Below are 57,671 nucleotides of genomic sequence, written 5' to 3'. Positions count from 1 at the left end.
AGGAACTGCAGATCATGCGAGAACTCGGCAGTTTGACGGACTGGGCGCAGGACCGCTACCGCGAGCTCTACAAGGCCGGCGCCCTGGTCCAGGTAGTGGATCACACCGTGGCCGCGTTGATGGCAGAGGAAGCCGCGAGGCGGTTCCCCGGCGAGGATTTCGAAGTCATGAAGTGCTGGACGTTGACCGGCCCCGCCTCGGCCTCGCCGCACGGCGATGGCGCTTCATGCGGCGCCCGCATTGCACCGGGCGACACCATCGTCAACTTCGTGCTGCCGCGCTTGAATGGCTACTACGTGGAGAACGAACGCACCTGGTTCTGCGGCGCGCCGAGCGCGCAGCAGGTGCAATGCTTCGAGACCGCGCGCGCCGCGACCGATGCCGCCGTCGCCGCCGCGCGCCCGGGCAGGCGCGTGTGCGACATGGACGCTGCGGCGCTGGCGGTGATCGAGAAGGCCGGACTGGCCGACCACGTGTTCCATCGCACGGGACATGCCGTGGGCCTGATGCTGCATGAGTACCCCGAGGACATGGCTTTCAATACGCGTGCGCTGCTGGCCGACGAGGTGTACTCATCAGAGCCCGGTCTCTATGTGTATGGCCTGGGCGGTTTCAGGCTCGATGACACGGTAGTGGTCGGTGATGAACCGGAGGTATTGGTGAAGACCCCCAAGGACCTCGCCTACGCCACAGTGGGCTAGAGGAGGTGCTCACCACACAAAGCCGCCACGCCCGGTGAATCGCAATTGATCCCGTCCGGTAGTTACCCCGGTGGCTCGAGGAAGACGGCATGCCGCAGTGCCGTCCTGCCGTCCAGCCAGTCAAGCGTTGCAGGAGTAGATGGCGGCCACTGGCTTGGTGCGCGCATGCAGCAACTGAACGGCCCCAAGGACGAAAAGCACCACCGCCTCGCCCTTGAGGCCATTGCTGCGTTCGCAACAGATGGTCCGGCGCCTGCGTCGGCGGCAGGGCGTCGGGATCAAGTTCAAGGCACGTTCAATGGTCAGGATTTCCGGTTGTCGCCGGTGCCAGGCAGTGCCTGCAGATTGAACCGGACGCGGATTTTCTCGCGAAGAGCCGGATGGATTCCTTGAGTGTCCACCAGCAATCCCCACTGCTGCTTGTTGTGGTGGTGCGAAAGTTGGTGCAGCCCGAATGCGTGCATCATGGCATTGCGACGCGCTCCGACGTCCTGTGCATGGTTCACGGATTCCTTGACTGCCTTGAGGACGAAACTCCCCTTGTTGGCGATCTTCTTGGCGAGGTTCAGCGCGCTTTCCATCAACGCACCCGCCGGGAAAACCTGATTGACCATCCCGCATTGCTTTGCATCTTGAGCGGTCAGCCAGTCACCGGTCATCAGCCATTCCTTTGCCTTGCGGGAACCCAGTTCCCACGGATGCATGAAGAACTCGACGCCTGCGACGCCAAACTCGAGCGTTGGATCGCGAAACCGGGCATCGTCAGCCGCGACGATCATGTCGCAGCACCAGGCAAGCATGAGACCGCCGGCCACGCAAGACCCTTGCACCACCGCGATCGTCGGCTTGGCGAGGTTGCGCCAGCGTTCACACATCTCCAGGTAGATCTCCTTTTCCCTTCCATAGAGGCCTTCGACGCCCGGGCCGTCGAATGCAGCCCAGGTGCCCACCGTGCGGAAGTCACGCCAGGTTCTGTTGTGGTCGCCGCCCATGTCATGGCCGGCCGAAAAGTGATCGCCGTCCCCTGAGAGGATGATGACCTTCACTGCGTCATCCTGCGCGGCGCGGTCGAACGCTGCATTCAGCGCGTACGTCATCTCCATGTTCTGCGCGTTGCGCACGGCCGGTCGCGACATCGCGATGTTCACGATGTCCTGCGTGAAGTGCTCGTAGCGCACGCCGTCGTATGTGTGGGGGTCGAAGAATGTGGGCTGCATGGAAGTGGCTGCTGTGTTAGTGCTGCTGGTTGGGGTAAAGAGGGATCGGCTGTATCTTGGCTCCCGTGGCGGATGCGATGTGCTCACGCATCCGCAAGGTGATCTCAGCCTGCATTTCGCCCGGTGCGGGATGCAGTTTTTCGATGTCGTCGAGGATTGACGGGATGGGGTCGCTGACGGGGACGCCCAGCGAAAGTGCCCATTTCTCGACCTGGAAGATGAATTCCGGACTGATCCGTGGAGGAACCTCGGCGTTCATGGGGTCGCCCATGGCGTCATCCAGCGAAACAAAATCGACTGCTGCGGCCCGAAAGCAGTCCAGGATTTCCTCCAGGCAGTCCGCGGCAATGGACGTGCCATGGATCAGCCAGATGTGGATCGGGTCGCGGCCGAACACCGCCCTCGCGTTTGCCGCGTGAACACGCAACTCGTGCAGCGCGCTGGCCACATAGGCACGACGTATCTGCGCCGCCTCCTCGGGCGAACCGCGTTTCAATACCCGGCAGTACGCCGCATTCCAACGTATGTCGTGGAAGCCGATGCTGACCGGGACCGGCGTGTAGCCCATGTCCTCGAGCCTGTCCAGGATGGCTCCGCACTTGCACGCGGTGTCGCCCCACAGATCCATGCAGAACCGGAAGCAGCGCCTTGGCGCCTGGTTGATGTAGCGGCCAAGGTACTTTTCTGCCTCTTCGATATCGCGGGCGTAAGTGTCTGCGTCCAACCAGTTGAGCGGTGGGTGGTTGTGCGTGTGGTTGGCCACATGATGGCCACTCTCGACCCACGTGTCGAAAACCTCCAGCAAGTTCGCGTCGTCTTCGATCGGGGCGGTGTTGGAGAACTGGTAAACCCCGGCCACGCCATGCGACTTCAAGGCGGAGATGATCGCGCGAATGTTTGATGGCACACTGTGCCTGGGAGCCATTGGCACCCCTCGAAGCAGCAGCATGTCGTCGATCGTGATCGCGATCTTCAGTCGGCCCAGGGGTGAAACGGGCAGGGGAGTCTTGTTGATGCCGGGGGTGGAATGCATGATGTCGGGACCAATCATTTGTCGGTCCCCGAGCATCGCCGCTGCACAGGCGCTCGTCTATTCAACAATACGAAAGGTGACTTTCAGCATGGAAAAGTGCAGGCGGCCGGATGTCGAAGACGGCATTTGGTCATCCACATGCTAGACCGCCCCCAGGAGCGGCCACAGGGCATGCCCAGGCGCTCTGTCCACTTCGATCTCGCCGACCTTCGCCTGATGGTGCGCATCGCCGACACCAACAGCCTCACGCGCGCTGCCGAACAGGTCCACATCTCGCTGCCTGCTGCGAGCAATCGGATCAAGCAACTTGAACAATCGGTGGCCACGCGCCTGATCAACCGGACCAGCAAGGGGCTGACGCTCACGGCCGCGGGCCAGGCGATGATCAAGCACGCGCGGCTGATCATGGAGCAGGTCGAGCTGTTGCGTGCCGAGATGCTTGATATCTCCGACGGCATCGATGGGCGCTTGCGGATCATGGCCAGCACCACTGCCATCAGTGAATTTCTGCCGCCTGTGATCGAGCAGTTCCTCGCAAGTCGGCCCGGAACCAGCATCGACTTGCGGGAACGCCTTTCAAGCGACATCGTTCGAGCGGTTGCGGAAGGGGTGGTTGATGTCGGCGTGATCCTCGAAGACGTTGGCACAACTGGTCTGGAGATTCTTCCCTATCGCACCGATCACATGGTGCTCGCTGTGCCGGCAGGACATCCTCTGGCCGAGCGGCGTTCTGTTTCTTTTGCCGAGACGCTGGATTTTGACCACGTCGGACTTTCCCAATCGAGCACGCTTCACAACTTCTTGCTCCAGCAGGCTGAAATGCTCAGGCGACACATCAATCTGCGAGCCCAAGTCGGCAATTTCGAAGCACTGTGCCGGATGGTTCAGGCACGGATCGGCGTCGGCGTGCTCACCCATCTGCCAGCCGCACGCCATGCGAAGTCGATGAACATCCGCATCGTGAGCCTGGAGGACGAGTGGTCGATTCGACCCCAGTACATCTGCATCAGAGGATTGGAGGAACTGCCACCGTTCGCACGTGAATTCGTCGAGATGCTGCGCGCGGATGCACGCGATAGCCAGAGCACCGTGAGTTGATACGTTACGGGGGTTAAGCAGGGCGAAACTGCTGTTTTCCAATAGTGAATTGCCAGGAGGCCGTCGCCTCGCGAATATGCGGGTCTGGCGGACACGTGCGCCTGCTGACAACTTCAAAATTGGAGACGAATATGTGTATCAAAAATGGCGTGAAGGTCGCGATAGCTGCTGTACTCGCTTTGACGCTTCAGAGTGGATTTTCCCAGGCGTGGCCATCGAAGCCGGTGCAACTGGTCGTGCCGTACCCGCCGGGAGGCGTGCTGGACAACTTCGCTCGGCCGATGGCGGAGGCGCTCAGCAAGGAGCTTGGGCAGCCTGTGGTGATCGATAACCGGGCCGGCGCGAATGGGATCATCGGGACGACGCGGTGTGCGAAGGCCTCCGCCGACGGCTACACGCTTTGCATCAGCAACGGCGACATCATGTCGCTCAATCCACAGCTGTACTCGAAGCTGCCCTATAGCCCGAAGACTGACCTGGTTCCCGTGGTCCGCATGGCGAACATGGTGGCGGCGATCGTGGTCTCCTCCGGCGTCGGCGCGAAGAACCTCAGCGAACTGGCTGCACTGGACAAGGCGAATCCCGGGAAGGTCAACTGGGGGACTTTCGGAACGGGCAGCACCTCGCACGTGTTCTTGACCGAGTACAACCGTGTGTTTGGAACCCAGCTGACCCACGTGCCGTACAACGGCTCGGCGCCGTTGATGCAGGCCTTGTTGGCGGGTGACGTGCAGTCCGCGATGTTGGCGCACGTCGCAGTGGCCCCGTACATCGAAACCGGAAGGCTGCGCGCGATCGCCGTGATGGGTGAAAAGCGGTCCGACTTCTTCCCTGGCGTGCAGACGATCAGCGAACAGAAATTCGCTTTCTCCGGCGAGAACTGGATCGGGCTGACCGCTCCTGCCGGCACGCCCCCGGCGGTCTTGGAGCGCGTCAATCTCGCAGTCAACAAGGTTCTCGCCGACCCGGGATTCCGCAAGCGCAGTCTCGAGGCCCTGGGGCTGGAGCCCGTGGGTGGATCGAGGGACGCGTTTGCGCAGTATCTCGGGCGCGAGCAGGCACTTTGGGCCGAGTTGATCTCGCACAGCAAGATCAAGCTGGACTGAGAACCAATCGGGATTTTTAGCCATATGAAACTGCATCACCCCCCCACCTTCTTCTCGTTGGTGCTGCGTGCCTTGCGCAAGTACCCGGGCCGCACAGCCTTCCGCCAGGGCGAATTGGCAGTTCTCTATCAAGACGCCATCGATTTCATGGGGAAAGTTCAGGCGGTGCTGAGTTCGCACGGCATGCGCCGGGGCGCGCGCGTCGCATTGCTGACGGAAAACAGGTACGAGACCTGGTGCGCGTCCGTCGCGGCACAGGGGCTCGGCGCTGCCACCAGCTGGTTGCACCCGCTCAGTTCGCTGGACTCCCAGGTGTCCCAGATCCGCGACGTGGGTGCTACCGTCCTGATCATCGACACGGATGGATTCACAACGCGAGCCCATGAACTCGCCGAGGCGCTCCCGGGCGTTTCCGTGTTCCACGTGGGAGAGGCTGGACCCGGTGCCGATCTTCTGGCGCTTGTCGCCCGGCATGAACAGGTCGAACCGGTCGAGCGGGCGATCGCGACCGACATCGGCACGTTGAATTTCACCGGGGGCACGACCGGCCGCCAGAAGGCCATCGTGCGCGAGGCAGGTCAGGTCGCGCTGATGTCCATCGCCATGAACAGTGAACTGGAGCTGCCCGATGGCGTGCAATATTTGGCGATCGCGTTGATCAGCCATGTCACAGGACAGTTGATTGCACCGACGCTGATGCGTGGCGGCACTGTCCATTTGATAAAGAAGTTCGACGCAGGCCAGGTACTGGAGATCATCCAGCGCGAGCGCATCAGTGCAACCCTGATGGTGCCCACGATGATCTACAAGCTTCTGGATGCGCCACTCGAGGAGTTCGACCTGGACAGCCTCGAGCTCGTGGTCTATGCGGGGTCCGTCATTTCGCCGGACCGCCTGAGGGAAGCGATTCAACGCATCGGCCCGGTCTTTTCCCAGGTCTATGCGCAGACAGAATGCACCCCCATCGCGATCTTGCGCCGCAAGGATCATGATCTGGACGATCCTGCATCCCTGGCAGCGTGTGGCTACCCCATGGCGACGGCCGAAATCGCGATTCTCGACGACAGCAATCAGCCGCTGGCGGCGGGCGAAATCGGTGAGATCTGCGTGCGAAGCCCGTCGGTGATGCAAGGCTATCTCGAGCAGCCGGAAGCCACCCGGCAAGCACTGGCTGGCGAGTGGTTGCACACCGGGGACATCGGTTTTTCCGATCCGCATGGCCGCCTGTCGATTGTGGACCGCAAGAAGGACATGATCGTGTCAGGGGGCTCGAACGTCTATCCGCGGGAGGTCGAGGATGTTCTGGCCGCGCATGCCGCTGTCGCATCCGCCGCCGTGATCGGCGTGCCCCATGCCACGTGGGGTGAAGCCGTCGCGGCGTTCGTCGTGTTGCGGGACGGGGCTGAAGCCGAGGCAGCTGACCTGATCGCCTACGTGCGGGAACGCAAGGGGCCGCTGATTGCACCGAAGCAAATCATCTTCGCAGATGCGCTGCCAACGACCCCCTTTGGAAAAATCGACAAGAAGAAGCTGCGAGCGCCTTTCTGGGAGCGAGAGACGAGATTGATTTGACGCGGGCAAGCCTCGCGTCCCGTGGCTTTTTTTGGTGCGCCGGTGGTAAGCCAGGCGCACGCCGATAGACGCGAGAATGACCGGCCTCGGGGCGCTTCAGCAAGCCGCAGCCTGCAGCGACGGGCGCCCCGTTTTTCGGGCATGGCCGGCCTGGAGCGCACACCCTTTCTCCTGACCGGGCAACAACCCGGTCGAAGCCCAGGCGGTGCAGGTCGCCCGTCCGGTCAGCGTCGTGCCGTCAAGCGACGCCAACACGGTCACTCGATGGCCACCCTGGCCGTCTTGACGTACTGGCCCCAGCGATCGATCTCGCTGAAATAGAAGTTCTGGTACGCGCGCTGATCCATGTGCTCGACGACGAAGAACATCTTCTTGGTCTGCTCGACGATGGCTGGCTCCCTGAGGGTGGCGTCGACTGCCTCGTGCACGCGCGAGATGACGTCTTCCGGCATTCCGGCCGGGCCGAAAATTCCCACCCATGGTCCCCGTTCGACATTGAGACCGATTTCTTTCAGGGTCGGGACGTCCGGAAACTCCGGCAGGCGTTGGGGCATTGAAACCGCCAGCAGGCGCAGCGTACCGCTGCGGATGTGGGGTTCCACGGTCGACAGGACGTTGATGGAACAATCGACCTGTTGAGACAGCTGGGCATTGAGCAGGGGCGCGGTGCCGTTGTAGGGCACATGCAGGAGATCGACGCTCTTGGCCACCTTCAGGGCCTCCATCATGAGGTGTCCGGACGTGGCGGTGCTCCACGAGCCGAAGCTCATCGGGGTCTTGGCATCCTTGGCCATCTGCAGGAACTGGTTCAGGTTCTTGGCTGGGTGTGAAGCGCTCACGACCAGGGCCGCAGGGAAGAAGCCCAGCGGCGCAATGGCAACAAATTCCTTCTTGGGGTCGTAAGGTGCCTTCTTCATCGCATGGGGCGCGATGGTGTGCGACTCCATGCCGCCGTAGACGAGCGTGTAGCCGTCGGCCGGGCTGCGCGCTGCCGCGACGCTACCGATGGTTCCGACGGCGCCGGGGCGGTTGTCAACCACGACGGCCTGGCCGAGCCGCTTCTGAAGACTCGTGCCCATGAGGCGCACGATCACATCGCCGCCGCCCCCCGCAGCCCAGGGGACGATGATCTTGATCGGACGGTGGGGGAACACAGCACCCTGTGCGAGCGTGGGGCACGCCCACGTTGACAACATCGTGGCGCCGAGGGAACCGAGCACGGTGCGGCGCTTGACCTGAGGTTGTGTCATGTCGATAGTCTCCAAGTTATGAGATGGGTGAACGGTCTGGCTGGCTTCGAGGCCGGCGGAATCAGCCGCCCCGCCGGCAATGGCGGCGGTCTTAGTTTTGGCGCAGCTCTTCAAGCAAGACGACCGCCCGGTCGGTGCGTACGTCGTGCTCCGCGGCCATGCGCCTGGCAACGACTTCGATCTCGTCACCCGTTGCCCCTGCGACCAGCGCGATGTTGCGTGCGTGCAGGGCCATATGGCCGCGTTGGATCCCTTCGGTGGCCAGGGCGCGCAGCGCTCCGAGGTTCTGGGCCAGGCCCACCGCGACGGCCACCTCGCCCAGCTCCTGCGCCGACCTGACGCCCATGATCTTGAGCGACAACCGGGCCAGCGGGTGTGTCTTGGTCGCGCCGCCCACCAGGCCCACGGGCATGGGCATTTCGATGGTGCCGACCAGCGCGCCCTGGGTGTCTTTCTCCCAGGTCGTCAGCGAGGTGTAGCGGCCGTTTCGGCAGGCGTAGGCATGGGCGCCGGCCTCGACCGCGCGCCAGTCGTTGCCGGTGGCAACGATGACGGGATCTATGCCGTTCATGATGCCTTTGTTGTGCGTGGCCGCGCGGTACGGGTCGATGGCTGCGAAGGTGTAGGCATCGAGCACGCCTTCGATGATCTCTTCGCCGCTGCGCTCTTTGGTTCTGAGTGTTTCGGGCGTGAGCCGCACGCGGGCGCGTGACAGACGCAGGTCGGCCAGGTTGGACAGGATGCGCAGCCGCACGGTGCCGCCCGTGAGCTTCTCGACCAGGGGCGAAACCGATTCGGCCATGGTGTTGACGGTGTTGGCACCCATCGCGTCGCGCACGTCGACGATCAGGTGCATGACGACCATGGGACCGCGGGCCGTGTCGGGGAACACGTGGATCTCGATGTCGCGGCAGCCGCCGCCCAGGCCGATGAGGACCTTGTCGCGGCTGTTGGCGACGTCCAGGATCTCGTCACGGTGCTTCAGGAGCGCCAGGCGGGCGCCATAGGGGTCGGTGATGCCAATGACCTGCACCTGGGCACGCATCAGCGGTCCCGTGCTGGAGGTTTCGAAGCCGCCGCAGTCGCGGGCCAGCTTGGCCATGAACGAGGCCGCGGCCACGACGGAAGGCTCTTCGACCACCATCGGCACCAGGACATCGCGACCGTTGATCTGGAAGTTGCCGCCGATGCCGAACGGAAGTTCGAATGTTCCGATGACGTTCTCCACCATGCCGTTGGCACGTTCGACGCTGAGCGCGCCGGGCTGGTTGATGAGCGCGACGTCTCCCTCGGACAGGTTGGTGATGCGTGCGACATGTTCCAGGCGCTGCGCAGGGGTGAGTGAGCGGAAATTGGGGAGTCGTGAATCGACCATTGGGTGTCTACTGGGTGGTGGATACGGTATGGGCAAACTTTAAAACCGCCGTACCAAATAGTGAAGGTACAGTTTTGCCAAACAGTTTGCTTTCCGAGCAAGGACCGGCGATGTGTCATAGTTGATCAATGACAGTTGAAGGAAGCTCCCAGACACGTCGCCCCAGATCGGTTACCTTGCCCGTCGCGGTCGCCGACGACATCGAGCGGCAGATCCGCGACGGTGCCTACAAGGTCGGCGACAAATTGCCCTCGCTGCGTGAGATGGCCGAACTCCACAAGTACGCCAAGAACACGGTGGTCACCGCATTTGAATTGCTCGTTTCGCGTGGGCTGATTGAACCCCGCCGCGGTGCTGGGTACTTCGTGGTCGACAAACCGCCTTCCAGGGCGGCCGATGACGAGGCGGGAAGCTTGGGGCGAGCCATGGACATCGTCTGGCTGATGCGTGAGCAGCTCAAGAACGAGCCGGGCGCCTTGGCAATCGCCGATGGCTTCCCGCCAGTCGAATGGCTTTCGGATGTGAGGCTGGACAAGTACCACCAGAAAGTCGTGCGCACGGGGCTGGGCTCCCTGTTCCGCTATGGCAGCCGCTTCGGGTACGCGCCGCTGCGTGAGCATTTGGTGCGCAAACTCGCGGACTTTGGGATCGGCGCCGAACCGCGGCAGATCGTACTGACGCACGGTGCCAATGAGGCGATGGACATCGTTATTCGCTACTTCGTGCCGCCCGGCGGCAAGGTTCTGGTGGATGACCCTGGCTACTACCCTTTGTTCGGCAAGTTGAAGATGGCCAGTGCCGAGGTGCTGGGCGTGCCACGCCTGCACGATGGACCGGACCTGGAGGCCCTGGAGCAGTTGTTGATCACCCAGCGGCCCAGGCTCTTCTTTACGCAGTCGCTCGCACACAACCCGACAGGCTCGGACCTGTCCGCGGCAAAGGCATTTCGCGTTCTGCAGCTGGCACAGAAATACGACCTGCTGATCGTTGAGAACGATCCGCTTGCGGACTTCAAGCCGACCTCGTCGCCACGCCTGGCTTCTCTGGACCAACTCGAGCGCACGATCTACATCGGCAGCTTCTCAAAATCGTTCTCGGCCGCACTGCGCGTGGGCTTTATTGCTTGCGGCGCGGATTTGGCCAGTGACCTTGCCGATCTGAAAGCGCTGATCCACGTGAGCAGTTCTGAGTATTGCGAACGGACCGTCGATGTCATGTTGAGCGAAGGCCACTATCAACGACACCTGACCCGGTTGCGCAGTCGGCTGGGCGAAGCGACGGAGGGTGCGCGCGCGCTGTTCGAATCTGTAGGAGCGAACATCTTCGCAAAGAACGCCCAGTCCCTCTACCTGTGGGTATCCATGCCCGGGGTGGATGATTCGATGACCCTTGCAGATTCGCTGCGCCCACACAACATCCGGTTGGCTCCGGGCAGGATTTTCAGCGTTGACACCTCCGCGACCTCGCCATGGTCACGCTATAACGTGGGGGCGGTGATGGACCCGAGGTTCAGAACAGCCCTCCAAAACGCGCTGGTGCAATTGGGCTCCTCCTAGCGTCCCACGATGCTCAAGAGCCTTGCTGCAGGTTTTCAATCGTTGTGCTTTCGTCGTTTGGGCTCTCAAACGACGCATATCTAAACTGAGCGAGAGATAAGTAGTCACTTGTCGGTGCAGGGCACTCCAGGCTGGAATCGACCATGCGCTACCTCGGCATGAGGGGGCGATGCCTGGGAGAACTCCGGGCGGATCGATATCTGATGGACAGGCACCGAGGGTGGGGTGGCTCTGCGCCTGCGGTTCTTTTTCTGCCGTGGTCGTTCCTCACTTCTTCCAGGACCGTAGCATGAGAGCGTTGGTCACCACACTCACGCTGCTCAGGGCCATGGCAGCTCCGGCCACCATGGGATTCAGCAGTCCCAATGCCGCCAGGGGAATCCCGACCACGTTGTACGCGAATGCCCAGAACAGGTTCTGACGGATCTTTGCGTAGGTACGCCGGGAGATATCGATGGCATCCGCGATCAGCGCAGGGTCTCCGCGCATGAGCGTGATCCCCGCCGCATGCATGGCCACGTCCGTGCCCGTGGACATGGCAATTCCCACGTTTGCAGCCGCCAGAGCGGGCGCGTCGTTGATCCCGTCACCCACCATCGCCACCTGTCTGCCACCGGCCTTGAGCTGGGTCACGATATCCGCCTTGCCTTCCGGCAGCACATCGGCGCGAACCTGATCGATGCCCAAGGCGCGGGCCACCGCGCCTGCGCTTCCCTTGTTGTCCCCGGTGACCAGGACGGTCTGGATGCCCAGGCTGTGCAGTTGGGCAATGGCCTGTTGGGAGCTGGGCTTGACGGTGTCTCCAAACGCCAAGAGTCCCACCACTTCCGGCGCATCGGTCACGTCGGCCAACCAGGACACAGTGCGGCCTTCGTGCTGCATCTGTGCGGCGGTCACCGTCAGGCTGGCCGTGTTGACGCCTAGCTCATCCATGTAACGCGTGCTTCCCAGGCGGATCTGGAGTCCTTTGACGACAGCAGACATACCTCTGCCAGGCACGGCAGTGACCTCGGTGGCCCGAGGCACGATCACGCCCTGGATGCGCGCTGCATCCATCACCGCCTTCGCCAGCGGATGCTCGCTGCCGTTCTGAATGGCAGCCGCAAACGGCAGCAGCTGATCCTGGTGGCCTTCGGCGGGTATCGCTGCCGTCAAGGTGGGCTTGCCCTCGGTCAGGGTGCCGGTCTTGTCGAACGCCACGGTGTCGATGCGGTGGGCAACTTCAAGTGCTTCGGCATCCTTGATCAGAATACCGTGGCGTGCTGCTACACCGGTGCCCGCCATGATCGCGGTGGGAGTCGCCAAGCCGAGCGCACAAGGGCACGCAATGACAAGTACCGCGACGGCATTGAGGATCGCCTGCTCCCAGTGGCCAGTGGCGAAGCCCCAGCCCATCAGTGTGATGGCAGCAAGGCCGAGCACCACGGGCACAAAGACCGCACTCACTTCATCCACTATCCGCTGGATGGGAGCCTTCTTGGCCTGTGCCGACTCGACCATGCGCACGATGCGCGACAGGGTTGACTCAGCGCCAATGGCGGTGGTGCGCACCAGCAGCAAGCCTTCCGCGTTCACTGCGCCCCCCGTCATCTTGTCACCGACGTGCTTCGCCACGGGCAGGCTCTCCCCGGTGATCAATGACTCATCCACCTGGCTGGCGCCTTCGATCACGGCGCCATCCACCGGGACTCTTTCCCCTGGACGAACAACCACCGTATCACCTACTTTCACACGTGAAAGCGGTAGATCGATGTCACCGGCATCAGTGCGCACGCGCGCAATCTCCGGGCGCAGCGCATGCAGCGCCCGGATGGCCTCGGTGGTTTGCCGCTTGGCCCGGGCCTCCAGCCACTTCCCCAGAAGGACAAGCGTGACGATGACTGCGGAGGCTTCAAAATACAGGTGGGGGGTGCCGTGCTCGGCGTGCTTGAACAACAGATACAGGCTCAAGCCGTACCCGGCCGACGTACCCAGCGCCACCAGCAGATCCATGTTTCCTGCCCCTGCACGCAGCGCCTTCCAGCCGGCACGGTAAAACCGCGCTCCCAGCCAGAACTGCACTGGCGTGGCCAAGGCGAGTTGAATCCAGCCGTTGAGTGTCCAGTCCTGGCCGAACAGCATGCCGACCATGGGCAACACCAGAGGAACGGACAGGCCCCCCGCCAGCGCGACCGGCCACCAAGGCGCAGACTGATTCGCGGGTTCAGCCGGAGTGCTCGCATCCACCATCTGGGCCTCATAGCCCGCCTTTGCAACGGCGGCTACCAGACGTTCGGGTGGCAAGCCTGCATCGAAACGAATCTGCGCACGCTCGGTGGCCAGATTGACTTCGGCATGCTTCACGCCAGGCACGGCCTTCAGCGCCTTTTCGACACGTCCAACGCACGAAGCGCACGTCATCCCGCCGATCAACAACTCCATGGATTCCTCCGCCACTGCGTATCCCGCCTTTTGCACGGCCGCAGCCAGAGCAGTGACTGCCACCGTGGCGGCGGCCACCACGGTGGCGCGCTCCGTGGCAATGTTCACGGTCACCTCGCGGACACCGGGTACGGCTTTCAGTGCCTTTTCAACCCGCCCAACGCAGGAGCCGCAGGTCATGCCCAGAATCGGGAGATTCAGGTGTGCGCTCGACAGGGCGGCGGACGAGGCCGCTTCATTCACGGGGGTATTCATGACAATCTCCAAGTGGTGTTCAACTCCGGCGGTATCCGGCACAGCCCGGACTTTCAGGGTTGACACGGTGGGAGACGCAAACGAGTCAGCATGTCTTGGACAGGCCACCATCCGGCCACTTGACCTTGCCCCTGTGGCAAACCGGAGACTGGGCACCTCTTAACTTTTCCCCAGAGGTGAAAAATGCACGAATTCCAACTTCCCGACATGACCTGCGGACACTGTGCGGGGATGGTGAACCAGACGCTGCAGATGGCAGACCCTGACTGCAAGGTGCGGGTGGACATGTCCAGGCGGATGGTCACGGTGCAAAGCGCGGAAGACCGCAAGACACTGGCCGAGGCACTGACCGAGGCCGGATACCCACCCGCCTGATTCGGTCCGGACAAAAAAAGGAACGTCCGGGGAGCTTGACATTGACACGGTGGCAAGGAGGAAAGTCCTGGCTACCGGGTTATTCCATTGCACAGGAGCATCCATGACCACACTCATGAACATCGGCGATGCAGCCAAGGCGGCAGGCGTATCGGCCAAGATGATCCGCCACTACGAGCAAACAGGATTGTTGCCAGAAGCCGAGCGCAGCGAGTCTGGCTATCGAAAGTACGGTGAGCGCGAAGTTTCGGTACTGCGTTTCATCCGGCAGTCGCGCCGCCTCGGATTCTCCATGCCACAGATTGCGGAGTTGATCGGCCAATGGGGCGACACGCACCGCACCAGTCGGCAGGTGAAAGCGATTGCCGAGCGCCATCTGGCGGATCTGGAGGAGAAGCTGCGGGAGATTGTCGAGATGAAATCGGCGTTGGAGCAGTTGGTTTCTGTGTGCGCTGGCGACGACCATGCGCATTGCGCAATCCTGGACAACCTGGCGGCGGACAGTCCGTCGAAGCCCAACCACAACGCCAGTTTCGTCAAGCCCACTCGGCGCGGAGCCAAGGCGTCCAGAACACACCTTGAAGCGACCCACGCGCCGACGAACAGTCATCTGGATCTCATGACGTGGATGCGAGGTGTCCACGTACATCGAGGGGGGCACTGAACCAGGCCGCGGGTGGGACCATGGAACCATCGCCTTGTGCCGCGATGGTGGCCGACCGTGGCAGGTCCTTCTTGTGCGGCGCGGCCTCACGCACCGGCTTGCCTGGCAGGCTCCATGGCGCTGACGACCGTCTTGCAGCCCTCATCGATCACCATGAACTGGATCTCAAGGGCGGCCGCTGTGGGCGCTTGACATTCCCACCGTGTCAAGCCTTAACGTTCCAACAAGGTCTCGCACCATCTTGAGGACTTCTTGGAGAACGCCATGAACAACGAACCCACCACACAGCGCCTGGAGAGGAATCGGACAAAAAATAACCTCGGCAGACTTTCAACACATCGATAGGGAGGCCATCCATGCCAGCTGCAGCACCGCACGATCATGTGGTCCACGGACACCAACACCGCGAAGACCATCACGGGCATTCACCTGCGCCATCAACAGGGTTGAAAGATCCAGTCTGCGGCATGGAGGTGACGGACCAGTCGCATCACTCGGCAGAGCACGAAGGACATCGCTACTACTTTTGCAGCGTCAAGTGCAAAACACGCTTTGTGGAAGCGCCGCAAAAATTCCTGTCTACGCCGCGGAGCGACCGTGCCCCTCAGCCCAAGCCCGCAGCGGCGCAACCCGGCACGATCTACACCTGTCCCATGCACCCGGAGGTGCAGCAGGACCACCCGGGGAACTGCCCCAAGTGCGGCATGACACTGGAGCCCATGCTGCCTACGCTCGATGAGGGAGAAAACGCGGAACTCGTGGATTTCCGGCATCGCTTCTGGTGGACGCTGCCTCTCACAGTAGTGGTCGCTGTCCTGGCGATGCTTGGGCACCGGTTGCAGTGGTTCGAGATGGCGACTCAGAGCTGGATTGAGCTGGTCCTCACGGTACCCATCGTCCTGTGGGCGGGCTGGCCCTTCTTCGTGCGCGGTGCGCAGTCGGTCGTGAACCGCAGCCCCAATATGTGGACGCTGATCAGCCTGGGCACCGGTGCCGCTTTCGTCTACAGCGTGGTCGCGACCGTTGCGCCGGGGGTGTTTCCCGCCTCGTTCCAGGCCATGGGGCGCGTGGCGGTGTATTTCGAAGCTGCAGCCGTCATCATCTCGCTCACGCTCCTCGGCCAGATGCTGGAGCTGAAAGCGCGCTCCCAGACCTCGGCCGCCATCAAATCGCTGTTGGGCCTGGCACCCAAGACGGCGCGGCGCATCGACGCCAACGGCCAGGAGAGCGACGTGCCGCTGTCCCACGTCCATGTGGGTGACCTGCTGCGCGTGCGCCCCGGGGAGAAGGTGCCGGTGGATGGCGTGGTCGTCGAGGGGAGCAGCGCCGTGGACGAAGCCATGCTCACTGGCGAGCCGGTGCCCATCGTCAAAGGGCCCGGGGATGCGGTCATCGGTGCCACGCTCAATACCAACGGAGCGCTCGTGATCCGGTCGGAGCGGGTCGGCTCCGCCACCATGCTGTCCCAGATCGTTCAGATGGTGGCCCAGGCACAGCGCTCACGGGCCCCCATGCAGCGCATGGCGGACCAGGTGGCGGGGTACTTCGTGGTGGCCGTGGTCGGTATCGCGTTGCTCACGCTCTTCGCGTGGGGCCTGTTCGGTCCTGAGCCACGGTGGGTCTATGGCCTGGTCAATGCCGTGGCCGTGCTGATCATCGCGTGTCCCTGCGCGTTGGGCTTGGCAACACCCATGTCCATCATGGTGGCCACGGGCCGGGGGGCGACCCGTGGGGTGCTGTTCAGGGACGCGGCAGCCATCGAAAACCTGCGCAAGGTGGACACGCTGATCGTGGACAAGACTGGCACGCTCACAGAGGGCAAACCCTCCTTCGAGCGTGTGGTGGCCATGCCCGGCATATCCAACGACGAAGTGTTGCGCCTAGCTGCCAGCCTGGACCAAGGCAGCGAGCACCCGCTGGCCGACGCCATTGTCCAGGCGGCCCGCGCCAAGGGGCTGGCCCTGGACAAGCCCGAGGACTTCGAGTCCGGGTCGGGCATCGGCGTGCGCGGACGGGTCGGCGGGCGCCAGATCGCCCTGGGAAACACGGTCCTCATGGAGCAGGTGGGGGTTTCTGCGGATCCGCTGCTTGCGCAGGCAGAGGCCTTGCGCGCCACAGGCGCCAGCGTGATGTACCTGGCGGCCGATGGCCAGCTTCAAGGCCTGCTGGCGGTCTCGGATGCCATCAAGGCCAGCACGCCGGAAGCGCTGGCGACCTTGCATGCGGCGGGGCTGCGCATTGTCATGGCCACGGGCGACGGCATGACCACCGCCAAGGCGGTGGGGGCCAAGCTGGGGATTGATGAGGTCCATGGCGAGGTCAAGCCTGCGGACAAGCTGGCCCTGGTGTCGCGGCTGCAGGCCGAAGGCCGTGTTGTCGCCATGGCGGGGGACGGGATCAACGACGCGCCCGCCCTTGCCAAGGCGGATGTGGGGATCGCGATGGGCACCGGCACCGACGTGGCGATGAACAGCGCACAGGTCACCTTGGTCAAGGGCGATCTGCGGGGTATTTCCACAGCGCGGGAACTGTCCGAGGCGACGGTGGGCAACATGAAGCAGAACCTCATGTTCGCCTTCCTCTACAACGCGCTGGGCATACCGATTGCGGCAGGACTGCTGTATCCCTTCACCGGCTGGCTGCTGTCGCCGATGATCGCGGCCCTGGCGATGAGCCTGAGTTCTGCCTCGGTGATCACCAATGCCCTGCGGCTTCGCAAGGGCTGAGATGGACCCGCAGGCACCGAGTTGATCTGGGTGAGGTCCCTGGCCGGCATTTCCGCAAGACAGCAAGGAAACCGGCATCCTGTCAGCATGCACGGTGCTCGCAGGCCCGTTTCCGACGGCTTCGGTCTGGCGGGCACCACGACGGTGATGGAAGCCGTCTGCGGTGCCGCTCCGGGGGGCTCGGTGGGCCATGGGCCCGAGTTGATCGATGCGCTTGCGCGGCTTTTTGCCGACTCGCATTCAATGCCAATTGCGATGAGTGGTGAACGGTGAACGGTCCAATCATGTGGTCCTGACGGCGCCCACATGCCGCATCCGGCATGACGGGGTCGTCTCGTATGCTCTCTACAGAGAATGACTCCCAGATGGATACCTCCCAGGAACCCGATATGACGCCCCCGCTCACACCAACCGGCATCACCCTCTACGGCAACCGTGAATCTGGCCATAGCAACAAGGTGCGCCTGGCATTGGTGTTTGGGCAGGTTGAGCATGACTATGTCCATATCGACATCTTTGTGCCGCCTGAACAACGACCAGAGCCATTTCGCAGCCTGGCGCGTTTCAATGAGGTACCGCTCCTGGTGTGGGGAGCGGAGAGTTTCGTGCAGTCCAACGCCATTCTGTGCCTGCTGGCAGCGCGCCTGCAGCGCCTGGGTGGCGAGAGCCCGCAGCGCATGGCGCGTGTGCGCGAATGGCTGTTCTGGGAAGCCAATCGTCTCGGCCTGTCGCTGCCACATGTTCGGTTTGCCCGCCAGTTTGCCCCGCAGGAGTATCCCGGCGGCACACCGGAATGGCTGCTGGCGCGCTATCAGCGCGACATAGCGCGGCTTGAGGCCGAGCTGAGCGACGGACGCGCATTCATCCTCGACGAGCAACTGTCGGTCGCTGATTGCGCGCTCTGCGGCTACCTGTTCTGGGCGGATGACGTGGGGCTCGATGTTCCGCCACACGTGCGTGCCTGGCTGCGTCGAATCCAGCAACTGCCGGGCTGGCAGCCTCCTCGCGAACTGCTGTCCGCTGCGCCTTGATCTGGCCCTGGCAGCGTCACCATGAAAAGCCGCTGCAATGGACGCAACCGGATGGCGTGCCCGCGCGTTGCGTTCACGCGCATATGCCTCAGCTGACGGGCATCCACCGGCAGCGCGCCCGTGTGACTGCTTGGCGCGGCCCTATGCGGTCTGCGCACATTGCTTGTCGGGTTCGCACCGTGCCTGCCGTGGCAACAGCGGACGTCCGCGCAGCCGACCGAAGTGAGGACGCGCAGTTGGGCGACATATTTCGCAATTGAAAAGGAGTTGCAGCTTGAACGCGTCATGGTGTCCACCGGTATCGTTTGGTGGACACCATCACGACCGCCTAGCGCAATCCATTTACTACGGGAAGAGCGCGCGCTTGCGACGGATCAGGCCCATCATGACCATCAAGCTGGACAGCATGACAAGTCCCCATTCCGAGAGCGTGGGAATCGATGCCGGAGCATTGGCCGCTTCTACGGCGATGACGCGCGACTGCGTATTGTTGGATGTATCACCGTCGCCTGCTGCACCCGTTGTGCCGTTGGCGGTAGCCGTCCCCAAGGTCGTGGGGGTGCCGCTCACCTGGCATGTCACCGTCTGGCCTTGGGGAATGGCGTTCCCTGCGACCCATGCCGAGGCCCCAGGGCTGACCGTGCAGGAGCTCGTGGACAGGCCCGGAGGCAGACCGGCGACAGAGCAACTCGTGCCGGCCACCGCATCGGCAGAACCAGCGTTGGTGCAGGTGTAGCTCCCTGTGTAAGAGACACCCACTCTTGCGGTGGCAGGCAACCCGCTCACATCCACCAGTACATCCGGGGCCGTCGTCATAGACACAGGCTTCGATGCTGTGTTGTTGCCGACATTGATGTCGCCCGTGGCGCCGGTGGTGCCGTTCACGGTCAAACCACCAGAGCTGGTTGGCGTGCCGCTCACCGCACAGGTGACGAAGGCCCCCGCAGGTACGGCGTTTCCGGCGATCCAGGCGCCGCCTGTGCTGATGCTGCAGGCCCCTTGGTTCACCCCTGCCGGGAGCCCTCCCACGGCGCAGGTGGTGCCGGTGAGCGCCGTGGCGGCACCGATGTTCTGGCATGTGAAGCTACCGCTGTAGGGCACACCAACTGTCCCTGAGGGCGGAATACCTGCCAAGTCGATCGCCATGTCAGGCGTAGGTAGGACACCAGCGATGGCGATGATGGCGGTACGTTCATTGTTCAGCGTATTCGGATCGTTGTCGGCCCCGGTGGTCACATGCACGGTCACGCTACCCGTTGTGGTGGGTGTTCCAGAAACTTGACATGTCACAGTCTCTCCGGAAGGCACGGTACCTGGCTGGGTCCAGGGCGTATTGGCCGGGCTGACGGTACATGCCGAGACGCCCACGCCTGCGGGCAGGTTTGCGGCATCGCATGTTGCAACATCCGCGGCAGCAGCCCCCTTGTTGGTGCAGGTATACGAGCCGGTGTAAAGCGTGCCTACATTGGCAGTTGGTGGCAGGTTCAGAGTCACGGCATCCACGTCCATGTCGCTGAGCGTCGAAGGGCTGACCAGATCCGTTTTCCACATGGGGCCGGGAAGCGGATCGACCGCGTCACCCGCGATGGTGTAGTTCCCGTTGTTGATGGGCCCCATTGCCCCATCGGGAACAACTACGGTGACAGTAAAAGACCCTGACTGCCCCGGCGCCAACGTACCCACGTTGCAACTCAGGGAGCCGCCTGGCGTTGGCGGTGTGGCAGTGGCGCCACCAGAAGCCGGCGTGCAGTTTCCTCCGCTGGAAGACACGTAGGTCACGTTCTGAGGGACGGCCGAATTGTCTTGCGGCATCACCGGCGTCACAGTGGCGTTGCTCACTGGGTCGCTGGTCTTGTTGGTGTAGGTATAGGTGTAGGTGATCTGAGTGCCATTGGCGCTGCTGACAGACACGGGGCCAGAGACGCTCACCCACAACACGTCGGGGAGCCTGAAGCTAAAGCTGTCCACATGCACATGGCCTTCGTGCCCGCCAGGAGAGCAACCCGCCGCCACCAGTTCAAGCTCGATCCAGTCGCCCACCTGCAGTTTGGCATTGCCGGGGGCTATGTCAAAAGTGATGAATTCCGAATAGGCGTAGTTCCGGGTGTTGTTCGTGGTGTCATGCCACATGGTCCCTGGCTGGTTGGAGAAGTTGAAGGTGAAGAACAACTGGCCAGGGGAGCTCGCGGGGGCACCGGGCACAGGAACAGGGGTGGAATCCACGGCCGACGTGATCTTGCGCACTTCGACCGCAAAGTAGGGCTGTTCTTCGGAGAAATGCCCACCGGAAACGCTGGAAACATATACCGCACCATTTGTCACGTTAGTGGCGTTGCTGGTCAGCGTAATTTGCGTGTCACTGTCAACGGAAAGTACCTGACGATCCGTATTGTTTGTGCCAAGACGCACATAGTTTCCAGGGCTCACCGTGGCCGTGAAATTGGTCCCCGTGCCTGTGACGATGGGGGAGCCGGAAGCAGCACTCACGGTGCCGCCCAGCACTTTGATCAATCCTGGGTTGTCAAGCACGGGCGTCATGGCGAAGCGAACGTGTACCTTGCCATCTGCGTCCACATCGGCAGCCGTCACTTGGGCGCGTTGCCGAATGGAGCTGGCACGGGAAGCATGGCTCGTGTACTGCACGGGCGGGTTCCCCAGGGTCGGGCTGCCACTTCGGGCAATATGACGCGCTGCCTGGGTAGATCCAAGTGGATTCAGATTCACCAAAGCACTGTTGTTGCCAGCAAAGGGCCAGCGCAAGGAGGCAGCGGGGATGGCGCCAGTGAGCAGATGATCCTGTTGGCTGCGAGCGCCCGCGCCACCTGCATCCAGCACCACGGACAGGTCCGTGGCGTCTGGTGCCGTCCCCGTGGTGGTATAGAGATTGGGGTCATATCCCGCGTCACCAGCATTGGCCCGAAGATTCAGATCCTTGATGGATTTGGGGTTGATGGTGTGCGTACTAACTGTGGGCACGCCGTTGTTCTGCAGAGTCGTTTTGATCCATTCGCTGCCAAACGTGCCGCCCTCAAACCCGCCATTGACGAATTCGGCGTGCGCCGGATGCGCTGCCAGAAGCATCCCCCCAACACCTATCGCGGCCACGCCGCTCAGGAACTTGTGAACCAAGGCATGCATGGTTCTCCAACCATTTGTTCTTTTCAACACGATTTCCTCTTTGGATTTAAACGCTGCTCAGAACGGTGAAGCAGTGAGCAGACATACAACAAACAACTTTCGGATCGTGGGTCCGCGTCATGAAACGAGGGGCCCAGCGAAAAAAATCCTGCCCCTGTCCAAAATGGGCGCAATGCCTGCGGCATCGCACAAAGGACATTCAGCGCGTTACGGCAGTGCGGAAATCACGTCGAGATTCGATACGCCGAAAACGACGCACGGTCGTGCCAACGCCAATGGACTAGCCAATCTGCAGATAACTAACCGGCGCCTCCGGGGTTTCCCGGTCAGCCCTCCAGGCCCAACCCGTGGCCGACAAGTGCTACAGCGCGCCGATTGGACGCTGTGCAGCGCAGGTGCGACTGCATCCGAACGCCAGGACGCGGACCTCACTGCCGAGCCATCCCCCTCGGCACGGTCTCGAGTAAATTGCCGCCGGCATTTCGCTCATCAGCGGTTTGATGCGGGGACTGCAGGTGCGCCTTCTGCGACGCAGCTCTTCAGGCCGCCACGCACGGCGATTTCAAGCCGTCATGTGCTGTCAAGCAAGGCACCGCATAGGTGCCCATGCAAAGGCAACCGTGCAATCAGTGGGGCGAGCGATTTTTGTGACATGGCGAAATAGGACGTTGGGGCAAATTGCTCCAGCTGCCCAATACTCATGTCACATACGGTAACTCGCCATAAATCAAAAATCCGAGAATTGACTATTGTTTGCAATCTCGATCACGGCCTGATCGATGGGGGCCATGCCTGCGCTACGTGCGGCGAGCCCCATCTGTGAACGGACTTATTGCAATTCGGTACCCCCGCCAATACGGCGCCCCCATGCCGCAGATGAAGTCCTTTGCACTGAAGCAAACGGGGGCAACCGTCGGATGTGCTCGATACCGGCCCCCTTCCCCATGCGGCCTTCCATTCGGTGGCGTGGCGTGCGCTGCCGGGTTCGTTCACGCGGAAGGTGATCAAGCCTTGTGGCTGGGCCTCTCGCAGAGCTGCGTGCGGGGGCGATGAACACGGCATGGGCACGGGTTTTCGGGTCGAAAAGCGCCCTGAGGTGGCACCCGGTTCAGGGCGTTCACGGGGACCGATTAACATTGGTAGCAATTCTTATTCTCAATTGCATACATGTTGATCGGTATTCTTCTGACCTTTGCGTGTGGCTGGCTGGTTCTGCGCGCCACTCCCCGTGCGGACGGGCCGCACCAGAGGTGGCCGTACGCAGCGCTGGGAGTGGCGGCGGCGCTGGTCGCTGTAGGTGGCATCCACGCCAGCGGCATGGGGCTGGCCGTGTCCATCGCCTTCGTGTTGGGGGTGGCCATGCTGGCGATACCCTGCCTGAGCTACTGCCAGGCCAGGCGCCGTGGCGCTTCCAAAAGAGCTGTGCGATGAGTCGTCGCAAAGATCCCGACGCAGCGCCCCGTCATCTGCTCTTCAAGGGATTGACGGGTTTTCTTCTTGGCTTTCCATTGGCACTGTGGCTCAGTTGGCTGCTGATGTACGGCGGGCTCTTGCCAAGCCATGTGCCGGTACGCGACCAAATTGCCATGTGGCTGGCGGTCCTGCTGTGGGCCGCCGTGCCGTGCGCGGCATTCCTGGCCCGAAGCCGTCGGCAATGCCTGGCAGTTTTCCTGCTGGCCAATGCAGCTGCTTTCACCGCCTGGAAGGTATTGCAATGAAGGCGCAGACCGTTCGCGACTACCTGGCGGTTCACACCTGGGTTGGCATCCTCTGCGGGCTGGTGTTGTACGTCGCCTTCTACGCTGGCGCCTTCTCGATGCTGGAAGCCGAGATCACCCGCTGGACCCAGCCACCGGCCGCCGTATCCCGTGCGATCAGCAATGACGGCGACGCGCTGGCCAAAGTCTTCCTCGACGCGAACCCGGACTTCAAGGGCCGCGTGCGTTTGCGCTGGCCCAGTGCGGACCACACCCAGCCCGCGCTTGCGCACATGGTGCGCGGCCAGGACGCGGTGTGGTGGCAACTGGGCAACGATGGTCAATTGCACCGCATGCACTCCATGCCGCGCGAGGACGACACCAGCGGCAATTTTGTGGACTACCTGCATCGCAAGGGTGGCCTGCCCATTCCGCTGGAATTCGCCGAGCCGCTGATCGGCCTCGTGTCTCTGGCCTATGCGCTGGCCCTGGTGTCAGGCATCGTGGTGCTGCTGCCTTCGCTGGTGAAGGACTTGTTTTATCTGCGCCTGGGATCCAACCTCAAGCGCATGTGGCTGGATGTGCACAACCTGCTGGGCGTGGCCAGCCTGCCGTTTCACCTTGTCATCGCACTGAGCGCCGCCGTGTTCGGGCTACACGACATGGTCTACCTGGCGCAGGACAAGTTCGTCTATCAGGAAGGCCTGCGCGCCACCGTCGCGCGCGACAGTGTCAAGCCGCCGCAGGTGGCGCGCGCAGACTGGCTGCCTCCGAGCGAAATCATGCGCCGCGTACAGGAGCAGGCGCCGGGATTTGCGCCCCTGGGCCTGGACTACGTGATGCTCCCCAGCGGCCCCGTGGGGCTGGTGGGGGGCGTGGATGAACGGCACTTCCAGCGCGCCTCGCGCTACGGCCTGGCTTTCGTGAACCTGGGCAGCGGCGAAATCTACGATCGCAACTATCTGCCGGGTGCCAGCGGCTATGCGTCGACGGCGCTCCTCAGCAGCCTGTTCGCGCTGCACTTCGGCAGCTATGGTGGCGACACGGTGCGCATCCTGTACCTGCTGCTGGGGCTGTCGGGTGCGCTGCTGTTCTACACCGGGAATTTGCTGTGGATAGAGACGCGGACCCAGCGCGCGCGCAAACCGCAAGACGGGCAGCCCATGAGGCGGCCGCGCCATGTGCGTGTCGTGTCCGCGCTCACGCAGGGTGTGTGCCTGGGCTGCGCTGCGGCGCTACCCGCGACGCTTGCCCTGGCGCACTGGTTCGCGCCGAGGGTGGGCGACATCGACGCGCTCCACCAGGGTGTGTACTACACGCTGTTTCTCGCCTGCATCGCCTGGGCGATCTGGCGCGGCACGGAACGCGCTGCGCCCGGCCTGTTGTGGTTCACGGCGATCTGCAATGCGCTGGTACCCGTGGCCGCCGTGCTGAACCCCAGTCCGGACGGGGTACTGCTGGGCCTGACCTGCCTGCTGCTGGCACTGTTCTTCGGATGGCTGGGTTGGCGCCAGCGCGCCAAGGTGCATCCGGTCGGCGTGGCTGCCTGATGTGCATGCGCAACACTTCATTTTCATAGCTGCCTGCGCTTGCTGCATAAGCGCTGGAGGCCAATTTGACTTCCAGAAACAGGCCTACCGTACTCAGTCGCCAGCGGGGTGTCGGTTACAACATGAAATATAATGAGAATTATTTTCATTCGTATCAAATACCGGCAAGAAGCAATGTCCAACAAAGCATCCTTTGGCCGCACCGGCCGGCTTACTCCCATCGCTCTGGCGCTGCTGGCTTTCAGCGCCTCCGTCGCAGGGCAGACCGCGGACGGCGGCACGGCCACCGCCACGCTGGAGCAAGTCAATGTGCGCAGCAAGTACGAACGTGAAGACCTGCCGACCCGCGCGCCCGGCCACAAGGCCGCATCGGGCGCGCGCCTGGGCATCCTGGGCGCCACGTCCATCCTGGAGGCGCCCGTGCATGTCAACGCCTACACGCGCGAGCTGGCCGAGGACTGGTCGGCCCTCACGCTGCAGGACGTGCTGGAGAACGACTCGTCGGTCGTCTTCATCACCAACAAGAACCACCTGCTGCAGAACTTCAACCTGCGCGGCCTGGACATGAGCGCGATGGACATCGCCACCAACGGCCTGTACGGCATCGCCCCGGCCAATGCGGTGCCGGTGGAGATGTTCGAACGCATCGAGGTGCTGCGCGGCCCGAACGTGCTGCTCTCGGGCATGCCGCCCAACAACAGCGTGGCCGGCACCGTCAACATGGTCACCAAGCGCGCACTGGCGCAGCCCATCGCCGACCTGACGATGACCTACGCCACGCATTCATACCTGCAGGGCCATGCTGACGTGGGCAAGCGCTTCGGCGATGAAAAGCGCCTGGGTATCCGCTTCAACGGCGTCTATGGCAGCGGCGAGATGGGCGCCAAGGAAGAGGACCAGACCCGCCGCGTGGGGGCTCTGGCGCTGGACTACCTGGGCGACCGCGCGCGCTTCTCGCTGGACGTGTACAGCAGCGTCACCAAGATCGAGGGCGGCAGCCCGGGCATGTTCAACTTTCTGGGCAACGCCCAGATCCCCGGCGTGGGCCGCCTGCTGGCGCCGCCCGAGGGCGACACCAACATGTTCCGCGGCACGCACGGGCAGTACGACAACAGCGGCGCGCTGGCCCGCGCCGAGGTCGACTTCACGCCCGACTGGCAAGGGTACTTCGCGATAGGTGGCTCCGAGGCCGAGGGCAACGGCCTGCTGTTCGGCACGCGCGCCTTCGTCACCGGCGCGGACGGCACCACGCGCGGCGCGATCTACAACGTCCACACCGAATCCGAGCGCCGCACGGCCGAGACGGGCGTGATCGGCAAGTTCGACACCGGCAGCGTCAAGCACCGCCTGCAGCTTTCGGCCAATGTCCTCAAGCACAAGGAAGGCACGGTCAACACCGCCTGCAACTACTGCTACACCACCAACATGTACAACCCCGTGGCGCCCACCTTTCCCGCAGCGCCCAAGTGGACCGGCTACACCACCGTGAACGACTACCGCTCGCTGGCCGTCGCCGACACCATGGCCTTTGCCCATGAAACCGTGCTGCTGACAGTGGGCGGGCGCCACCAGACCGTGAAGATGCCGCTGCAAAAATACAGCGAAAGCCGCTTCTCCCCCATGCTCGCCGCCGTGGTACGGCCCTGGGGGGATTCCCTCTCGCTCTTTGGCAATTACACCGAAGGCCTGGAGCCCGGCCAGATTGTTGGAGTGGGCTACGCCAACACGGGTGAGGCCCTGCCACCGAAGCAGACCAAGCAGTTCGAACTGGGCGTGAAGCTGCAGACGGGTGCGCTCACGCACACCGTCAGCGCCTATGAGATCAAGCGCCCCTCCTTCGTCACCAACAGTGCCAACCGCATGGTCGATGACGGCGAGCAGCGGCTGCGCGGCCTGGAGTGGAGCATGTACGGCATGTTGACCAAGGACCTGTCGCTGCTGGGCGGCGTTACCCACATCGAATCCGAGCAGCGCAACACCGGCCGCGATACCTACGGCACGCCTGAGCTGCGCGCGCGCATCGGCCTGGATTGGCAAACGCCCGTGCAAGGTCTGAAGGTGGGCGGCCGCGTGGTCCATACCAGCTCGCAGTGGGCGGATTCGGGCAACAAGCTGCGCGTGCCCTCCTGGAACCGCCTGGACCTGAATGCCAGCTACGCCACCAGGTTCGGCAGCATGCCCGTGCGCTTCAACGCCAGCGTGGAAAACGTGGCCGACAAGAAGTACTGGATCGGCATCTTCGGCGACGGCTTCGTGATGCCAGGCGCACCGCGTACCTTCAAAGTGTCTGCGACCGTGTCGTTCTGATGCTGGGGACAGGCCCGCCGACGGTATGGCGCCTTTCAGCGTGGCCTGACTTTCGAAAGCACCGGCGAGGACCGCTTGTGGCGCGGCGGTGGGTCCTTGTCGGTACTGTCCGTCCGCGGCAACGGCAGGCGCTGGGCCGCGATGCCGCTCAGGAAGTCAAAGCACTTTGGTGAGCGTGACGATCACGCGCGACTTGTTGACGGGGCCGAAGAATTCTTTCTTGCTGGCGCCCGCCACCGCAGCGCCCAGCGACACACCCGAGCCGAAGTCGTAGGCACCGCCCACGCTGTAGTCCATGAAGTTGGGGGCCGTGATGTCGCCACCAAAGCGGGTGAAACCCACGGACGCCTTCAGCGTGATCTTGGGGGCCACTTCGTGCGCGAACGCCAGGTTCAGGTAGCCGGTGTTGCGGCCCTTGAAGCCGGGGCCGGCGTAGGCGAAGTAGTCCTTGGACAGTGTGTGCGAGTACCGGGCGGTCAGGGGGCCGAACGTGGCCGCGCCATAGACTTCGGTGGTGTTGCCGTTGCTGTTGCCGGGGTAGATGTAGGTCAGCACGCCCAGGTCCAGGTCCGCGTCGCCGGCCTTGAACTTGTAGCCCCCGTACACATCGGATTCGAGCGAGTTGCCCGACAGCCAGTCCACGCTGGAGTTCCAGTTGCCCACATAGAAGCCGGATTCACCAAAGGCATAGTCAAAGCCGCCTTGCAGCGCCGGCTTGACGGCCCTGGCCTTGGAGGTGTCCTGGTCTTGGCCACGGAACTTGTAGTTGGTGGTCAGGCTGACGTTGCCGGTGAGCTGGGCGCTGGCCAGCACGGGAAGGGTGGCGAAGAGCGCAGTGGCGAGCACTTTGGAGCATGAGAAGGCCATGAAGGAAATCCTGCGGAAACAAACGAAGGTGCAAGCGTAGGAAAACGTGCATATAAAGTTCGTAAAGAATGCGGGCAAAGCCGTAAATGTTGCCGAGCGCCGACGGACGCCACGAATCGCCAACCAGACACCGTGACGCGCTGGCAACATCGCCGGCATCCAGTGTTGCGTGAGGTGCTGTGATGTTGATCAACTGCGTCGTGTATGAGGATGGCACCAAGCTCGCCGACATTCCTGTCCGTGAGATCCGTGAGCACATATCGCTCCCCGGGTGCTTCGTGTGGGTGGCATTGCATGACGCCACCCCGGAAGAACTTGACGAGTTGCAAAAGGAGTTCGGCCTGCATCCCTTGGCGGTGGAAGATGCCCGCCATGGCCATCAGCGGCCCAAAGTCGAGGAATACGGGCCTTCTCTTTTTGTGGTTCTTCATCTCCTGGAGTCGGGTGGGGACCATGAGACCGTCACGAGGCTGGGCGAACTCAATGTGTTCGTGGGCAGTAACTATGTGGTGTCGGTGCGCAACCGCAGTGAGCGAGGCTTCTGGGATGTGCGGGAGCGTTGTGAGAGAGAGCCTGAACTCTTGCGCAGCGGGCCGGGATTTGTGCTGTACGCGCTGATGGACGCGGTGGTCGATCGCTACTTCCCGATCATCGATGCCCTCGAGGTGGAGCTTGAAACGATCGAGCAACAGATATTCACCAAGGGTGTCGCGCGGACCAGTATCCGGCGGCTCTATGAACTCAAGCAGCGCCTTACCCTGCTCAAGCACGCCGTTGCCCCGTTGCTGGAAGGTGCGGCCAAGCTGCACGGTGGCCGGGTGCCGCAATCTGTGCTGGCTCTCAGGAGTATTTCCGCGATGTGGTGGACCACCTTGGCCGGATCAACACCTCCATCGACTCCATTCGCGACACGATCGGGACGGCAATCCATGTCAATCTGTCCATGGTCACCATCGAGGATGGCGAGGTCGTCAAGCGCCTGGCTGCGTGGGCCAGTCTGTTTGCCGTGTGCACGGCGTTCGCGGGAATCTGGGGCATGAATTTCGAGCACATGCCGGAGCTCAAGTGGCGCTACGGATACGCGGCTGCGATCGCCCTCATCGCCACCACCTGTTGCTATCTCTACTATCGCTTTCGCAAGGCGGGCTGGCTCTAGATAACAGGTGCGGAGCCGTCCGGGGCGCGGGTTCCAGCAGCCAGGCGCCGGTAGATCGGTGGCCCTCGCAAGGGCCGCATTTTTACGCCGTTTTTACGGCGACCTCCCCAGTCTGTGCACACTTTTTACAGCGACATCCTGAGAATCAAACACACGTTTTGATGCAGGAGTTGTCGATGGACATGATCTGGATAGCCGCATTGGCGGCTCTGTGGGTGGCCATGGCCGAGGCCGTGGTTTTGCTGGGCAAATTCGGCCCGGCCAAGGGTGAGCGCGCATGATCGGCCTCGAAGTGCTTTATGGCTTTGGCGCGCTTGTGGCCATTGCCTTGCTGGCCTATCTCGTGTTCGCGCTGATCTGCGCGGAGGAGTTCTGACATGGAAACCTCTGCCTGGAGCCTGCTCGGGCTCTTTCTGATTGCGCTTGGCGTCCTGGCATGGCCGTTGGGCAAATGGCTGGCCGCCCTGTGTGAGGGCCGGTTGCCTCGGTGGATGCATGTGGTCGAAAAACCGCTCTACAAGATGGCCGGGGTGGCTCCCGATCAGTCGATGCACTGGCACGGCTATGCGCTGGCACTGTTGGCGTTCAATGCCATCGGTGCATTGGCTGTGTATGGCCTGCAGCGCCTGCAGCACCTGCTGCCGCTCAATCCCCAGGGAATGGGGGCGGTATCCGGCGACTCGTCGTTCAACACTGCCATCAGTTTTGTTGCCAATACCAACTGGCAGGGCTACGCGGGTGAATCCACGATGAGCTATCTCACGCAGATGCTTGGCCTTTCCGTTCAGAACTTCTTGTCAGCTGCCACCGGTATCGCCGTGGCGTTCGCGTTGGCCCGCGGCTTTGCGGCCCGGCGCACCGACGGACAGGGATATGTCGGAAACTTCTGGACCGACGTCACCCGGATCACGGCTTGGGTGCTTGTGCCTGCCTCCTTTGTGATCGCGCTCGTTCTGGTCGGGCAGGGCGTCATCCAGAATTTTGACGCCTACAAGGAGGTCGCAACCCTGGAGCAGACGGCCTATGAAGTGCCCAAGCTGGATGGTGCAGGCCAGCCCGTGACAGGTGCCGACGGAGCACCGGTCATGGAGGGCAAGACCAGCAAGACCCAGACGCTGGCCATGGGACCGGTGGCCTCGCAGGAGGCGATCAAGATGCTCGGCACGAACGGCGGCGGGTTCTTCAACGCCAACTCCGCCCATCCCTATGAGAACCCCACCGCCTTGACGAACTTCGTGCAAATGCTGGCGATCTTTCTGATTCCCGCGGCCTTGTGCTTCGCATTTGGCCGTGTTGTTGGCGACCAGCGCCAGGGCGTCGCGATCCTGGCGGCGATGACGGTGATGTTCGTCGTGGCCGTCGTGGCCGTTGTCGCGGCGGAACAGGCCGGCAATCCGCAATGGAGTGCGCTGGGGGTGGACCAATCCGTCAGCACCCTGCAATCGGGCGGGAACATGGAGGGCAAGGAAGTGCGGTTCGGAATCACCGCGTCAGCGCTTTTCGCGGCCGTGACCACCGCTGCCTCATGTGGCGCCGTGAACGCGATGCATGACTCGTTCACGCCTCTGGGAGGCATGGTGCCTCTGGTTCTCATGCAACTGGGCGAGGTCGTGTTTGGCGGCGTGGGCACCGGCCTCTATGGCATGCTGGTATTCGCCATCCTTGCCGTGTTCATGGCGGGTCTCATGATCGGCCGGACGCCCGAGTATTTGGGCAAGAAGATCGAGGTGCGCGAAATGAAGCTCACATCGGTCGCCATTCTGGTCACGCCGATCCTGGTGCTCGTGGGTACCGCGGTTGCCGTGAGTGCGGGCGCAGGACAGGCCGGCGTTGCCAACCCTGGCGCCCATGGGTTCTCCGAAATCCTCTATGCATTGACATCCGCCGCCAACAACAACGGCAGCGCGTTTGCGGGGCTGTCTGCCAATACGCCGTTCTACAACGTACTGCTGGGGCTGGCAATGTGGTTTGGCCGCTTTGGAGTGATCGTGCCCGTCCTGGCCATCGCTGGTTCGCTGGCCGCGAAGAAGCGCCTGCCGGTGACGGCGGGCACCATGCCCACCCATGGGCCGCTGTTCGTGGTTCTTCTCGTGGGGACCGTGCTTCTGGTGGGGCTTCTCAACTACGTGCCTGCCCTGGCTTTGGGTCCGATGGTCGAGCACCTGATGCTCTGGGCCAAGTGAGGTTTGCCGATGACTAAAAAGAATACTTCTACTTCTCTGCTGGATCCTGTCCTGATCCGGACAGCGTTCTGGGGGGCGCTGGCCAAGCTCAGCCCGCTGGTTCAATGGCGCAACCCGGTGATGTTCATCGTGTACATCGGCAGCATCTTCACCACGCTGCTGTGGCTGCATGCCCTCAACGCACCGGCGGATGCGAGCATGCGCCCGGGCTTCGTGCTGGCCATCACCGTCTGGCTCTGGTTTACGGTGCTGTTCGCCAACTTCGCCGAAGCGTTGGCCGAAGGCCGCAGCAAGGCCCAGGCAGCCTCCTTGCGTGGATTGCGCAAGGAAACCTGGGCCAAGAAACTCAAGGAGCCGGTCCATGGTTCCGCGTTCCTGCCGGAGCAGGCCACCAACTTGCGCCGCGGCGACGTGGTGCTGGTGGAGGCGGGCGATGTGATTCCGCTGGATGGTGAAGTGATCGAGGGCGTAGCCTCTGTCGACGAAAGTGCCATCACCGGCGAATCTGCGCCGGTGGTTCGCGAGTCCGGTGGGGACTTCTCCGCCGTGACGGGCGGCACCCGCGTGCTTTCCGATTGGCTCGTGGTGCGCGTGTCCGTGAATCCAGGCGAGTCTTTCCTGGACCGGATGATTGGAATGGTGGAGGCCGCCAAGCGGCAAAAGACGCCCAATGAGGTCGCCTTGACGATCTTGTTGGTGGCATTGACGATTGTGTTCCTGGTGGTCACCGTCACCCTGCTGCCTTTTTCGATCTTCAGCGTGCAGGCGTCAGCGGCTGGGACTGTCGTCTCTCTGACGGCCCTGGTGGCCCTGCTGGTGTGCCTCATCCCGACCACCATCGGTGGACTGCTGTCGGCCGTTGGCGTGGCTGGCATGAGCCGGATGATGCAGGCCAACGTGATTGCGACCTCGGGGCGGGCCGTGGAGGCCGCAGGAGATGTCGATGTGCTCCTGCTGGACAAGACCGGGACCATTACCCACGGGAATCGCCAAGCCAGTGCGTTCCTGCCCGCTCCAGGGGTTTCACCTGGCCGCCTGGCCCGCGCAGCCTTGCTGGCATCGCTTGCGGACGAGACGCCTGAAGGGCGCAGCATCGTCGAGCTGGCCCGCCGTTCGGGCACCCCCGACGAGAATCCGCAGGGCGTGCTGCTTGTGCCTTTCACTGCGCAGACGCGGATGAGCGGTGTCGACCTCCCTGCCGTTGAAGCGTCCGGGCAGCCCGCAACCATGCTGCGCAAGGGAGCCGTGCAAGCCATTGCGCGGCATGTGGAAGCGCTGGGGGGCGCCATGCCACACGAAGTGGCGGCCGCCGCCGACCAGGTGGCGTACCGGGGAAGCACCCCCCTGGTGGTGACGGAAGGGCGTCAGGTGCTCGGTGTTGTGGAACTCAAGGATGTCGTGAAGGTCGGCATCAAGGAGCGCTTCGCCGAGCTGCGCCGCATGGGCATCCGCACCGTCATGATCACGGGTGACAACAAACTCACGGCAGCCTTCATCGCCGCGGAGGCCGGGGTCGATGACTTCCTGGCGGAGGCGACCCCGGAGGACAAACTGTCGCTGATCCGCAAGTACCAGTCGGAAGGACGACTGGTGGCGATGACCGGTGACGGCACCAACGATGCGCCGGCATTGGCGCAGGCCGATGTCGCCGTGGCGATGGGGAGCGGAACGCAAGCCGCCAAGGAAGCTGGCAACATGGTCGACCTGGACTCCAACCCGACAAAACTCCTGGAGGTCGTTGAGACTGGCAAGGCGCTCTTGATGACGCGAGGCTCTCTCACGACGTTCTCGATCGCGAACGACGTGGCGAAGTATTTCGCCATCATTCCGGCCATTTTCGTGTCGACCTATCCGCAGCTTTCCGCGCTCAACGTCATGCAGCTGGCGAGCCCGTCGTCTGCCATCTTGTCGGCCGTGATCTTCAATGCGCTGGTGATCGTCTTCCTGATCCCCCTGGCATTGCGAGGGGTGCGGTATCGCCCTGTGGGGGCGGCGGCCCTGCTGCGCCGCAACCTCGCGATCTATGGCCTCGGAGGTTTGATCGTGCCGTTTGTCGGCATCAAGCTGATTGACTGGATACTGGTGGCCGTAGGGCTGATTTGAGGAACCTTCCATGAAAAACATTCTTCGCCCCGCACTTGTCGTGTTTGTAGCCCTCAGCGCGCTGACGGGCTTGCTGTACCCCTTGGCCGTTACCGGAGCGGCGCAGGCCGTTTTCCCCCACGAGGCTGCGGGAAGCCTTGTGCAGCGCAATGGCCAGGCCGTTGGCTCTTCGTCGATCGGCCAGAATTTCACGGATCCCGCGCATTTCTGGGGGCGTCCGTCGGCCACGGCGCCCATGCCCTACAACGCGGTGGCGTCGGGAGGCTCCAACCAGGGGCCCCTCAATCCGGCGTTGAACGATGCGGTCAAGGCCCGCGTGGAGGCATTGCGCGCGGCCGACCCCGGCAATCTGGCGCCAGTGCCCGTGGACCTGGTGACGGCGTCCGCCAGCGGTCTGGATCCGCATATCAGCGTCGCGGCGGCACAGTACCAAGCCGCCCGCGTGGCGCGGGCCCGCCACGTCCCCGTGGCGAGCGTGAATGCCCTTGTCGACAAGCTCACCGAAAAACCGCTCCTGGGCCTGCTTGGCGAACCCAGGGTGAACGTACTGGCACTGAATCTTGCCTTGAATGATGCACGGTAGCACCGCATTCCGCCTTTTGCCATTCTTGCCCATGGGGCCCGCTTGGAGCCAGGCACGCCATGGCTGACATGCAGCGCCCAGACCCCGATGCGTTGATCGCGCAACTGCGCGCGCAGGAGGAGCAGACCACGCGCGGCAAGCTGCGCATCTACTTCGGCGCCAATGCAGGGGTGGGCAAGACCTGGGCCATGCTCAGTGCGGCGCAGCGGGAGCGTGGCGCTGGCCGCGACGTTCTGATCGGGGTCGTGGAAACCCATGGCAGAGCCGAGACGGCGGCCTTGCTCGCGGGATTGGATGCATTGCCCCTCAAGGAGGTGGAGTACCGTGGCCGGCTGCTCCTTGAGTTTGATCTGGACGCGGCCCTTGCACGCAAGCCGGCCATCCTCCTGGTGGATGAGCTTGCCCACTCCAACGTGCAGGGATCCCGCCATGCCAAGCGCTGGCAGGATGTCCAGGAACTGCTCGCCGCGGGCATCGATGTGTGGACTGCGCTCAATGTCCAGCATCTGGAGAGCCTGAATGGGACCGTGGGTGCGATCACGGGGATCAGGGTCCATGAGACGGTGCCCGACACCGTGCTGGACGACGCGGACGAAGTGGTGCTTGTCGACGCCACCCCCGATGAACTGATATCTCGCCTGAGTGCAGGGAAGGTGTATGTCCCCCAGCAGGCTGAGCGTGCGGCCCAGAGCTTCTTCCGCAAGGGCAACCTGATTGCCCTGCGCGAAATCGCACTGCGCCGCACCGCTGAGCATGTGGAGGACGACGTCCTGGGATGGCGGATCGAACAGTCAGGCACTCCCGGCGAGCGCGTGTCTGCCGCCTGGAACACCTCGGGCAGCATACTGGCGTGTGTCGGGCCGAACGAAGATGCCGCGCAGACCGTGCGCGCGGCCGCGCGCCTGGCAGGGCAGCTCAATGTGAAGTGGCATGCCGCATACGTGGAGACACCGCGCCTGCAGAGGCTGGACGCACCGCAGCGCGACAGGATTCTGGCCGTGCTGCAACTGGCGCAGGAGCTGGGCGCCGAGACGGCGGTGCTGACGGGCGACCACGTTGCGCCGGCCCTGGCTGCACAGGCGCTTCACCTCAATTGCGCCACCCTGGTCCTGGGTCGTCCTGCGCCGCGGCGCTGGTGGCAGAAGTGGCCTTCGACCAGGGAGGTGGGCCGGGAAATCGCGGGACTTGCCCCCTCGCTTGATATCGTGGAAACGGCGCGCGCGGGTAGTTCGAGGCGGTTGCCGCAGGCACTCTGGAGCCACAAAGTAGGCGTTGAGGCCAGGGAAACCGACGAGGCCGCACACCCGCGCTGGCAGGGCTTCCTCTGGGCGCTCGGTGCCAGCATTGCGGTCACGTTGATGGCGACTCTGTTGCACGGCGTCCTGGAGTTGACCAACATCGTGATGTTGTACCTGGTCGGCGTTGTTGGGGTCGCCATGCGATTCGGGCGCGTGCCTGCGGCGATGGCCGCACTGCTCAATGTGCTGGCCTTCGATTTCTTCTTCGTATCACCGCGGCTGTCTTTCGCGGTCAGCGACGTGCAGTACGTGGTCACTTTTGCCGTGATGCTGGGGGTGGGACTTCTGGTGGGGCAGCTCACAGCCGGCCTCAGGTTCGCGGCCGGAGTGTCCAATAGCCGGGAGCGCCGGGCCCAATCGCTGTTCGAGCTTGCGCGCGAGCTGTCGGCGGCCCTGGAGACGAGCCAGGTCATCGAGATCGGCGCGGCGGCTGTGCAGGGGCATTTTGGCGGCAGGGCGGTGGTGGTTGCATTGGACGCGTCGGACCGCCTTCACTACCCCGATGATCTGCCCCAGGAGTTTGACAAAAGTGTGGCCGACTGGACCTTGCGGCAAGGACAGAGCGCGGGGCTGGCCACGAGCACTCTGGCGGCGCAGGCATGGCGCTATGTCCCCCTCAAGGCGCCCATGAGGGTGCGCGGTGTGCTGGCGCTGGAGCCCGCGCACCCAAGGTGGCTGCTGATTCCGGAGCAGGCTCAGCAACTCGATACCCTGGCCCGGCAGATCGCCATCGCGCTCGAACGTGTGCACTACGTCCACATCGCGCAAAAGGCGGTGGTGGACATGGAGTCCGAGCGGCTGCGCAATGCCTTGCTGGGCGCTGTCTCCCATGATGTGAGAACACCGCTGACGGCGCTGATCACGCTGGCCGAATCGCTCAAGGGGTTGCCGACGGAGGAGCACGATGCCGTGGCACAAGCCATCGTGCATCAGGCGCACCAGCTCAACGCGCTGGTCAGCAACCTGCTGGACATGGCCAGGCTGGAAAGTGATGTTTCGGGACAAAGTGTCCACTTGCGGCGTGATTGGCAGTCGGTCGAGGAAGTCGTGGGCGCCTCGATACGCGCCGCCAAGCCCGCGCTGAAGGAGTTGACCGTTCGCACGGAAATCCCCGCCCATTTGCCGCTGGTGGAGTTCGATCCCGTCCTCATTGAGCGCGTGCTGGTGAATTTGCTTGAGAATGCCGCCAAGTACGGCGCACCGCCCGTTGTCATCAAGGCGTTTGCGACAGAAGGGAGTCTGGTGTTGACCGTGACGGACCACGGGCCTGGCCTGCCACCCTCTGTGCGTGGCAAGGAACACCTGCTGTTCGAGAAATTCACCCGGGGACAGGCTGAATCGGCGACACCGGGCGTGGGCCTGGGGTTGGCGATCTGCAAGGCGGTGGTGCACGCGCACGGCGGAACGATCTCCGCTGCCAGCGCAACCGGGGGCGGGGCGGAATTCACCATCACGCTCCCGCGCCGAGAGCCTCCCCCCGATCCCGATTTGGAAGATATGGAGCGGGGCGTTGCCGCCCCGGGATACGATGCAAATACGTACCGTGCTGGTGGTTGAGGATGAGCCGCAGATCCGGCGCTTCGTTCGCAGTGCGCTCGAAGCAGAAGGATGGCAGGTTCATGAAGCCGCGACGGTGCGCGAAGGACTGTCTGCGGCGGGTACCCGCCAGCCCGATCTGCTGGTGCTGGACCTGGGATTGCCTGACGGCGATGGCATTGACCTGATCCGCGACGTGCGGGGCTGGTCCGCCGTGCCGATCATCGTCCTGTCTGCGCGCACCGATGAGGCCGACAAGGTCTCCGCACTCGACGCTGGAGCGGATGACTATCTCACCAAGCCCTTTGGTACGGGGGAGCTTCTGGCGCGCGTGCGTGCCAATCTTCGCCGTCCGCGTGCGGCGACAGGAAATGGGCTCACCGTGGATGGGGTGGAGCCAGCGTTTCATTTTGGCGACGTGGAGGTGGACCGCAGCGCTCGGCTGGTACGCAAGGGCGGGGTTGAAGTCCACCTGACGCCGACCGAGTACCGCATGCTGTCGGTGCTGGTCGCCAATTCGGGAAGGGTCATCACCCAGAAACAGCTGCTCCGCGAAGTGTGGGGGCCGATGCGGTCGGACCAGAGCCACTACCTGCGCATCTACATGGGGCATCTCAGGCAGAAGCTCGAGGCAGATCCGGCGCAGCCTCGTCACTTGCTGACCGAATCGGGAGTGGGGTACCGACTCGCGGTGTGACTCCACAAGCGATGAACTCCAGGGCTGCAGCGGTGCGCCTGGCGCGTTTCCCCCATTGCGTGATGTGGCCGCGGAATTTGACAACGAATTGACGGTTGGCCCCCCAGTTTTTACGAACGATTTACACCAGTCTTTCTAGACTGGGTGCATGTTCAACAGATGCCACTGCCCCCTTTTTTTGAAGGTGGCCCCCGTGGTGAAAGACATGCTGCAAACATATGCAGGGATCAGCCTGCACCGGGTGGCCATGCTGCCCTTCCCCGGGGAGTGCGACGGCCCGGCCTCTCTGGTGGCGCTGCCCCTGGTCGCTTCATGCACCGACGCACAGGATTTGCGAAAGACACTTCATTTGGCTCTGGGCGCCCGGTTGCGGGGGTACCGAATGTGTCTGGACAGGCCCCGCGAGCGGGCAAGTCTCAGCTTGCTTGTGCAACGCAAGGATGTATTGCACACCGTGTGCTGCGTGATGCGCGTGTTGCCGCACGCCGAGTTTGGCCGCGTGGTGAAAGTCGCTGGTGCTGAGGAATTCCCGTGCCATTGACATCGCTCCGCATCCAGTGGGCCCCATCCATGGGAGCGTGGCTGTCGGATCGCAGACGTTGCGATCCCGGAAGGTCGATCCATGGATGACTGGGTGCATGTGTCGCTGGCGCTGCTGGTACTGTTGGTTCCGATCGGCGTCGCGTGGATGGCATTGAAGCTATCTGACCGGGGGGCGCGCAAATCCGGGCGCGGTCTTCGATGAAGCCGTCTTCCCATCGGAGCAAGGTGGAGCCGGCGAACCGTGGCGATCTGGCCGCGCTCGATCGGCTGGAGCGCGCGGCTTTCGAGAACGACAGAATCTCGTTCAGAAGTTGGCAACGCATGCTGGCCAGCCCGTCGGCCCGCGTTCTCGTGTGCAGATCGAGCGAAGGCTTGGAGGGGGCCTGCGTGGTATTGCGCCGCAAGGGATCCTCTGTAGCTCGCCTGTACTCGATCGCTGTGGCGTCTGCCGCACGGGGTTCCGGCATGGCCGCTGAACTTTTGACCGCGGCGATCAGGGACGCGCGAGAAGCCGGGTGCGCGGTTTTGAGGCTGGAGAGCAGGACTTCCAATGTCTGCGCACACCGCCTGTTCCTTCGCCATGGATTCGTGGGGATGGGCCGCAAGCTTGCCTACTACGGCGATGGCGAAGCCGCTTTGTGCTTTCAGAAGGATCTCTTCGACGACGCGCGGGCGCGAGAAGGGAACGCCTCTCGGGTGCGGCACTACGCCCAGACGCTGGATTTCACCTGTGGGCCCTGCGCATTGCTGATGGCCATGTCTGCCGTGGACCCGTCCATCCCTGTCAATCAAGCCGCCGAAATCCGCCTATGGCGTGAGGCCACAACGGTCTTTATGGCGGCGGGCCATGGTGGGTGTGGTCCTTTCGGACTTGCGCATGCGGCATTGCGCCGCGGCTTTGACGTGTCGGTCTATGCAGCGGCTGGCGCATCACTCTTCATGGACAGTGTGCGCGACCCTCTCAAGAAAGACGTCATCCAGCTGGTGGAAAACGACTTCCGGTTGGAACTGGAGGCTCACCGCGTTCCTGTCCATGCCCGGCCCGTCTCTCCCGAAAGCGTGATTGAGCAATTGCGCATGGGAAGCCTGCCCATTGTCCTCATCAGTCTGTGGCGGCTTCACCGGGAGAAAACGCCACATTGGGTGGTAATCACCGGCTTTGACGGCGCGGTTTTTCGCCTTCTGGACCCTATGGCGCGTTCCAGTGACCCGGACGGCGGAGTGTCCATCAGCTTTGGTGAATTCAAGAAGATCGCCAAGTACGGGCGCCGCAGGCGCACTGCCGCGGTCGTCATCTCCGGAAAGAAATAAATTGTCTTCAGAACATGTGATCGTGGTGGAGAAGCTCGCAGACTTTCGATGGAGCGAGCCCGAGATCAGAGTCATCACCGCCGATCAATTCGTCGCGGAGGAGCCGGATGCCCGGGGGCGTTTTCGCAAGGTCACGAACCTTTGCCGGACTTATGGCTACCTCAGCATGGGCTACTACTGCTCCCTGCTGGCGGAGGCGCGTGGCGACCGGGTCACCCCCAGCGTGGACACCATACTCAGCCTTCAGCGCAAGCGAATGCAGCCTGATGAAGCGTTCGTGCAGCTCAATAGACTGGTCGGTCCGCTGAAGGAAATCCCCGGCTCCGTGAATACGCTGACCTTGCATGTGTTCTTCGGGGTCATGGAGGACCCCGTGCTGGCGCCGCTGGCTCGAAAGAGCTTTGAACTGTTCCGTTGTCCATTGATGGAGATCACCCTCGAACGGCAGGAGCAGTCCGCAAACTGGCAGCTCGGCGGAATACAGGCGTTGGACCTTCGCGATGTCGAGCCTGCGCGCGATGAGGTCTTTGTTCGAGCGCTCCGCCAGTACACGCGGCGCAGCTGGCGCCCCATGGTCGCCATGCCACTGCCCCGGATGGACCTCGCGGTCCTGCACGATCCGGATGACCCGCTTCCTCCGTCCAGTCTCAGGACGCTCAAGAAGTTGGTTGATGTGGGGCAGGACATGGGAATTGCGGTGGAGCTTATCGAGAAGAAGGACTTCTCCCGCCTGACCCAGTTCGATGCGCTGTTCATTCGGGAAACCACCGCGGTGACGCACCATACCTTTCAGTTTGCGAGAAAGGCTGTCGCCGAGGGCATGCCGGTCATAGACGACCCCGTGTCCATCCTGCGCTGCACGAACAAAGCCTTTTTGGCGGAGCTTCTGCGCGAGCATGCCATTGCCACACCGGTGACGCGCATGGCCAGCCGGCGCACGCTGGCCGGCATGGAGCACACGCTGGACTACCCCGTGGTGGTGAAAGTACCGGATGGTGCGTTCAGCCGCAGTGTCAAGAAGGCGGAGAGCTTTGAGCATCTCCAGGACATTGCGAAAGGCATGCTCAGGGAATCGGAAATCATCCTGCTGCAGGAGTACATGTACACAGACTTTGACTGGCGCGTCGGGGTTCTGGCGGGGCAAGCGGTCTTCGCGGCGAAGTACTTCATGTGCAATGGGCACTGGCAGATACTGCAGCACACAGCAAATGGCAAGTACACGGAGGGGCGGGTGCAGGGCGTACCGCTGCAAGATGTGCCCACAGAGGTGCTGGCGGCAGCCGTCAATTCCGCGCGCCTGGTTGGCAATGGATTTTATGGGGTGGACATCAAGGCCACGGCCTCTGGTGTCTATGTCATCGAGATCAACGACAACCCCAATCTCGATGTTGGCATGGAAGATGCAGCATTGGGCGACAAGCTGTATTCCACTTTGCTCTCGCACTTCCTGCTGCAGGTGGAACGCCGATTCACATCCACTGCGCAGCGTGGCAACGCGTCTCGTTTGCAACCTGACGCGGTGACGCCTGGGTAGTTCGACGCGGGAACATTTGGCGGCTTTTTTACGGACGGCGGGCCTGCTCGGAAATGGGCCGATCGCCGATGCGATGGACCCATCCTCCGCTGTTTTGGTTAGCATGGTTTCCGAAGCCCGGTTTGCGGCAGGTCGCGAGGAAATCCGGGATTGATTTCCTGGCTGCACCACGTGAAATGGGCGCTGGCGCCCACGCCATGATGGCTGAATGAACCGCCAGTCGGCGCAAGGTGCCCACGCCCCAAGTGTTTTGCTCGGCATCACGAACCAGACGAAAGGCCACTGCATGTCAACCGAGTCCCATCCCGCCTGCGTGCGGGAGTTGCGCCAGGTCCTGTTGTGGCCCCTGCGCCTGATGCCGGTGCGGGGTTCCGAGGGGCGACACGCCAAGCCCTGGCAGGTGCTGGCGGACATGGGCGAGGCCTCGCCCTGGCGCGAGGTGGTGGATGAATTCACGGGCGACAGCGATCGTTTTCACGAGCGCCACTACAACGAGTTCGTGACCTTCTTGCCCTACGTGCAGCGCTTCCTGTACGGCGAGGGGCGCAGCCAGAAAGGCAGCAGCGCCGCAGGTTCACCGATGCGGGTATTCCGGCGCAGCGACGTCAGTGCCGTGCGGGCGGTGCTGCACCCCGGTGCGCCGCCGATCACGCTCGACATCGTCCATGTGGACCTTTACTTTTTCCTCGACCTGGATCTGGTGCTGCTCAATGTCGAGGTCAGCGCCCGCGACCTGGCGCTGGCCCAGGCGCAGGAACTGCTGTACCGCTTTGGCCGCGGCTACCCCGCCAGCTGGGATGCGAAGGGCCATGCGCAGCACTGCCTGTACAGCGCCGAGTGGCTGGACGCCGCGGGGCAGGTGCTGGCCCAGTCCGATGCCAACCAGCGCGACCTCTTCATGGCCCATGTCAGCAGCCACCGCGCCCCGCGCATCGCCGCCCATTGGGCCTGGCTGCTGGAGCCCCTGGTGAGCGACCATTCCGAGCGCAGTGGGCCTCTGCGCTACCGCCAGATCGAGTACTACCGCATGCCGCAACTGGCCTTTCTGGCGTTGGACAACCCGCGCGCACTGAGCCGCAGCGACTTCGTTCGCCTCGGCCTGGTGACCGGGGCGGCCACCTCCAGCGACGACGCCAGCCTGCCCTATGCCGAAGAGCATCTGGCCGACTTCGAAAATCGGTTTTGTTACGACCGATTCTGGAGCCACAGTGGCGCGGCTCCCAACACGCGGTATCTTTGCAGCGGCCATTCGCTGCTGGTGCTGGGCGATGCCCACAGCCCGTTTTTTGTCTGCCGCGACCGGGGGGTGCTGGCGCAGTTCCGGCACCAGCATTTCTTGTTGTTCCTGATCGCGCATTTTCAGAAAGCGGCGCTGCTGATGTTCTCGGACCGGCTGGCCGAGGCACTGAAAAACCTGGACATTGCCGACGCCGCCAGCGTGCGCCGCTTCAAGCGCACGATCCGTGACAGCTTTGCCGGCTTTCTGCGCTTCACGCACCGCTACTGGTTCCACGAGGTGTCCGAACAGGCCCAGGTGCGTGCCCTGTTCCGCATGTGCGCCAACCACCTCGGGCTGGACCCGCTGTACACGGAGGTCAAGGAGCGCATTGGCGAAATGAACCAGTACCTGGACGCGGACAGCCTGCGCCGCCAGGCCAACACCGTCGTCAGGCTGACGGTCGTGACCATCTTTGGCCTGATCGGCACCGTGACCACGGGCTTCCTGGGCATGAATTTGCTGGCCGAGGCCGATGCTCCCCCGGGCCGCAAGCTGGGGATTTTTGCCGTCGTGTTTGCCTTGACCACCTTGCTGACGGTTTACACCATGGTCAAGTCCAAACGCCTGTCGGACTTTCTGGACGTGCTTTCGGACGAACGCGCCAGTGCCTGGCAGAAAGTCAAGGCGCTGGGGCTGGTGTGGCGGCGCACAGGAGAATGAGGCGTGCTGCCCATGCCCCTGCTGGCCGTTCATCGCCGAGTTTTGATCAGGCAGTGACTGTTGTCGCCGATGGCACCCATCCGTTGGAAAATCGCGCGTGACGGCAGTCGCTGTGTGGCCTACAGCGGTCATCCACCTTCGATGCAGTGACAGGCATGCACGCAAGATTCAGTTGCGCCGTCCTGCCGCCCGCTGTGCCTGCAATGTCGATTCGGCCCTGCTATGCGCAGGTTTCGAACGCCGTGCGGCCAGACAACAGCCAGTTCTTTGCCCGAGCCGGAGGCGGCAGGCGCAGGCAGGCAGCCAGGTCGCTTGCAAGCTTTTTGTGCGAGGAGGATAATTCGCTCTTATGAAAATTCTCACCAACGTGATCAAGGCATCGTTCGCCCCCTAGTTGCGCCCCTCGATCGCGTGTCGGAGGGCTGTGCGCCTTCCGGTACATAAAACCCCGGCAGGCTCCACCTCCGGGGTTTTTTGTTTTTTTCAGACTTTCTCACCACCCAATCTATGCGTACCTACGACAAGTTGATTGCCACGATTCCCGGCCGCCGGAGCTTGAGTTCCGTGCGCCCGGGCTTCGGCGACAGCACAACACCCATTCAACGCTAGCCTGAAGGCGAATCCATCTCGCCTGGGCTGGCAGATAGCCAACCAGGCGGCAGCTGCTCGCAGAGCCGGGCGCAGCCGCAAGAGATTGAAAGATTCGCCATGAGAAATTCACGCAACACCAGCAATGCCCATCTGCGCAACCTCGGCGTCATCGCCCACGTCGACGCGGGCAAGACCACGACCACCGAACGCATCCTGTTCTACACGGGCGAGAGCCATCGCATCGGCGAAGTGCACGACGGCACGGCGCACATGGACTTCGATCCGCAGGAGCAACAGCGCGGCATCACCATCAACAGCGCGGCCGTCACCGTGCACTGGAAGGGCACGCAGCTCAACCTGATCGACACGCCCGGCCACATCGATTTCAACATCGAGGTGAACCGCTCGCTGCGCGTGCTCGACGGTGCGGTCGTCGTGTTCGACGGCGTGGCCGGTGTGGAGCCGCAGACCGAGACCAACTGGCGCCTGGCCGACAAGTACCGCGTGCCGCGCATCGCCTTCATCAACAAGCTCGACCGCGTGGGCGCCGACTTCCACCGCGTGGTGGCCGTGATGGAAGAGCGCCTGGGCGTGCGCGTGGTGCCGCTGCAGATCCCCATCGGTGCGGAAGGCGACTTCCGCGGCGTGGTGGACTTGCTGAGCCTGCGCGCCCGCATCTGGGACAAGGACGACGCGAGTGCGCCCTACCGCGAAGCCGACGTGCCCGCCGAGCTGCTCGAGCAAGCCGTGCGCGCACGCGCCCGCCTGGTAGAGGCCGCCGTGGAGCAGGACGAAGCCGCACTGCAGGCCTACGTGAACGGCGAAGAGATCGCTGTGGATGTGCTGCGTGCCGCCATCCGCAAGGGCGTGCTGGCCGGCGCCTTCGTGCCCGCGCTGGCCGGCTCGGCCTTCAAGAACCGTGGCGTGGAGCCTTTGCTCGACGCCGTGGTGGACTACTTGCCCTCTCCGGACGACATCGTGCGCGAAGGCGGCGAGACCGCTGCGGACCCGTTCAAGGCCCTGGCGTTCAAGGTCGTCACCGACGACCACGGCGCCAAGGTGTTCGTGCGCGTGTACAGCGGCCGTCTGGGCCGGGGCGACGTGGTGCTCAACACCAGCACGGGCAAGACCGAGCGCGTGTCGCGCCTGTACGAAGTGCATGCCGACAAGCACATCGAGCGCGACGAGCTGGTGGCGGGCGACATCGCCGCCGTCGTGGGCCTCAAGGACACGCTGACGGGGCACACGCTGAGCGACCCGGCCCACCCCGTGGTGCTGGAGCAGATCAGCGTGCCCGAGCCGGTGATCCATGTGGCCATCGAGCCCAAGGCGAGCGCGGACCAGCAAGGCCTGTCCAAGGCCCTGCAGTCCCTGCTGCGCGAAGACCCGAGCCTGCGCCTGCAGCACGATGCCGAATCCGGCCAGACCATTCTGTCCGGCATGGGCGAGCTGCAGCTCGAGGTCTCGATCGAGAAGCTGCGCGCACGCCACGGCGTCAACGTGTCGGTCGGCCGTCCCCAGGTGGCCTACCGTGAAACCATTTCGAAGAGTGTGGAGGTACATCATGTGCACAAGAAGCAATCGGGCGGCCCCGGCCAGTTCGCCGAGGTGAAGTTGCTGCTCGAGCCTTTGCCCCGGGGCGAAGGCATCCGCTTTGACAACCGCATCGTCGGCGGCGCCGTGCCGCGCGAGTTCATCCCCGCGGTGGAGGCAGGCATCCGCCGCGCCGCCCTGGCAGGCGTGGTGGCCGGCTTCCCCGCCGTGGACTTCGCGGCCACGCTGGTGGATGGCAGCTTCCACGAGCGCGACTCGTCCACGCTGGCCTTCGAGCTGGCGGCCATGGCCGCCTTCCGCGAAGGTTTTGCGAAAGCGGCCCCCCAGGTGCTGGAGCCCGTGATGGCCGTGGAGGTCATCACCCCGGCCGAGTACCTGGGCGACAGCATCGGCGATTTGAACCGTCGCCGTGGCGTGGTGCGCGGCCAGGGCCAGCGCGGCAATGCCGCCACGGTCGAGGCCGAGGTACCGCTGAAAGAGATGTTCGGCTACATCGGCAGCCTGCGCGCATTGTCTTCGGGCCGTGCGCAGTACTCGATGCAGCTGGACCACTATGGGGTGGTGCCTGCGGGGGAGATGGCTGCGTTGGTGCCGTGAATTGAATCAGCGCGATAGGCCGGAATCGATGGCCTGGCAGCGCAAGACGGGAGGGGCGTGGACGGATGTCTGCGCCCCTTTTTTTGTCTGCGATGGGAGCCTGGATGGCGGCGTCGGTTCAGGAGCGAGCTTGTGGACGGCCCCAGACTGTCGGCGGTCACGGCGACCCGCTGCCATCAGCGCGATCGCCGCCGAACAACTCGAACACCATGCCACGCAGCCACTGGTTCACTGGTTCGCGATGCACCTTGGCATGCCAGAACACACTGATCGGTGCCTCGGGCAACTTGACCGGGTGCGTGCGCAATGTCAGCCCGAAGGGCTCGACCAGCTTGAGTGCCAGGAGCTCGGGCACCGTCGCCACCAGCGCCGTGCCTTGCAGGATGTGGCCCACACTGACAAAGTGCGGCACGCTCAGCCGCACAAGGCGGTCGATGCCGGCCTTCTGGATCAACTCGTCGACTTTGCCATGCCCCGTGCCCGCGGCGACGATCACCAGGTGCTCCGCCGCCTTGTAGTCGGCGAGCAGCAGCTTCGGCCGGTCCAGCGTGTGGCCCTTGCGGAACAGGCACACGTAGCGCTGGCGAAACAGCCGCCGCTGAAAGAAGCCCGCCTTGAGCTGGGGCAGCAGACCGATGGCCAGGTCCACCTTGCCAGACTCCATATCGTCGCGCAGATTGGTCGCGTTGTTGCGCACGGTATTCAGCGTCACACCGGGCGCTTCCCGCCCCAGGCGCTCCAGCAGCGCTGGAAGGAAGACGATCTCTCCAATGTCCGTCATGCCGATGGTGATGGTGCGCTTGAGCGTGGCCGGCGTGAACTGCATGCGCTGGTTCAGTCCACTGTGGATCATGCCCAGCGCGTATCCGACCGGTTCGCCGAGTTGTTCGGCAAAGGGCGTGGGCACCATGCCGCCCGACGTGCGCAGGAACAACTCGTCGCCGAAGATTCGGCGCAGCTTGGCCAGCGCATTGCTGACGGCAGGCTGGGTGAGGCCCATGTTGTCGGCCACCTTGGACACGCGCCGCTCGACCATGAGTTGCTGAAACAAGACCAGCAGGTTCAGATCGATGTCAGATAACTCCATCGCCACTCCATCAATGCGGGTGATATGAAGCGGCAATGGTATTGCAGCCGATGATTCTTATGCACAATCGCATGAATGATCTCGCAGCCCGCCCGTCATGGACATTCTTGTTCAGCCGCTTAACCGCGTGATCCGTGCCGCACCGGGCGTGAATCTGCTCGACGCCCTGCGCGCGGCGCAGGTTCCGATGTCCTACTCCTGCCTCTCCGGCCGCTGCGGTATCTGCCGCTGCCGGGTGCTCGATGGCGAGGTGTTCGATGGGGGGCGTGAGCAGCAGCGCCCGCTGGACGGCATGGACGGTGCCGTGCTGGCCTGCCAGACCTATGTGACCGAGGCCTGCACGATCGAAGTGCCGGCGCCCGAGGAGGCCGTGGTGCACCGGGCGCGTGTGGCCAAGGCCACTGTCGCGGCCATCGAGCCATTGGCGGTCGACATCCGGCGCCTGCTGCTCAAGGTCACCAAGCCGATCGCATTCTCACCGGGCCAGTACGCGCAGATCGCTTTCACGCCGGCCCACGTGCGTCCCTATTCCATGGCGAGCTTGCCGGGCGAAGAGCTGCTGGAGTTCCACGTGCAGCTGATGCTCAGGGGCCGGGTCAGCGGCTACATCGTGGATCAACTGAAGGCAGGGGATGCCGTCAAGGTCAGCGGGCCGTTGGGTGCAGCCTATCTGCGCCAGCAGCACACCGGGCCGATACTGTGCGTGGCGGGGGGCACGGGGCTGGCACCGGTGCTTTCGGTGGTGCGTGGCGCCGTGGCCGCCGGCATGCGCAACCCCATTTACCTGTACTTCGGGGTGCGCTCGCCACGCGAGCTGTACGGCCTCACCTGGCTGGACCAGCTGCGCCACGCACATCCTGCGCTGCAGGTGCATGTGGTGATGGCCTCGGGTGCGGACCGTGCGGCGCAGCGGCGCGGGCTGGTGACCCAGGCTATCGAACAGGACCACGCCAGCCTGCGCGGCTGGCATGCGTATCTGTGCGGCTCACCACCGATGGTGGAGACGACCACGCTGGTGGCGCTGGGCAAGGGCATGGAGCCGGCCCACATCCATGCCGAGGCCTTTTACATGCAGGGCGACTGAGGTTCAGCCCGCATCGGGCTGCGCACTGGGCGCGGCTTGCCGGAATGCGTCCAGTTGCCCGCAGGCCAGGTCCACCGCCTGCACCCGCGGCCAGCGCGCCAGGTCGACCTTGAAGCGGCGCGCGCTCTCCACCTGCGGCACCAGGTAGACATCGGCCAGCGTAGGGTGCTTGCCAAAGCAGAAGTCGCCACGCCACCGGTCGCTCGCGAGCAGTGTTTCGATGGCGTCGAAGCCCGCGCCGATCCAGGTGCCGCACCAGTCGTTCACGGCTGCCTCGTCCGCGCCAAAACGGTGGCGCAAGGCTTCCAGGATGCGCCGGTTGTTGACCGGGTGGATATCGCAGCCCACGATGGCCGCGAGTGCGCGCACCTGGGCACGCTCTGCGGCATCGGTGGGGAGCAGCGGCGGACTCGGATGGCGCTCTTCGAGCCATTCGATGATGGCCGGCGACTGGGTCATCAGGCGGTCGTCTGTCTCCAGGACCGGCACGAACTGCTGCGGATTGATCGCCTTGAAGGCCTGCGCCAGATGCTCCTCGCGCCGCAGATCGACCGCGACCTGCTCGTACGAAAGGCCTTTCAGGTTCAGCGCGATGCGCAGGCGGTGGGACGTTCCACTGCGGAAGAAGGTGTAGAGCTTCATGATCAGTCCAGAGCGATCTTGGCGCGCTTGACGACATCACCGAACGTGCGCGAATCGCGTTCGATGGCGCGGATCAGCTCGCTCGGCGGGCCAATGTAGGGCTCGAATCCGAACGTCGCCAGGCGTTCCCTGACCTCGGCGGTCGCGAGCACCTTGCCCACATCGGCATTGATCTTCTCGATCGCCGCCTTCGGTGTGCCGACAGGAGCGAACAAACCCACCCAGGTCTTCACCTCGAACCCCGCCGGCCCGCCCGCCTCGCCGACGGTCGGGATATCGGTGAAGCCCGCCAGACGCTTGGGTGCGGCGAGCGCCAGGAACTTCACCTTCTTGGCCTGGTACATCGGTCCGGCCGTCGCCGCCGTGCCGAACGCCCACTTGATGTCACCGGTGGCGACGGAGGTGTAGACGTTCCCCATGTCCTTGTAGGGCACGTGCATCATCTTCGTATCGGTCGCGGCTTCGAGCATTGCCGCGCCGACATGGGCCACGCTGCCGATGCCCCATGATCCATAGGTGATCTCGCCGGGTGCCGCCTTGGCCGCCTTGATCAGGTCTCCCACGTCTTTCCACGGCGAATTGGCCGCCACCACCACGAAGAAGTTGGTGAAGTACACCGGTGCCACCGGCTCGAAGTCCTTCAGCGGGTCGTAGGGCAGTTGCTTGAACACATGCGGCTGCAGGGCCATGTGGGTGTTGTCCACCTGCAGCACGGTGTAGCCGTCTGGCGCCGCCCTTTTGGCGTCGCCAATGGCGATGAAGCCGTTGGCGCCCGGCTTGTTGTCGATGACCAGTTGCTGGCCCCAGTGGCGCGACAACCTTTCACTGAGGATGCGCATCACCGCGTCCGGGCCGCTGCCTGGGGAATACGGCGCGACGGACCGCACGGGCTTGGCGGGGTATGTCTGCGCCGCTGCGCCGGGCAAGCCCGCAGCGGTCAGCAGGGCCCAGGCGCAAAGCGCAGCGGCCGTGCGGGAAATGGAAGTACGGATGGCTGTGATCATGGCTATGTCTCCTTGTCATTGGGGCCGGAATCGGCCTGTTGTTTCGTGGCTGATCAGTGGGGTGGGCAAGCGCGGCTTGCGGGCCGGAGGCCGCCGGCTCAACCGGTGGTCTGGACACGGTGGGCGTGCAGCGCCTCGAAAATCGGCGCGTCGCTGAAACGGAAAAGGTCGAGCGCACCCGAGGCGGATGCCTGGGCCGAGAACGGCTGCCACGACGGCACCACGAACAAGTCGCCACGCGCCACGTGCCAGGTGCGCTCTCCCACGGTCACGGTGCCACTGCCGTCGAACACCTGGAACACGGACGAGCCCACCTCGCGATGTACGCGCGTCGCGCCGCCCGCGCGCACGCGGTGCATCTCGGTGCGCATCGTCGGCAGCACATCGCCACCGGTGGCAGGGTTGGTAAAGCGCACCGCCGCATGCCCCGGGCTCAGCGTGCCGGCCTGGCCTTCGGCCTCCAGGGCGAGCTGATCGGCCAGCGCGCCGTCGGTGTCCACCCAGCGGTAGGCCAGGAGCGGGGTGGCGGGTTGCGCTCCCGCCATCGAGACGGGGCGCAAGCCGGGGTGGCCCCAGAGCCTTTCGGAGTACGAACGCTCCGCCGTGGTGCGCTCGGCGGGCGAAATCCGCTCGCGCCCGACCTCGAAGAACTGGCTCTCGGTGTAGTACGAGAACGGAATGTCCAGGCCATCGATCCAGGCCATGGGCTCGGTGGCGGCGTTGTGGTGGGCGTGCCAGTTCCACCCTGCCTGCGGCAGGAAGTCGCCGCGCGACATGCGCACCGCATCGCCATTGACCACCGTCCAGACGCCCTCGCCCTCCACCACGAAGCGGAAGGCGTGCTGCGTGTGCCGGTGCTCGGGAGCATCTTCACCCGGCATCAGGTACTGGATGGCGGCCCACAGCGTGGGCGTGGCGAACGGACGGCCGCCCAGCGCCGGGTTGGCCAGCGCGATCGCGCGGCGCTCGCCACCGCGGCCCACGGGCACGATCTCGCCGGCCTGCGCGGCCAGTGCCTTCAGCCGGTCCCAGCGCCACAGGTGTGGCACGGCCTTGGATTGGGGTTGCCGGGGCATCAGGTCGCCGATCTCGGTCCAGAGCGGCACCAGCAGTTCCTGCTCGAAGCCTCGGTAGAGCTCCTCCAGCGCGGGCGTGGGGTCGGGCTGGCCCCGCCCCGCCACGGCATGCAGCCGCACGGGGGAAGGCGTCAGGTCGGTGGTCATGGTGGGTTTGTCTCCTTGGTTCATCGTTGTGTCACTTCGCCGGGCCGACGTGGAGCACGATGCTGCCCACGCCGTCGATCTGGCCGTCGATGCGGTCACCTGGCTGCACCGGGCCCACGCCTTCGGGCGTGCCGGTGAAGATCAGGTCGCCGGGCAGCAGGTGGTAGAACCTGGACAGGTCGGCGATCAGCTCGGGGATGTTCCAGATCAGCTTGGACAGGTCGGACTTCTGGCGTACCTTCCCGTTGACCGACATCGCCAGCTCGCCCTGGCTCAGGACGGCCTGCTGCATCGGCACGATCTCCGAGACCACGGAGGACTGCTCCACGTCCTTGCCCAGGTCCCAGGGCCGGCCTTTCTCGCGCGCCACCAGCTGCAGGTCGCGGCGCGTCATGTCCAGGCCGCAGGCATAGCCGTAGATGAGGCGCGGAGCCTCGGCCTCGGGCACGCGAAAGCCGGGCGCGCCGATGGCCACCACCAGTTCCATTTCGTGGTGGTAGTCCTGGGTGCCCGGCGGGTAGGCCACGGTGGCACCGGACTCGACCAGTGTGGACGGTGCCTTGGTGAAGTAGAAAGGCACCTCGACCGACTTGTCGACCGGGCGCCCCATCTCGACCGCATGCGCGTGGTAGTTGCGGCCGACAAAAAACAGCCGCTGGATGGGCAGGCGCTCGCTTCGGCCACGCACCGGCAGCGCATAGACCGGCGGTGGATTCCAGAGATAGGTGGTGGAGGTCATCGGGGTTTCCCTTTTTTGAAAGTGGTGGTGGGGTGGGTTCAGGCCTTGGGCAGTAAGCAACGGGCGCCTGGTTCACAGCTTGGACATCGGCGTGCCCAGGTCCGCCAGGCGCTCAACATTGACCGGCCTGCGCTGCTCGATCAGCCGGCGCGCGAAGCGCAGGTCGCGCGCCGCATTGGGGCCGATGGCGGCCTGGACCACGTCGCCGGCCAGGTAGAACAGCACGAAGCCGCCGCTGGCCTGGTCGCCGCGCTGCACCACACGGTGCGCGGGCGTTGGCACGCCGTAGATCTGCAGATTCATGCCGTACTGGTCGGACCAGAACCAGGGCAGCGGCTGGTAGTCCACCGCGTGGCCCAGGGCCGAGCGCGCGGCAGCGATGCCCTGGTCCTGCGCGTTCTGCCACGACTCGAGCCGCAGCCTGCGCCCGGCCCAGGGGTTGAGAGCCACGGCCACGTCGCCAGCGGCCAGGATGTCGGGGTCGGACGTGCGGCACCGGGCATCGACCAGCACGCCGCCTTCGCAGGCCAGGCCCGCCTCGCGCGCCAGTTCGTCGTTGGGCACCAGGCCGATGCCCAGCACGATGGTGTCGGCCGCGAGCACGCTGCCATCAGCGAGCCGCACTTCCGAGCGGCCATCCGCCGCGCGCGCAAAGCCTAGGACTCCAGCGCCCAGCACAACGCGGGTTCCCTGAGAGTGATGCAGCGCCAGCAGGTACTCCGATATCGCGGCCGGTACGGTGCGTTCGCACAGGCGGCCCTGCGTCTCGACGACCACGACGTCAGCGCCCCGCTGGCGTGCCGTGGCCGCCACCTCCAGGCCGATCCAGCCGCCGCCCACCACCACCACGCGACGGCCGGGCATAAGCGCGGGCGCCAGCGCCATCGCATCTTCGATGGTGCGCAGCGTGTGCAGCGGCACCTGGTCGGCCCCGGGCACAGCGAGTCGGCGGGCCCGCCCTCCGGTGCACAGGATGAGCTTGTCGTAGGGCACCGCTTCGCCATCGGACAGCAGCACCTGCCTGGCGGCGCGGTCAATGCGGCGCGCCTGCACCCCGGGCCGCCATTGCGCACCCAGGGCGTCGAAGGCCTCGGGCTTCATCAGGCGCGTCGTCTCGGGCTGTGCGGCGCCAGACAACACCGCCTTGGACAGCGGTGGCCGCTCGTGCGGCGGGTGGACCTCGTCACCGATCAGCACGATGCGGCCTGTGAAGCCTTCGCGGCGCAGCGTCTGCGCGGCCCAGCCACCGGCCTGGCCGGTGCCGACGATCACGATGGTGTGGATCGGGCGGGCGGCCGCGCCTTCATCCGGCAATGCGGCGGCCGCAACCTCTGGTCGCTTGGCAGTCATGGGCTTTCCTTGTGAGGGCGGTGGCGCTCAGTCGAAGGCCAGCCAGACGCGGCCGCCCTCGATCTTGACGGGGTAGCTGCGCAGGGGCTCGGTCACCGGCGCGCAGGTGGGCTGGCCGGAGCGCACGTCGAACTTGCCCTGGTGCAGCGGGCATTCGATCTCGTGCCCGTCCAGGAAGCCGTCGCACAGCCGTGCATGGCCGTGGGTGCAGACGTTGTCGGTGGCGAAGACCTCGCCGTCCACGCCATACAGCGCGATGTCCCGTCCTGCAACGGCCAGGCCCATCACGTCATCCTGCGGCACGTCGTCCCGCGCGGCGGCGTCAATCCAGTTCGTGGTCATGGCAGTTCCTCAGATGGGGTAGATCAGCGAATTGGGGATCATCTCGCTGTCGTAGATGACCAGGCGCGAAGCGAACTTCAGGCCCTCTGGCGTGCGCACCACCTCATCGAGCGTACGGCCCACGTTGAAAACGGTGGACTCCTTGGACAGGCGCGTGCGCAGCACCGCGTAGTTGGCCTCGCTGTGGATGCGGCCATCGGCACCGACCTGGTGGACGAGCGGCGCACCCACCACGTGGCGCTGGTAGTAGGGGTCGTGGAACAGCGTCTCGCGGATGCCATAGACGCGGTCCTTCAGCATGCCCTTGCTGTCGAAAGCCAGCGTGGCGAGTGGAAAACCGCGTTCGTGGTTCTCGCGCGGCTGCAGCTTGTAGCTGCAGTCGTCGATGAAGAACTCCGGCCAGGCATCCCAATCGGCGGCGTCGAGTGCACTTGCGTAGCGGGCATAGAGTTGCGTCAGTTCATAGTAGGTCTGGAACTCCATGGTCACGCCTCCATCACCTTGCGCCAGTATTCGTACATGCCGCGGATCAGCGTCTCCGTGACCATGTGGTCCGTGTCGCCGACCTCCCGGCCACCGAGTTCGGCCAACGTGCGGTGCGCGGGCTTGGTCTCGAAGCCTTCCTGCGACCACTCGATGACTTCGCCATCGTCGGCCGACACAAAGCCCGCCGGGCCGAAGAGGTTGGCCTGGCGCAGGCGGCGCTGCGTCATCTCTTCGCTGTCGTCTTCGAAGCCGAAATGCGTCCAGACGAAATCGAAGGCGCCCTTGCCGTCCGGCTGGATGTGGCGTGTGGACACGCTGTTGACCTGCTGCTGGAAGATGACGCTCGGAAACACGGTCATCATCACGGCCGTCGGTGCACCCCACCAGTCTTCGTGCACGATGTCGAGAAAGCGCGGGTCGTTCAGTTCCATGCCCGCCTTGAAGCTGGACACCTGGGTCACGTCGGCCGCCTTGCCGGCCGCGCCGCGGGTGGACACCATGGCCGCATGGCGATGCTGCGCGTCCATCAGCAGCTGGGACTTGTTGTCGGCGCGCCAGAGACCGAAGGTGACGAACCAGGTGTGCAGCAGGCCTGGGTGGTAGGGGTCCTTGATGTTCTCCTGCATCAGCTTCCAGTTGCCCGGAATCCGCTGGCGGTTGTAGCCCAGGATCGTGAGCTTGCGGCCGTCGAACAGACGGTCGAAGTAGCCCAGGATCGCGGGCCCCAGGAAGTCCTCCAGCGGCTCCACGCCATGGTCGAATGACGCGAACACGACGCCACCGCGCGTGGCGACCTTGAGCTTGGTCAGGCCATGCTCGGCAGGATTGAAGTCCGCCGGCATGCCGCCATTGACCTTGCCATCCTGCTTGACGCCGCGCCGGAACGGCACGCCCTGCAGGTCGCCCGACAAGGTGTAGTTCCACTGGTGGTAGGGGCAGGTCAGGCTGTCGCGGTTGCCGTGCCGCTCGCGGCAGAACGCCATGCCGCGGTGCGCGCAGACGTTTTCCACCACATGGATCGAAGCATCCTTGTCACGCACCAGCAGCACGGAGCGTTCGCCGATGACGGTGCGCTTGAAATCGCCCGCGTTGGGGATCTCGGCTTCCAGGCCCACGTAGCACCAGTGGCCGTTGTAGAACAGCCGGTCGAGTTCTTTGCGGTACAGGTCTTCGTCGGTGTAGGCCTGGAACGGGATGCGGCTGGTACCGTCCGTCTCCCAGCGGATCTGCCGGGGAAAGACGGTGACGGGGCATTCATGCATGGGCGTCTCCTTTGTTGTGCTGGTCGGTGGTTCCGATGCGGGCTGCATTCCAGCGCCTGGGGACGGATCATTCGCCGCCAAGCTATATCAGTCAATGGAACATGAGTGATGTTTAACATCACTGATATGAATATTGCTTTCGGGCACGGCCTGGGGGCCTTGTTGTGGGTGGGAGGTGAGCAAGGGCGGCGCAGCATGACGGTGTCCGGGCCAGGCGCGGGTCGCATGGAGCTGCTCCCACCGCGTGTGTCGGCGCGCTGCTGCGCCGCGGCGGTCAATAATCACCCACACAACCCAGAAAGAGTGCAATGAACCACCAGTCGCCGCGTCTTGCCGTCACGGCTTTGCTTTTCAGTGCGCTCTTTGCAGCAACCGCATCGGCGCAAGTCGCACCGGTCATCGCCAAGAGCTTCAACCCGTCAGTGGTCGCGCCCAACGGCAATTCCATCGCGACGATCACGGTGACGAATCCAAACGTTGCCGTGGCGCTCAACGACGTTCAATTCAGTGACACCATGCCGGCGGGGATCGATCTCATCACCCAAACGGGCGGCACATGCAGCACGCTCGCGACGGGGGGAGGCATGTTCTCCATCAACCCCGGCGCGGAGACCTTTTCCAGCAGATCGAACGTGCTTGCCGGAGGCCAGTCCTGCACGATTACCGTCAGTGTTCGGGGGACAGTCATCGGCGCGCACGTCAACACGACGTCGCCAGTCACGTCCAGCAATGCCCCGCCTGGCGCCGCCGCATCGGGAACGCTCACCGTGATGGCGGCCAGTGTTCCCGCCCCTGTGCCAACCTTGTCCGAATGGATGGTGATGTTCCTTGCTGCCGCACTGGCCATGGCGGGCGCCCTCAGGCTGCGGGCGTACGCAGCCTGAGTTTCGGAGGCTGGGCCGCAGCCCCGATCCCCATATCTTGCGTGCGGCGTGCGGCGTGCGGCGTGCGCCAGCGCACTTTCGCCGGCCAAGGCGGGGCTGGCTTCGTGGACGGCGAGCCCTGGCCCCTTGCGCCGCTCAGGCGCCCTTGCCCTCGCTGAGTGCGCCCGCTTCGCTGTCGGCCGTCAGGGGAGCTGCACCGTCACGGGTGCGGACAGTGGCCCCTCGTTGCCCGCGGCATCCAGCACGCTGACCTGGTAGTAGTGGCTGCCGAGCGGCGGCGCGACGTCGGTGTAGCCCGAGCCGGTCACCGTGGCAATCGCCACGCCGTCGCGGTAGACGCGGTAGCGCGTGGCGCTGTCCGCGATGAAGGCCTGCTTGACGGCCTGCATCTGCGGATTGCTGTTCGACTGCGGCAGGTAGCCATAGTTGATGGTCCACACCAGTGTTCCGCCCAGGCCCTGCTCGCGCACCCATTTGCCCTTCTCGGCGATGGAGCGCTCGTCTTCGAAGCTCAGGTAGGTGACCGGCGTGTTCGTGCCGCGGTTCCAGGGTGGCGAGTAGGTCATGTAGCCTTGCTTGGCCACGTCGTCCCAGTGGTACGTGGCGCCCGCGCGGTTGAAGGCGTTGTCGCTCACCAGGCGCTGGTAGTTGTTCTCCCAGTCGCCGTTGTTCATCCAGCCTTGCATGCCGTCCATGCTCTGGCGCGGACCGGTGACGGGATGGTTGTAGTACGCACCGTACAGGCCGATGCCGATGCCCAGCCTGGAGCGCGCGATGCCCATGTCCAGATAGGCCTGCACCGTCGATTCAATCGAGGTCGGGTACAGATCGCCCGCACCGGACAGCGGCGAGTGGTGCCACGACTGCCAGCCCCAGTCGCCGGCCATGCTGTAGGTCATCAGATTGAAACGATCGACTGCGGCGGCCACCTCCGCGTGCCAGGGCGTGATGTCGGGGTCGTTCTTGTTGACCCAGAAGCCGGGCCAGCTCAGCTCCAGCGGCGCGTTCGGCGCCTGGTAGCGGGCACGCAGCGCCGAGGCGGCGCGCAGCTCGCGCAGCAGCGCCAGGGCCTGGGCGCGGGTAGCCACCGTGTCGAGGTTCTCTTCCCAGTCGATGTCCACGCCGTCGTAGTTTTTCTGCACCGCCTTGTCGAGGATGTTCTTGATGAAGCGCGCGCGCACCGTGGCATTGGCGGTGGCGGCAACAAAACCGGGCCCGTCGCTGTCTCCGCCCACCATCATCACCGCCTTGGCGCCCGCGGCGTGGGCCTTGGCGATCAGCGCGTCCTCCACGTTGGCCAGGTGGCCCGAGCCGGCGCCCTCCAGCAGGTCGCCCGCCCGGCCGCCGGGCAGTGAACCGAGCGCGGGCGCATAGCGGCCGAAGACGAAGTGCGTCATGGTGCCCATGTCCACGGCTTCGGGCGGGTAGGTTTCCCAGAACCAGCCCGCGTAGTAGCCGTTGACCCATTTGCCGCTCTGGGCGGCGGGGTTCCATCCCACGTTCACCCCGCGGCTGGTCCTGGCGGCCGTCACGCCGCCCACGGGTGGCAGCGGATTGGTGGCCTCCACCGCCACCTGGGTGGTGGCGGCCACGCTTTGGCCCGCGGTGTTGGTGCAGGTCAGCGTGTACGCCGCGTTCGCTGCGGGGCGCACCAGTTCGTTGCCCTCGGCCGCGCGCGGCCCGCTCCAGCCGCCCGAAGCCGTGCAGGTGGTCGCGTTGTGGGCCTGCCAGGCCAGCTGGGTGCTCTGGCCCGCCATGATGCGTGCGGGCGTGGCACTGAAACTGCCGATGGTGGGGGGCTGCTGTGCCTTGCGCACGGTCACCGTGGCCGATGCGGCCGTGGTGGCGCCAGCCGCGTTGCGGCAGCTCAGTCCGTAGGTGGTGGTGACGGTGGGCCGCACGCTGGTGCCGCCGGTGCCTGCCTGTTCTCCGCTCCAGCCCCCCGTGGCGGTACAGGCCGTGGCGTTCTCCGTGCTCCACGAGAGGATGCTGCTGTTGCCCGCC

43 protein-coding genes and 1 pseudogene (2 of these 44 only partly in view) are annotated in these 57,671 nt (G+C 64.0%); 27 read left to right on the top strand and 17 right to left on the bottom strand.

Features of this window, described 5'->3' with window-relative positions:
- Window positions 1–701, top strand: partial view of a M24 family metallopeptidase gene (locus tag AC07PV_RS17645; RefSeq protein WP_494630921.1) — the 3' portion only. The gene continues 496 nt to the left of window position 1, outside the view; the window shows 701 of its 1,197 coding nt (coding positions 497–1,197); its start codon lies beyond the left edge, outside the window; the stop codon is at window positions 699–701.
- 302 nt (window positions 702–1,003) lie between these two features.
- Here AC07PV_RS17645 and AC07PV_RS17640 read toward each other — a convergent pair whose 3' ends face one another.
- Window positions 1,004–1,918, bottom strand: coding sequence for an enoyl-CoA hydratase (locus AC07PV_RS17640; RefSeq protein WP_492253918.1), 915 nt, complete (start codon window positions 1,916–1,918; stop codon window positions 1,004–1,006).
- Between the two features lie 16 nt (window positions 1,919–1,934).
- Window positions 1,935–2,951 (bottom strand): polysaccharide deacetylase family protein, encoded by a 1,017-nt coding sequence (locus AC07PV_RS17635; RefSeq protein WP_492253917.1) that lies wholly within the window; start codon window positions 2,949–2,951, stop codon window positions 1,935–1,937.
- Between the two features lie 171 nt (window positions 2,952–3,122).
- On the opposite strand from AC07PV_RS17635, the gene AC07PV_RS17630 reads away from it, so the two are divergent.
- The 3 genes from AC07PV_RS17630 (at window position 3,123) to AC07PV_RS17620 (ending at window position 6,727) form a co-directional block, all read left to right on the top strand.
- A complete protein-coding gene (locus AC07PV_RS17630) occupies window positions 3,123–4,049 on the top strand; it encodes a LysR family transcriptional regulator (RefSeq protein ID WP_218296204.1) in 927 nt (308 codons plus the stop codon).
- Between the two features lie 131 nt (window positions 4,050–4,180).
- On the top strand, window positions 4,181–5,155 hold the full coding sequence (locus AC07PV_RS17625) for a Bug family tripartite tricarboxylate transporter substrate binding protein (RefSeq protein ID WP_218366903.1): 975 nt from the start codon (window positions 4,181–4,183) through the stop codon (window positions 5,153–5,155).
- Between the two features lie 24 nt (window positions 5,156–5,179).
- On the top strand, window positions 5,180–6,727 hold the full coding sequence (locus tag AC07PV_RS17620) for an AMP-binding protein (protein ID WP_218339796.1): 1,548 nt from the start codon (window positions 5,180–5,182) through the stop codon (window positions 6,725–6,727).
- Between the two features lie 257 nt (window positions 6,728–6,984).
- Here AC07PV_RS17620 and AC07PV_RS17615 read toward each other — a convergent pair whose 3' ends face one another.
- On the bottom strand, window positions 6,985–7,977 hold the full coding sequence (locus AC07PV_RS17615; protein ID WP_492253916.1) for a Bug family tripartite tricarboxylate transporter substrate binding protein: 993 nt from the start codon (window positions 7,975–7,977) through the stop codon (window positions 6,985–6,987).
- Between the two features lie 91 nt (window positions 7,978–8,068).
- Window positions 8,069–9,352, bottom strand: a complete 1,284-nt coding sequence (locus AC07PV_RS17610; RefSeq protein WP_218339795.1) for a hydroxymethylglutaryl-CoA reductase, degradative — start codon at window positions 9,350–9,352, stop codon at window positions 8,069–8,071.
- 128 nt (window positions 9,353–9,480) lie between these two features.
- Between AC07PV_RS17610 and AC07PV_RS17605 the strand changes: the two genes are divergently transcribed.
- Window positions 9,481–10,908 (top strand): aminotransferase-like domain-containing protein, encoded by a 1,428-nt coding sequence (locus tag AC07PV_RS17605; protein ID WP_218296199.1) that lies wholly within the window; start codon window positions 9,481–9,483, stop codon window positions 10,906–10,908.
- Window positions 10,909–11,175: 267 nt separating this feature from the next.
- Here AC07PV_RS17605 and AC07PV_RS17600 read toward each other — a convergent pair whose 3' ends face one another.
- Entirely contained in the window at window positions 11,176–13,584 is a 2,409-nt protein-coding gene (locus tag AC07PV_RS17600; RefSeq protein ID WP_494630919.1) for a heavy metal translocating P-type ATPase, read from the bottom strand.
- Window positions 13,585–13,767: 183 nt separating this feature from the next.
- Here AC07PV_RS17600 and AC07PV_RS17595 point away from each other — a divergent pair, with 183 nt between their 5' ends.
- The 4 genes from AC07PV_RS17595 to AC07PV_RS17580 all read left to right on the top strand — a co-directional run bounded on the left by AC07PV_RS17595 (window position 13,768) and on the right by AC07PV_RS17580 (window position 18,380).
- Window positions 13,768–13,959: a heavy-metal-associated domain-containing protein gene (locus AC07PV_RS17595; RefSeq protein WP_218296197.1), complete on the top strand. Its 192-nt coding sequence runs from the start codon at window positions 13,768–13,770 to the stop codon at window positions 13,957–13,959.
- 103 nt (window positions 13,960–14,062) lie between these two features.
- The gene (gene cueR / locus AC07PV_RS17590) at window positions 14,063–14,623 is read left to right on the top strand and encodes a Cu(I)-responsive transcriptional regulator (RefSeq protein WP_369643419.1); all 561 of its coding nucleotides are present in this window, start codon (window positions 14,063–14,065) and stop codon (window positions 14,621–14,623) included.
- A gap of 467 nt (window positions 14,624–15,090) precedes the next feature.
- Window positions 15,091–17,349 (top strand): heavy metal translocating P-type ATPase, encoded by a 2,259-nt coding sequence (locus AC07PV_RS17585; protein WP_370628512.1) that lies wholly within the window; start codon window positions 15,091–15,093, stop codon window positions 17,347–17,349.
- A gap of 365 nt (window positions 17,350–17,714) precedes the next feature.
- Complete coding sequence (locus AC07PV_RS17580; protein ID WP_494630918.1) at window positions 17,715–18,380, top strand: glutathione S-transferase family protein; 666 nt, start codon at window positions 17,715–17,717, stop codon at window positions 18,378–18,380.
- A 345-nt stretch (window positions 18,381–18,725) separates the two neighbouring features.
- Here the strand turns inward: AC07PV_RS17580 and AC07PV_RS17575 are convergent, their stop codons facing one another.
- Entirely contained in the window at window positions 18,726–21,518 is a 2,793-nt protein-coding gene (locus AC07PV_RS17575; RefSeq protein ID WP_494630916.1) for an IPTL-CTERM sorting domain-containing protein, read from the bottom strand.
- 1,427 nt (window positions 21,519–22,945) lie between these two features.
- On the opposite strand from AC07PV_RS17575, the gene AC07PV_RS17570 reads away from it, so the two are divergent.
- The 3 genes from AC07PV_RS17570 to AC07PV_RS17560 all read left to right on the top strand — a co-directional run bounded on the left by AC07PV_RS17570 (window position 22,946) and on the right by AC07PV_RS17560 (window position 27,072).
- A complete protein-coding gene (locus tag AC07PV_RS17570) occupies window positions 22,946–23,236 on the top strand; it encodes a hypothetical protein (protein WP_218296194.1) in 291 nt (96 codons plus the stop codon).
- The gene (locus AC07PV_RS17565; RefSeq protein ID WP_494630915.1) at window positions 23,233–24,765 is read left to right on the top strand and encodes a PepSY-associated TM helix domain-containing protein; all 1,533 of its coding nucleotides are present in this window, start codon (window positions 23,233–23,235) and stop codon (window positions 24,763–24,765) included. Before AC07PV_RS17570 ends, AC07PV_RS17565 begins: the two co-directional genes overlap by 4 nt.
- Before the next feature lie 174 nt (window positions 24,766–24,939).
- Window positions 24,940–27,072, top strand: a complete 2,133-nt coding sequence (locus AC07PV_RS17560) for a TonB-dependent receptor (RefSeq protein WP_494630914.1) — start codon at window positions 24,940–24,942, stop codon at window positions 27,070–27,072.
- Between the two features lie 156 nt (window positions 27,073–27,228).
- Here the strand turns inward: AC07PV_RS17560 and AC07PV_RS17555 are convergent, their stop codons facing one another.
- Window positions 27,229–27,939, bottom strand: a complete 711-nt coding sequence (locus tag AC07PV_RS17555) for a TorF family putative porin (protein ID WP_369643413.1) — start codon at window positions 27,937–27,939, stop codon at window positions 27,229–27,231.
- Window positions 27,940–28,121: 182 nt separating this feature from the next.
- Between AC07PV_RS17555 and AC07PV_RS17550 the strand changes: the two are divergent.
- The 13 genes and pseudogenes from AC07PV_RS17550 to fusA all read left to right on the top strand — a co-directional run bounded on the left by AC07PV_RS17550 (window position 28,122) and on the right by fusA (window position 45,564).
- Window positions 28,122–29,095, top strand: a pseudogene (locus AC07PV_RS17550) (magnesium and cobalt transport protein CorA).
- A gap of 277 nt (window positions 29,096–29,372) precedes the next feature.
- Window positions 29,373–29,471 carry a K(+)-transporting ATPase subunit F gene (kdpF, locus tag AC07PV_RS17545; RefSeq protein WP_218296189.1) on the top strand — a complete coding sequence of 33 codons (99 nt, stop codon included), beginning with the start codon at window positions 29,373–29,375 and terminating at the stop codon, window positions 29,469–29,471.
- A 1-nt stretch (window position 29,472) separates the two neighbouring features.
- Window positions 29,473–31,278 carry a potassium-transporting ATPase subunit KdpA gene (kdpA, locus tag AC07PV_RS17540; protein ID WP_494630913.1) on the top strand — a complete coding sequence of 602 codons (1,806 nt, stop codon included), beginning with the start codon at window positions 29,473–29,475 and terminating at the stop codon, window positions 31,276–31,278.
- 9 nt (window positions 31,279–31,287) lie between these two features.
- A complete protein-coding gene (kdpB, locus tag AC07PV_RS17535) occupies window positions 31,288–33,381 on the top strand; it encodes a potassium-transporting ATPase subunit KdpB (RefSeq protein ID WP_494630911.1) in 2,094 nt (697 codons plus the stop codon).
- A gap of 10 nt (window positions 33,382–33,391) precedes the next feature.
- Entirely contained in the window at window positions 33,392–33,964 is a 573-nt protein-coding gene (gene kdpC, locus AC07PV_RS17530; protein ID WP_218296186.1) for a potassium-transporting ATPase subunit KdpC, read from the top strand.
- A gap of 59 nt (window positions 33,965–34,023) precedes the next feature.
- On the top strand, window positions 34,024–36,819 hold the full coding sequence (locus tag AC07PV_RS17525; RefSeq protein ID WP_494630910.1) for a DUF4118 domain-containing protein: 2,796 nt from the start codon (window positions 34,024–34,026) through the stop codon (window positions 36,817–36,819).
- A complete protein-coding gene (kdpE, locus tag AC07PV_RS17520) occupies window positions 36,791–37,495 on the top strand; it encodes a two-component system response regulator KdpE (RefSeq protein WP_255591049.1) in 705 nt (234 codons plus the stop codon). The genes AC07PV_RS17525 and kdpE overlap by 29 nt, the downstream gene beginning before the upstream one ends.
- A gap of 196 nt (window positions 37,496–37,691) precedes the next feature.
- Window positions 37,692–38,036: a hypothetical protein gene (locus tag AC07PV_RS17515; protein ID WP_494630909.1), complete on the top strand. Its 345-nt coding sequence runs from the start codon at window positions 37,692–37,694 to the stop codon at window positions 38,034–38,036.
- A gap of 81 nt (window positions 38,037–38,117) precedes the next feature.
- Complete coding sequence (locus AC07PV_RS17510; protein ID WP_255591048.1) at window positions 38,118–38,240, top strand: hypothetical protein; 123 nt, start codon at window positions 38,118–38,120, stop codon at window positions 38,238–38,240.
- Complete coding sequence (locus AC07PV_RS17505; RefSeq protein ID WP_492253904.1) at window positions 38,237–39,349, top strand: GNAT family N-acetyltransferase/peptidase C39 family protein; 1,113 nt, start codon at window positions 38,237–38,239, stop codon at window positions 39,347–39,349. The genes AC07PV_RS17510 and AC07PV_RS17505 overlap by 4 nt, the downstream gene beginning before the upstream one ends.
- 1 nt (window position 39,350) lies before the next feature.
- On the top strand, window positions 39,351–40,883 hold the full coding sequence (locus AC07PV_RS17500) for a RimK family ATP-grasp domain-containing protein (RefSeq protein WP_492253903.1): 1,533 nt from the start codon (window positions 39,351–39,353) through the stop codon (window positions 40,881–40,883).
- 286 nt (window positions 40,884–41,169) lie between these two features.
- Window positions 41,170–42,822, top strand: coding sequence for a hypothetical protein (locus AC07PV_RS17495; RefSeq protein WP_494630907.1), 1,653 nt, complete (start codon window positions 41,170–41,172; stop codon window positions 42,820–42,822).
- 708 nt (window positions 42,823–43,530) lie between these two features.
- Entirely contained in the window at window positions 43,531–45,564 is a 2,034-nt protein-coding gene (gene fusA / locus AC07PV_RS17490) for an elongation factor G (protein WP_494630906.1), read from the top strand.
- Window positions 45,565–45,721: 157 nt separating this feature from the next.
- Here the strand turns inward: fusA and AC07PV_RS17485 are convergent, their stop codons facing one another.
- Window positions 45,722–46,651, bottom strand: coding sequence for a LysR family transcriptional regulator (locus tag AC07PV_RS17485; protein WP_218296179.1), 930 nt, complete (start codon window positions 46,649–46,651; stop codon window positions 45,722–45,724).
- Window positions 46,652–46,748: 97 nt separating this feature from the next.
- Between AC07PV_RS17485 and AC07PV_RS17480 the strand changes: the two genes are divergently transcribed.
- A complete protein-coding gene (locus AC07PV_RS17480; RefSeq protein ID WP_494630905.1) occupies window positions 46,749–47,735 on the top strand; it encodes a 2Fe-2S iron-sulfur cluster-binding protein in 987 nt (328 codons plus the stop codon).
- A gap of 3 nt (window positions 47,736–47,738) precedes the next feature.
- Here the strand turns inward: AC07PV_RS17480 and maiA are convergent, their stop codons facing one another.
- The 8 genes from maiA to AC07PV_RS17440 all read right to left on the bottom strand — a co-directional run bounded on the left by maiA (window position 47,739) and on the right by AC07PV_RS17440 (window position 54,783).
- Entirely contained in the window at window positions 47,739–48,377 is a 639-nt protein-coding gene (gene maiA, locus AC07PV_RS17475) for a maleylacetoacetate isomerase (protein ID WP_494630904.1), read from the bottom strand.
- Window positions 48,378–48,379: 2 nt separating this feature from the next.
- A complete protein-coding gene (locus tag AC07PV_RS17470) occupies window positions 48,380–49,381 on the bottom strand; it encodes a Bug family tripartite tricarboxylate transporter substrate binding protein (RefSeq protein ID WP_494630902.1) in 1,002 nt (333 codons plus the stop codon).
- 98 nt (window positions 49,382–49,479) lie between these two features.
- A complete protein-coding gene (locus tag AC07PV_RS17465) occupies window positions 49,480–50,604 on the bottom strand; it encodes a cupin domain-containing protein (protein WP_494630901.1) in 1,125 nt (374 codons plus the stop codon).
- 31 nt (window positions 50,605–50,635) lie between these two features.
- Window positions 50,636–51,343: a fumarylacetoacetate hydrolase family protein gene (locus tag AC07PV_RS17460; RefSeq protein ID WP_494630900.1), complete on the bottom strand. Its 708-nt coding sequence runs from the start codon at window positions 51,341–51,343 to the stop codon at window positions 50,636–50,638.
- 72 nt (window positions 51,344–51,415) lie between these two features.
- A complete protein-coding gene (locus AC07PV_RS17455) occupies window positions 51,416–52,693 on the bottom strand; it encodes an NAD(P)/FAD-dependent oxidoreductase (RefSeq protein ID WP_494630899.1) in 1,278 nt (425 codons plus the stop codon).
- 27 nt (window positions 52,694–52,720) lie between these two features.
- On the bottom strand, window positions 52,721–53,035 hold the full coding sequence (locus AC07PV_RS17450) for a non-heme iron oxygenase ferredoxin subunit (protein WP_218296172.1): 315 nt from the start codon (window positions 53,033–53,035) through the stop codon (window positions 52,721–52,723).
- 9 nt (window positions 53,036–53,044) lie between these two features.
- Window positions 53,045–53,518, bottom strand: coding sequence for an aromatic-ring-hydroxylating dioxygenase subunit beta (locus tag AC07PV_RS17445; RefSeq protein ID WP_056417184.1), 474 nt, complete (start codon window positions 53,516–53,518; stop codon window positions 53,045–53,047).
- Window positions 53,519–53,520: 2 nt separating this feature from the next.
- Entirely contained in the window at window positions 53,521–54,783 is a 1,263-nt protein-coding gene (locus AC07PV_RS17440) for an aromatic ring-hydroxylating dioxygenase subunit alpha (RefSeq protein WP_218296170.1), read from the bottom strand.
- Between the two features lie 308 nt (window positions 54,784–55,091).
- On the opposite strand from AC07PV_RS17440, the gene AC07PV_RS17435 reads away from it, so the two are divergent.
- On the top strand, window positions 55,092–55,667 hold the full coding sequence (locus AC07PV_RS17435; RefSeq protein ID WP_494630898.1) for an IPTL-CTERM sorting domain-containing protein: 576 nt from the start codon (window positions 55,092–55,094) through the stop codon (window positions 55,665–55,667).
- Between the two features lie 182 nt (window positions 55,668–55,849).
- Here AC07PV_RS17435 and AC07PV_RS17430 read toward each other — a convergent pair whose 3' ends face one another.
- Window positions 55,850–57,671 carry the 3' portion of a glycosyl hydrolase family 18 protein gene (locus tag AC07PV_RS17430; RefSeq protein WP_494630897.1) on the bottom strand. Its footprint extends 536 nt past the window's final position, so the window shows 1,822 of its 2,358 coding nt (coding positions 537–2,358); its start codon lies beyond the right edge, outside the window; the stop codon is at window positions 55,850–55,852.

The sequence above is a fragment of the Acidovorax sp. GW821-FHT09A11 genome, from assembly GCF_059418365.1.
Note: the sequence above shows the minus strand (reverse complement) of the source record. Positions and strands in the feature narration are given on the sequence as shown.

Bases quoted from the DNA above. Each gene is read 5' to 3' on its own strand.
- AC07PV_RS17435 (WP_494630898.1), top strand. From the start codon at position 55,092: ATGAACCACCAGTCGCCGCGTCTTGCCGTCACGGCTTTGCTTTTCAGT.
- AC07PV_RS17455 (WP_494630899.1), bottom strand. From the start codon at position 52,693: ATGACTGCCAAGCGACCAGAGGTTGCGGCCGCCGCATTGCCGGATGAA.
- AC07PV_RS17575 (WP_494630916.1), bottom strand. From the start codon at position 21,518: ATGCATGCCTTGGTTCACAAGTTCCTGAGCGGCGTGGCCGCGATAGGT.
- AC07PV_RS17460 (WP_494630900.1), bottom strand. From the start codon at position 51,343: ATGACCTCCACCACCTATCTCTGGAATCCACCGCCGGTCTATGCGCTG.
- AC07PV_RS17605 (WP_218296199.1), top strand. From the start codon at position 9,481: ATGACAGTTGAAGGAAGCTCCCAGACACGTCGCCCCAGATCGGTTACC.
- AC07PV_RS17595 (WP_218296197.1), top strand. From the start codon at position 13,768: ATGCACGAATTCCAACTTCCCGACATGACCTGCGGACACTGTGCGGGG.
- AC07PV_RS17570 (WP_218296194.1), top strand. From the start codon at position 22,946: ATGAGTCGTCGCAAAGATCCCGACGCAGCGCCCCGTCATCTGCTCTTC.
- AC07PV_RS17470 (WP_494630902.1), bottom strand. From the start codon at position 49,381: ATGATCACAGCCATCCGTACTTCCATTTCCCGCACGGCCGCTGCGCTT.
- AC07PV_RS17600 (WP_494630919.1), bottom strand. From the start codon at position 13,584: ATGAATACCCCCGTGAATGAAGCGGCCTCGTCCGCCGCCCTGTCGAGC.
- fusA (WP_494630906.1), top strand. From the start codon at position 43,531: ATGAGAAATTCACGCAACACCAGCAATGCCCATCTGCGCAACCTCGGC.
- kdpA (WP_494630913.1), top strand. From the start codon at position 29,473: ATGGAAACCTCTGCCTGGAGCCTGCTCGGGCTCTTTCTGATTGCGCTT.
- kdpB (WP_494630911.1), top strand. From the start codon at position 31,288: ATGACTAAAAAGAATACTTCTACTTCTCTGCTGGATCCTGTCCTGATC.
- AC07PV_RS17485 (WP_218296179.1), bottom strand. From the start codon at position 46,651: ATGGAGTTATCTGACATCGATCTGAACCTGCTGGTCTTGTTTCAGCAA.
- maiA (WP_494630904.1), bottom strand. From the start codon at position 48,377: ATGAAGCTCTACACCTTCTTCCGCAGTGGAACGTCCCACCGCCTGCGC.
- AC07PV_RS17465 (WP_494630901.1), bottom strand. From the start codon at position 50,604: ATGACCACCGACCTGACGCCTTCCCCCGTGCGGCTGCATGCCGTGGCG.
- AC07PV_RS17640 (WP_492253918.1), bottom strand. From the start codon at position 1,918: ATGCAGCCCACATTCTTCGACCCCCACACATACGACGGCGTGCGCTAC.
- AC07PV_RS17450 (WP_218296172.1), bottom strand. From the start codon at position 53,035: ATGACCACGAACTGGATTGACGCCGCCGCGCGGGACGACGTGCCGCAG.
- AC07PV_RS17560 (WP_494630914.1), top strand. From the start codon at position 24,940: ATGTCCAACAAAGCATCCTTTGGCCGCACCGGCCGGCTTACTCCCATC.
- AC07PV_RS17620 (WP_218339796.1), top strand. From the start codon at position 5,180: ATGAAACTGCATCACCCCCCCACCTTCTTCTCGTTGGTGCTGCGTGCC.
- AC07PV_RS17585 (WP_370628512.1), top strand. From the start codon at position 15,091: ATGGAGGTGACGGACCAGTCGCATCACTCGGCAGAGCACGAAGGACAT.
- AC07PV_RS17505 (WP_492253904.1), top strand. From the start codon at position 38,237: ATGAAGCCGTCTTCCCATCGGAGCAAGGTGGAGCCGGCGAACCGTGGC.
- AC07PV_RS17630 (WP_218296204.1), top strand. From the start codon at position 3,123: ATGCCCAGGCGCTCTGTCCACTTCGATCTCGCCGACCTTCGCCTGATG.
- kdpF (WP_218296189.1), top strand. From the start codon at position 29,373: ATGATCGGCCTCGAAGTGCTTTATGGCTTTGGCGCGCTTGTGGCCATT.
- AC07PV_RS17610 (WP_218339795.1), bottom strand. From the start codon at position 9,352: ATGGTCGATTCACGACTCCCCAATTTCCGCTCACTCACCCCTGCGCAG.
- AC07PV_RS17510 (WP_255591048.1), top strand. From the start codon at position 38,118: ATGGATGACTGGGTGCATGTGTCGCTGGCGCTGCTGGTACTGTTGGTT.
- AC07PV_RS17625 (WP_218366903.1), top strand. From the start codon at position 4,181: ATGTGTATCAAAAATGGCGTGAAGGTCGCGATAGCTGCTGTACTCGCT.
- kdpE (WP_255591049.1), top strand. From the start codon at position 36,791: ATGCAAATACGTACCGTGCTGGTGGTTGAGGATGAGCCGCAGATCCGG.
- AC07PV_RS17480 (WP_494630905.1), top strand. From the start codon at position 46,749: ATGGACATTCTTGTTCAGCCGCTTAACCGCGTGATCCGTGCCGCACCG.
- AC07PV_RS17525 (WP_494630910.1), top strand. From the start codon at position 34,024: ATGGCTGACATGCAGCGCCCAGACCCCGATGCGTTGATCGCGCAACTG.
- cueR (WP_369643419.1), top strand. From the start codon at position 14,063: ATGACCACACTCATGAACATCGGCGATGCAGCCAAGGCGGCAGGCGTA.
- AC07PV_RS17635 (WP_492253917.1), bottom strand. From the start codon at position 2,951: ATGCATTCCACCCCCGGCATCAACAAGACTCCCCTGCCCGTTTCACCC.
- AC07PV_RS17495 (WP_494630907.1), top strand. From the start codon at position 41,170: ATGTCAACCGAGTCCCATCCCGCCTGCGTGCGGGAGTTGCGCCAGGTC.
- AC07PV_RS17580 (WP_494630918.1), top strand. From the start codon at position 17,715: ATGGATACCTCCCAGGAACCCGATATGACGCCCCCGCTCACACCAACC.
- AC07PV_RS17440 (WP_218296170.1), bottom strand. From the start codon at position 54,783: ATGCATGAATGCCCCGTCACCGTCTTTCCCCGGCAGATCCGCTGGGAG.
- kdpC (WP_218296186.1), top strand. From the start codon at position 33,392: ATGAAAAACATTCTTCGCCCCGCACTTGTCGTGTTTGTAGCCCTCAGC.
- AC07PV_RS17565 (WP_494630915.1), top strand. From the start codon at position 23,233: ATGAAGGCGCAGACCGTTCGCGACTACCTGGCGGTTCACACCTGGGTT.
- AC07PV_RS17615 (WP_492253916.1), bottom strand. From the start codon at position 7,977: ATGACACAACCTCAGGTCAAGCGCCGCACCGTGCTCGGTTCCCTCGGC.
- AC07PV_RS17555 (WP_369643413.1), bottom strand. From the start codon at position 27,939: ATGGCCTTCTCATGCTCCAAAGTGCTCGCCACTGCGCTCTTCGCCACC.
- AC07PV_RS17445 (WP_056417184.1), bottom strand. From the start codon at position 53,518: ATGGAGTTCCAGACCTACTATGAACTGACGCAACTCTATGCCCGCTAC.